This window comes from Lysinibacillus sp. NPDC056220 (genome assembly GCF_049315265.1).
Lineage (GTDB): Bacteria > Bacillota > Bacilli > Bacillales_A > Planococcaceae > Lysinibacillus > Lysinibacillus pinottii.
The window spans coordinates 1-57,671 of the sequence record NZ_JBMOXD010000004.1; the positions used below are offsets into that span (position 1 = coordinate 1).

General features: G+C 36.9%; 56 protein-coding genes and 8 tRNA genes (1 of these 64 running past the window's edge). 13 read left to right on the plus strand and 51 right to left on the minus strand.

Features of this window, described 5'->3' with window-relative positions; translation table 11 throughout:
- Positions 1–160: 160 nt before the first annotated feature.
- The 20 genes from ACOZBY_RS14645 to acpS all read right to left on the minus strand — a co-directional run bounded on the left by ACOZBY_RS14645 (position 161) and on the right by acpS (position 11,036).
- Positions 161–234 (minus strand) — tRNA-Gly (locus ACOZBY_RS14645).
- A 16-nt stretch (positions 235–250) separates the two neighbouring features.
- Positions 251–327: transfer RNA gene (locus tag ACOZBY_RS14650), tRNA-Arg, on the minus strand.
- Positions 328–357: 30 nt separating this feature from the next.
- Positions 358–443, minus strand: a tRNA-Leu gene (locus ACOZBY_RS14655).
- Between the two features lie 66 nt (positions 444–509).
- Positions 510–582 (minus strand) — tRNA-Lys (locus tag ACOZBY_RS14660).
- 15 nt (positions 583–597) lie between these two features.
- Positions 598–672 (minus strand) — tRNA-Gln (locus tag ACOZBY_RS14665).
- A 5-nt stretch (positions 673–677) separates the two neighbouring features.
- Positions 678–753 (minus strand) — tRNA-Asp (locus ACOZBY_RS14670).
- Between the two features lie 28 nt (positions 754–781).
- Positions 782–853, minus strand: a tRNA-Glu gene (locus ACOZBY_RS14675).
- Position 854: 1 nt separating this feature from the next.
- Positions 855–931 (minus strand) — tRNA-Asn (locus tag ACOZBY_RS14680).
- Positions 932–1,022: 91 nt separating this feature from the next.
- Positions 1,023–1,481: a SprT family protein gene (locus ACOZBY_RS14685; protein WP_012295780.1), complete on the minus strand. Its 459-nt coding sequence runs from the start codon at positions 1,479–1,481 to the stop codon at positions 1,023–1,025.
- Positions 1,482–1,548: 67 nt separating this feature from the next.
- Positions 1,549–3,720 (minus strand): Tex family protein, encoded by a 2,172-nt coding sequence (locus ACOZBY_RS14690; protein WP_012295781.1) that lies wholly within the window; start codon positions 3,718–3,720, stop codon positions 1,549–1,551.
- Positions 3,721–3,863: 143 nt separating this feature from the next.
- Positions 3,864–4,649: an RNA polymerase sigma factor SigB gene (sigB, locus tag ACOZBY_RS14695; protein ID WP_012295782.1), complete on the minus strand. Its 786-nt coding sequence runs from the start codon at positions 4,647–4,649 to the stop codon at positions 3,864–3,866.
- Positions 4,627–5,097 (minus strand): anti-sigma B factor RsbW, encoded by a 471-nt coding sequence (gene rsbW, locus ACOZBY_RS14700; protein ID WP_008177047.1) that lies wholly within the window; start codon positions 5,095–5,097, stop codon positions 4,627–4,629. Before rsbW ends, sigB begins: the two co-directional genes overlap by 23 nt.
- The gene (locus tag ACOZBY_RS14705) at positions 5,097–5,429 is read right to left on the minus strand and encodes an STAS domain-containing protein (protein WP_031416479.1); all 333 of its coding nucleotides are present in this window, start codon (positions 5,427–5,429) and stop codon (positions 5,097–5,099) included. Before ACOZBY_RS14705 ends, rsbW begins: the two co-directional genes overlap by 1 nt.
- 63 nt (positions 5,430–5,492) lie before the next feature.
- On the minus strand, positions 5,493–6,497 hold the full coding sequence (locus ACOZBY_RS14710; protein ID WP_422762522.1) for a PP2C family protein-serine/threonine phosphatase: 1,005 nt from the start codon (positions 6,495–6,497) through the stop codon (positions 5,493–5,495).
- 12 nt (positions 6,498–6,509) lie between these two features.
- Entirely contained in the window at positions 6,510–6,911 is a 402-nt protein-coding gene (locus ACOZBY_RS14715; RefSeq protein WP_012295785.1) for an anti-sigma regulatory factor, read from the minus strand.
- Positions 6,912–7,267: 356 nt separating this feature from the next.
- A complete protein-coding gene (locus ACOZBY_RS14720; protein WP_008177055.1) occupies positions 7,268–7,618 on the minus strand; it encodes a type II toxin-antitoxin system PemK/MazF family toxin in 351 nt (116 codons plus the stop codon).
- A gap of 4 nt (positions 7,619–7,622) precedes the next feature.
- On the minus strand, positions 7,623–7,886 hold the full coding sequence (locus ACOZBY_RS14725) for a hypothetical protein (RefSeq protein ID WP_036162355.1): 264 nt from the start codon (positions 7,884–7,886) through the stop codon (positions 7,623–7,625).
- 295 nt (positions 7,887–8,181) lie between these two features.
- Entirely contained in the window at positions 8,182–9,303 is a 1,122-nt protein-coding gene (alr, locus tag ACOZBY_RS14730) for an alanine racemase (RefSeq protein ID WP_422762523.1), read from the minus strand.
- Between the two features lie 195 nt (positions 9,304–9,498).
- Positions 9,499–10,557 carry a LolA family protein gene (locus ACOZBY_RS14735; protein WP_422762524.1) on the minus strand — a complete coding sequence of 353 codons (1,059 nt, stop codon included), beginning with the start codon at positions 10,555–10,557 and terminating at the stop codon, positions 9,499–9,501.
- 125 nt (positions 10,558–10,682) lie between these two features.
- The gene (acpS, locus tag ACOZBY_RS14740; protein ID WP_031416484.1) at positions 10,683–11,036 is read right to left on the minus strand and encodes a holo-ACP synthase; all 354 of its coding nucleotides are present in this window, start codon (positions 11,034–11,036) and stop codon (positions 10,683–10,685) included.
- Positions 11,037–11,100: 64 nt separating this feature from the next.
- On the opposite strand from acpS, the gene ACOZBY_RS14745 reads away from it, so the two are divergent.
- Positions 11,101–11,724 (plus strand): rhomboid family intramembrane serine protease, encoded by a 624-nt coding sequence (locus tag ACOZBY_RS14745; RefSeq protein WP_031416485.1) that lies wholly within the window; start codon positions 11,101–11,103, stop codon positions 11,722–11,724.
- 71 nt (positions 11,725–11,795) lie between these two features.
- On the opposite strand, the gene ACOZBY_RS14750 is transcribed toward ACOZBY_RS14745, so the two are convergent.
- From ACOZBY_RS14750 to ACOZBY_RS14785, 8 genes are all read right to left on the minus strand, one after another.
- Entirely contained in the window at positions 11,796–12,371 is a 576-nt protein-coding gene (locus tag ACOZBY_RS14750) for a GNAT family N-acetyltransferase (RefSeq protein ID WP_036164786.1), read from the minus strand.
- Positions 12,372–12,478: 107 nt separating this feature from the next.
- Positions 12,479–13,951: a PH domain-containing protein gene (locus tag ACOZBY_RS14755; RefSeq protein WP_422762549.1), complete on the minus strand. Its 1,473-nt coding sequence runs from the start codon at positions 13,949–13,951 to the stop codon at positions 12,479–12,481.
- Positions 13,944–14,423, minus strand: coding sequence for a PH domain-containing protein (locus ACOZBY_RS14760; RefSeq protein ID WP_031416488.1), 480 nt, complete (start codon positions 14,421–14,423; stop codon positions 13,944–13,946). Before ACOZBY_RS14760 ends, ACOZBY_RS14755 begins: the two co-directional genes overlap by 8 nt.
- Positions 14,424–14,547: 124 nt before the next feature.
- On the minus strand, positions 14,548–16,074 hold the full coding sequence (locus ACOZBY_RS14765) for a DEAD/DEAH box helicase (RefSeq protein WP_012295794.1): 1,527 nt from the start codon (positions 16,072–16,074) through the stop codon (positions 14,548–14,550).
- Between the two features lie 352 nt (positions 16,075–16,426).
- Positions 16,427–17,119 carry an alpha/beta hydrolase gene (locus tag ACOZBY_RS14770; RefSeq protein ID WP_031416489.1) on the minus strand — a complete coding sequence of 231 codons (693 nt, stop codon included), beginning with the start codon at positions 17,117–17,119 and terminating at the stop codon, positions 16,427–16,429.
- A gap of 75 nt (positions 17,120–17,194) precedes the next feature.
- A complete protein-coding gene (locus ACOZBY_RS14775) occupies positions 17,195–18,562 on the minus strand; it encodes a UDP-N-acetylmuramoyl-tripeptide--D-alanyl-D-alanine ligase (RefSeq protein WP_036164789.1) in 1,368 nt (455 codons plus the stop codon).
- Positions 18,563–18,573: 11 nt separating this feature from the next.
- Positions 18,574–19,653 (minus strand): D-alanine--D-alanine ligase, encoded by a 1,080-nt coding sequence (locus ACOZBY_RS14780; protein ID WP_031416492.1) that lies wholly within the window; start codon positions 19,651–19,653, stop codon positions 18,574–18,576.
- Positions 19,654–19,767: 114 nt separating this feature from the next.
- Positions 19,768–20,520 carry a hypothetical protein gene (locus ACOZBY_RS14785; RefSeq protein ID WP_031416493.1) on the minus strand — a complete coding sequence of 251 codons (753 nt, stop codon included), beginning with the start codon at positions 20,518–20,520 and terminating at the stop codon, positions 19,768–19,770.
- A gap of 340 nt (positions 20,521–20,860) precedes the next feature.
- Between ACOZBY_RS14785 and ACOZBY_RS14790 the strand changes: the two genes are divergently transcribed.
- Positions 20,861–22,048, plus strand: a complete 1,188-nt coding sequence (locus tag ACOZBY_RS14790) for an FtsW/RodA/SpoVE family cell cycle protein (RefSeq protein WP_031416494.1) — start codon at positions 20,861–20,863, stop codon at positions 22,046–22,048.
- A gap of 57 nt (positions 22,049–22,105) precedes the next feature.
- On the opposite strand, the gene ACOZBY_RS14795 is transcribed toward ACOZBY_RS14790, so the two are convergent.
- A complete protein-coding gene (locus tag ACOZBY_RS14795; protein WP_164908744.1) occupies positions 22,106–22,243 on the minus strand; it encodes an Lmo0850 family protein in 138 nt (45 codons plus the stop codon).
- A gap of 334 nt (positions 22,244–22,577) precedes the next feature.
- Between ACOZBY_RS14795 and ACOZBY_RS14800 the strand changes: the two genes are divergently transcribed.
- Together ACOZBY_RS14800 and cls are read left to right on the plus strand one after the other, a co-directional pair.
- Positions 22,578–23,738, plus strand: coding sequence for an MFS transporter (locus tag ACOZBY_RS14800; RefSeq protein ID WP_031416495.1), 1,161 nt, complete (start codon positions 22,578–22,580; stop codon positions 23,736–23,738).
- Positions 23,739–23,905: 167 nt separating this feature from the next.
- Positions 23,906–25,363: a cardiolipin synthase gene (cls, locus tag ACOZBY_RS14805; RefSeq protein ID WP_031416497.1), complete on the plus strand. Its 1,458-nt coding sequence runs from the start codon at positions 23,906–23,908 to the stop codon at positions 25,361–25,363.
- A 51-nt stretch (positions 25,364–25,414) separates the two neighbouring features.
- Here the strand turns inward: cls and ACOZBY_RS14810 are convergent, their stop codons facing one another.
- The 4 genes from ACOZBY_RS14810 to ACOZBY_RS14825 form a co-directional block, all read right to left on the minus strand.
- Positions 25,415–26,197, minus strand: a complete 783-nt coding sequence (locus ACOZBY_RS14810; protein WP_099805351.1) for a M15 family metallopeptidase — start codon at positions 26,195–26,197, stop codon at positions 25,415–25,417.
- 150 nt (positions 26,198–26,347) lie between these two features.
- Complete coding sequence (locus ACOZBY_RS14815; protein WP_012295803.1) at positions 26,348–26,599, minus strand: hypothetical protein; 252 nt, start codon at positions 26,597–26,599, stop codon at positions 26,348–26,350.
- 51 nt (positions 26,600–26,650) lie between these two features.
- The gene (yidC, locus tag ACOZBY_RS14820) at positions 26,651–27,409 is read right to left on the minus strand and encodes a membrane protein insertase YidC (RefSeq protein ID WP_012295804.1); all 759 of its coding nucleotides are present in this window, start codon (positions 27,407–27,409) and stop codon (positions 26,651–26,653) included.
- 168 nt (positions 27,410–27,577) lie between these two features.
- Positions 27,578–28,372 carry a helix-turn-helix transcriptional regulator gene (locus ACOZBY_RS14825; RefSeq protein ID WP_031416499.1) on the minus strand — a complete coding sequence of 265 codons (795 nt, stop codon included), beginning with the start codon at positions 28,370–28,372 and terminating at the stop codon, positions 27,578–27,580.
- A 505-nt stretch (positions 28,373–28,877) separates the two neighbouring features.
- Between ACOZBY_RS14825 and ACOZBY_RS14830 the strand changes: the two genes are divergently transcribed.
- The 3 genes from ACOZBY_RS14830 (at position 28,878) to ACOZBY_RS14840 (ending at position 32,662) form a co-directional block, all read left to right on the plus strand.
- Positions 28,878–29,528 carry a LytTR family DNA-binding domain-containing protein gene (locus ACOZBY_RS14830; protein ID WP_008177095.1) on the plus strand — a complete coding sequence of 217 codons (651 nt, stop codon included), beginning with the start codon at positions 28,878–28,880 and terminating at the stop codon, positions 29,526–29,528.
- A gap of 349 nt (positions 29,529–29,877) precedes the next feature.
- The gene (locus tag ACOZBY_RS14835; protein ID WP_031416501.1) at positions 29,878–31,398 is read left to right on the plus strand and encodes a succinate CoA transferase; all 1,521 of its coding nucleotides are present in this window, start codon (positions 29,878–29,880) and stop codon (positions 31,396–31,398) included.
- A 121-nt stretch (positions 31,399–31,519) separates the two neighbouring features.
- On the plus strand, positions 31,520–32,662 hold the full coding sequence (locus tag ACOZBY_RS14840) for an MFS transporter (protein ID WP_031416502.1): 1,143 nt from the start codon (positions 31,520–31,522) through the stop codon (positions 32,660–32,662).
- 17 nt (positions 32,663–32,679) lie between these two features.
- On the opposite strand, the gene ACOZBY_RS14845 is transcribed toward ACOZBY_RS14840, so the two are convergent.
- The 12 genes from ACOZBY_RS14845 to ACOZBY_RS14900 form a co-directional block, all read right to left on the minus strand.
- Positions 32,680–32,988, minus strand: coding sequence for a hypothetical protein (locus ACOZBY_RS14845; protein WP_008177106.1), 309 nt, complete (start codon positions 32,986–32,988; stop codon positions 32,680–32,682).
- A 440-nt stretch (positions 32,989–33,428) separates the two neighbouring features.
- Positions 33,429–33,710 (minus strand): GNAT family N-acetyltransferase, encoded by a 282-nt coding sequence (locus ACOZBY_RS14850; protein ID WP_012295809.1) that lies wholly within the window; start codon positions 33,708–33,710, stop codon positions 33,429–33,431.
- A 132-nt stretch (positions 33,711–33,842) separates the two neighbouring features.
- Entirely contained in the window at positions 33,843–34,757 is a 915-nt protein-coding gene (locus ACOZBY_RS14855) for a DUF1002 domain-containing protein (protein WP_012295810.1), read from the minus strand.
- A gap of 137 nt (positions 34,758–34,894) precedes the next feature.
- Complete coding sequence (locus tag ACOZBY_RS14860; RefSeq protein ID WP_012295811.1) at positions 34,895–35,752, minus strand: CvfB family protein; 858 nt, start codon at positions 35,750–35,752, stop codon at positions 34,895–34,897.
- Between the two features lie 29 nt (positions 35,753–35,781).
- Positions 35,782–36,201, minus strand: a complete 420-nt coding sequence (gene mntR / locus ACOZBY_RS14865) for a transcriptional regulator MntR (RefSeq protein ID WP_008177112.1) — start codon at positions 36,199–36,201, stop codon at positions 35,782–35,784.
- A 122-nt stretch (positions 36,202–36,323) separates the two neighbouring features.
- Positions 36,324–36,626 (minus strand): late competence development ComFB family protein, encoded by a 303-nt coding sequence (locus ACOZBY_RS14870; RefSeq protein ID WP_031416504.1) that lies wholly within the window; start codon positions 36,624–36,626, stop codon positions 36,324–36,326.
- Positions 36,627–36,790: 164 nt separating this feature from the next.
- The gene (locus tag ACOZBY_RS14875; protein ID WP_416277840.1) at positions 36,791–38,914 is read right to left on the minus strand and encodes a heavy metal translocating P-type ATPase; all 2,124 of its coding nucleotides are present in this window, start codon (positions 38,912–38,914) and stop codon (positions 36,791–36,793) included.
- Complete coding sequence (locus ACOZBY_RS14880) at positions 38,895–39,266, minus strand: ArsR/SmtB family transcription factor (RefSeq protein WP_008177117.1); 372 nt, start codon at positions 39,264–39,266, stop codon at positions 38,895–38,897. Before ACOZBY_RS14880 ends, ACOZBY_RS14875 begins: the two co-directional genes overlap by 20 nt.
- Before the next feature lie 144 nt (positions 39,267–39,410).
- A complete protein-coding gene (locus ACOZBY_RS14885) occupies positions 39,411–41,780 on the minus strand; it encodes a penicillin acylase family protein (RefSeq protein ID WP_012295814.1) in 2,370 nt (789 codons plus the stop codon).
- Positions 41,781–42,095: 315 nt separating this feature from the next.
- On the minus strand, positions 42,096–42,851 hold the full coding sequence (locus ACOZBY_RS14890) for an exodeoxyribonuclease III (RefSeq protein ID WP_012295815.1): 756 nt from the start codon (positions 42,849–42,851) through the stop codon (positions 42,096–42,098).
- Between the two features lie 53 nt (positions 42,852–42,904).
- Positions 42,905–43,819, minus strand: coding sequence for a UDP-N-acetylmuramate dehydrogenase (murB, locus tag ACOZBY_RS14895; protein ID WP_012295816.1), 915 nt, complete (start codon positions 43,817–43,819; stop codon positions 42,905–42,907).
- A gap of 208 nt (positions 43,820–44,027) precedes the next feature.
- The gene (locus ACOZBY_RS14900; protein WP_012295817.1) at positions 44,028–44,333 is read right to left on the minus strand and encodes a winged helix-turn-helix transcriptional regulator; all 306 of its coding nucleotides are present in this window, start codon (positions 44,331–44,333) and stop codon (positions 44,028–44,030) included.
- A 357-nt stretch (positions 44,334–44,690) separates the two neighbouring features.
- Between ACOZBY_RS14900 and ACOZBY_RS14905 the strand changes: the two genes are divergently transcribed.
- Together ACOZBY_RS14905 and ACOZBY_RS14910 are read left to right on the plus strand one after the other, a co-directional pair.
- Positions 44,691–45,218, plus strand: a complete 528-nt coding sequence (locus ACOZBY_RS14905; protein WP_031416508.1) for a YceI family protein — start codon at positions 44,691–44,693, stop codon at positions 45,216–45,218.
- A 35-nt stretch (positions 45,219–45,253) separates the two neighbouring features.
- Complete coding sequence (locus ACOZBY_RS14910) at positions 45,254–45,625, plus strand: DUF2500 domain-containing protein (RefSeq protein ID WP_099805352.1); 372 nt, start codon at positions 45,254–45,256, stop codon at positions 45,623–45,625.
- Positions 45,626–45,646: 21 nt separating this feature from the next.
- On the opposite strand, the gene ACOZBY_RS14915 is transcribed toward ACOZBY_RS14910, so the two are convergent.
- The 3 genes from ACOZBY_RS14915 to ACOZBY_RS14925 all read right to left on the minus strand — a co-directional run bounded on the left by ACOZBY_RS14915 (position 45,647) and on the right by ACOZBY_RS14925 (position 49,840).
- Positions 45,647–48,007 carry a bifunctional 2',3'-cyclic-nucleotide 2'-phosphodiesterase/3'-nucleotidase gene (locus tag ACOZBY_RS14915; protein ID WP_036217631.1) on the minus strand — a complete coding sequence of 787 codons (2,361 nt, stop codon included), beginning with the start codon at positions 48,005–48,007 and terminating at the stop codon, positions 45,647–45,649.
- Between the two features lie 304 nt (positions 48,008–48,311).
- Complete coding sequence (locus ACOZBY_RS14920) at positions 48,312–48,938, minus strand: FMN-dependent NADH-azoreductase (protein ID WP_036217634.1); 627 nt, start codon at positions 48,936–48,938, stop codon at positions 48,312–48,314.
- Between the two features lie 194 nt (positions 48,939–49,132).
- A complete protein-coding gene (locus tag ACOZBY_RS14925) occupies positions 49,133–49,840 on the minus strand; it encodes a DsbA family oxidoreductase (RefSeq protein ID WP_031416513.1) in 708 nt (235 codons plus the stop codon).
- 125 nt (positions 49,841–49,965) lie between these two features.
- On the opposite strand from ACOZBY_RS14925, the gene ACOZBY_RS14930 reads away from it, so the two are divergent.
- Positions 49,966–51,345, plus strand: coding sequence for an FAD-dependent oxidoreductase (locus ACOZBY_RS14930; protein ID WP_099805353.1), 1,380 nt, complete (start codon positions 49,966–49,968; stop codon positions 51,343–51,345).
- 35 nt (positions 51,346–51,380) lie between these two features.
- Here the strand turns inward: ACOZBY_RS14930 and ACOZBY_RS14935 are convergent, their stop codons facing one another.
- Positions 51,381–52,307 (minus strand): manganese-dependent inorganic pyrophosphatase, encoded by a 927-nt coding sequence (locus tag ACOZBY_RS14935; RefSeq protein WP_036164801.1) that lies wholly within the window; start codon positions 52,305–52,307, stop codon positions 51,381–51,383.
- A 395-nt stretch (positions 52,308–52,702) separates the two neighbouring features.
- On the opposite strand from ACOZBY_RS14935, the gene ACOZBY_RS14940 reads away from it, so the two are divergent.
- Positions 52,703–53,506 carry a GNAT family N-acetyltransferase gene (locus ACOZBY_RS14940; protein ID WP_031416517.1) on the plus strand — a complete coding sequence of 268 codons (804 nt, stop codon included), beginning with the start codon at positions 52,703–52,705 and terminating at the stop codon, positions 53,504–53,506.
- A gap of 103 nt (positions 53,507–53,609) precedes the next feature.
- Here the strand turns inward: ACOZBY_RS14940 and ACOZBY_RS14945 are convergent, their stop codons facing one another.
- Together ACOZBY_RS14945 and ACOZBY_RS14950 are read right to left on the minus strand one after the other, a co-directional pair.
- On the minus strand, positions 53,610–54,476 hold the full coding sequence (locus tag ACOZBY_RS14945) for a MurR/RpiR family transcriptional regulator (protein ID WP_031416518.1): 867 nt from the start codon (positions 54,474–54,476) through the stop codon (positions 53,610–53,612).
- Between the two features lie 317 nt (positions 54,477–54,793).
- Entirely contained in the window at positions 54,794–56,023 is a 1,230-nt protein-coding gene (locus ACOZBY_RS14950; RefSeq protein ID WP_031416519.1) for an MFS transporter, read from the minus strand.
- A 204-nt stretch (positions 56,024–56,227) separates the two neighbouring features.
- Here ACOZBY_RS14950 and thrC point away from each other — a divergent pair, with 204 nt between their 5' ends.
- Together thrC and thrB are read left to right on the plus strand one after the other, a co-directional pair.
- Positions 56,228–57,280, plus strand: a complete 1,053-nt coding sequence (gene thrC / locus ACOZBY_RS14955; RefSeq protein ID WP_031416520.1) for a threonine synthase — start codon at positions 56,228–56,230, stop codon at positions 57,278–57,280.
- Positions 57,277–57,671, plus strand: partial view of a homoserine kinase gene (thrB, locus tag ACOZBY_RS14960; protein WP_031416522.1) — the start only. It continues 520 nt past the right edge of the window; only the first 395 of its 915 coding nucleotides appear in the window; its start codon is at positions 57,277–57,279; the stop codon falls past the right edge of the window. The genes thrC and thrB overlap by 4 nt, the downstream gene beginning before the upstream one ends.

Sequence of the window (57,671 nt, forward strand, 5' to 3'; positions counted from 1 at the left end):
TTTTGATGTCCAAAATTTTGTTTCGTTCACTAGCTAGGCTAGCTACTTAAAACTTTATTGATTACGTTTTGCTTGTTCAGTTTTCAAGGTTCATAGCATTGTCAAATCAGACAACTATTTAATCTTATCAAACAACCAAGAGGTTGTCAATGCTTTTTTTTGGAGCGGGTGATGAGAATCGAACTCACGACATCAGCTTGGAAGGCTGAGGTTTTACCATTAAACTACACCCGCATTATTTAATAAAATATGGCGCGCCCGGCAGGAGTCGAACCCACAACCTTCTGATCCGTAGTCAGACGCTCTATCCAATTGAGCTACGGGCGCATATAAATTAATTGATTTTGTAAGTGACTTTGGTGCGGCCGAGAGGACTTGAACCTCCACGGGGTTGCCCCCACTAGGCCCTCAACCTAGCGCGTCTGCCGTTCCGCCACGACCGCATTCAATTAGTAACTTTCTCATTGTACTATATAATAATAGAAAGTCAACCTTTTTCTTATAAAAGATGAGCCATGAAGGACTCGAACCTTCGACCCTCTGATTAAAAGTCAGATGCTCTACCAACTGAGCTAATGGCTCAAATTAAGAAATGAATGGCTGGGGTACTAGGATTCGAACCTAGGCATGACGGAATCAAAATCCGTTGCCTTACCGCTTGGCTATACCCCAATAAGTGGCGGTCCCGACCGGGATCGAACCGGCGATCTCCTGCGTGACAGGCAGGCATGTTAACCGCTACACCACGGGACCAATATTATTGTAAAGTAAATGATGAAAATGACCCCTACGGGATTCGAACCCGTGTTACCGCCGTGAAAGGGCGGTGTCTTAACCACTTGACCAAGGGGCCATGGCTCCGAAGGCAGGACTCGAACCTGCGACAACCTGATTAACAGTCAGGTGCTACTACCAACTGAGCTACTTCGGAATAATAAGTGTTATATTGTCGTCGTTATCTTGTCGACTTTTACTATTATAGGGATAACTAAACAATACGTCAATCTTTTTTTTATTTTTTTTTACTTTAATAATTCAAGCTTGCCCAAACACTTGCTACAACAATACTTTTCAACATTCATTTTAATTTTCCTTATATATAATTGCTGGCAATTAACACAGGTATATGTGTAGCGTCGTTGCTTTTTAATTGATGGTTTAGAAGTATGTAACGCTGAACAAAAACGAGGTGCCTTTACTTTCTTTAATAGTTCTCTGAATTCTTTATCTCGATGCTGATATCCTTTACCTTCGATATGCAAGTGGTAATGACATAGTTCATGAAGTACAATGCCCTGGATTTCTTTAATACCATATAACTCAAAGGCTTTAGGATTGATTTCAATATTGTGTGATTGTAAAAGATATCGACCGCCTGTTGAACGTAATCTTCCATTAAAGTAAGCCTGGTGTATAAATGGCTTTTGAAAACTTTCCAAAGAAATTCGACATACAAGCTGTTGTAGTTCCTCATTGTCCAACTTGATCACCTCCAACAACAAGAATACCACACTGTGTAGTATGCACAGCGTGGTAAAAATTTATTACTCAATCTATTAATTGATTTTTAGGAGGGAGCATTGTTAAAGAAATTCGCCCTTTACTAACATCAATCTGTTCTACCCAAACGGTTACAATATCTCCTAACGCTACAACTTCTAATGGATGTTTAATGCGTTTATTTTGAAGTTTAGATATGTGTACAAGTCCATCTTGCTTCACACCAATATCAACAAAAGCTCCAAAGTCTACTACATTCCGCACAGTCCCCTGTAGCTCCATACCAACCTTTAAATCTTCCATTTTCAATACATCTGTTTTCAGCAATGGCTGCGGGAACGCGTCACGTGGATCACGGCTTGGCTTCATTAAAGTATCTACTATATCTTGAATTGTTACAACACCAATCTCTAGTACTTCACTTAATTGATGAATATCCAAAGCAGCAATTGCTTCTTCCGCTTTTTTCGTTCCAAGTTCTTTTTTATCGATTTTGGCCTCTGATAAAATCTGTTCTGCAAGATGATAGCTTTCAGGGTGGATGCCAGTAGCGTCAAATGGATTTTTCGCCTCGGAGATACGTAAGAAACCAATGGCTTGTTCATAGGTTTTAGCACCTAATCTTGGAATTTTTTTTAATTGCACGCGGGTAGTGAATTGACCATTTTCTTCTCGAACCTTCACAATATTCTCTGCAACAGTTTTTGATAATCCAGAAACGTATTGCAAAAGTGATGAAGAGGCCGTGTTTACATCAACTCCCACTTGGTTAACAGCTGTTTCTACTATAAATGTTAGTGATTCATTTAATTTCTTTTGAGAAACATCATGCTGATACTGACCCACTCCAACTGCTTTTGGTTCAATCTTTACTAGCTCTGATAAAGGGTCTTGTAAACGTCGGGCAATAGACACGGCACTTCGTTGCTCAACCTGTAAATCAGGGAATTCCGCCCGAGCAATATCCGATGCTGAGTACACAGATGCTCCCGCTTCATTCACAATAACGTAGGCTACTTCAGTAGTTAGCTCGTTTAATACATCAACAATAAATTGTTCTGTTTCACGGGAAGCTGTTCCATTACCAATAGCAATTATACTTATTGGATATTTTGCTAAAATTGCTTTTACAACAGCTTTCGATTTTGCCACATCTGGTTTAGGGGGATGTGGATAGATAGCGGTAACCTCTAGCATTTTCCCGGTTTCGTCGACAACAGCTAATTTACAACCTGTACGATAGGCTGGGTCGACGCCCAAGACATATTTGCCTTTCATAGGCGGCTGTAATAATAGATTCCGTAAGTTTGCTGAGAAAATATGAATCGCCTGTGTTTCTGCTTTTTCAGTAAGCTCATTACGTATTTCTCTTTCTATAGAAGGTTGAATCAAACGCTTGTATGAATCTTCGATAGCCAGCTTCACTTCAGCAATAGCTGGGGATGAACCCGTTGCTGGTATCCATTCCTTCCACATAATCATCAATACTCGATCCACTGGAACATGAATCGAAACTTTTAACACATCCTCTTTTTCTCCACGATTTATTGCTAAAATACGATGCGGAACAATTCGATTAACAGGCTCCTCATATTCGTAGTACATTTCAAATACATTTTTCTCGTCTATTTCTGTATTTTTCACACTTGTTACAAGTACGCCATCTTTCAAAGAATACGTACGAATTTTCTCTCGAATAGCAGCATCATCAGCAAAGCGTTCTGCCAAAATATCTCTCGCCCCTGCAAGCGCGTCTTCAGCATTGGCTACTTGATCATGATCGACAAATTTAATGGCTAGTTGCTCTAACGTATCGTGACTAAAAGCTAATAAAAGATCGGCCAGTGGTTCTAATCCCTTTTCTTTTGCAATGGTTGCCTTCGTACGTCGCTTTTGCTTGTACGGTCTATATAAATCCTCTACACGTTGTAGAACTGTTGCTGAAAGAATAGATTTTTCTAATTCTGGCGTAAGCTTTTCTTGCTCTTGGATTAATCGGATAACCTCTTCTTTCCGTTGTTCGAGCTGCTGTATGTAGTGATAACGATCCTCTACAGCTTTAATTTGCACCTCATCAAGAGAGCCCGTTACTTCTTTTCGATAACGCGCAATAAACGGAACTGTATTTCCCTCTTCTAATAATTTAATAACAGCATCAACTTGCCCTGGTTTAACCGCTACATCTTTTGCAATGAGCTGTAACATTTGCTTTTGTTCCACATCATCACTACCTTTTTCTTTTCATTTTACCATTACACATTACTAAAAATGCAAAAAAATAGTCTACCCAAACGAAAAGGAGTAGACTATTTTGAAACATTTATAAGGTGTTTAGTATGATTCACAGCACACCCATTGATGGATTAGAGCGATACACCGCCACTTGCTAGAATAGCCTCTTGTAATTTCTTGATTGCTTTTCTTTGTATTCTAGAAACATGCATTTGAGAAATTCCTAATTGTTCTCCAGCTTCTTTTTGACTTAATTGCTCTAAATATGTAAGCTGAATGATTTGTTTTTCTCTTTCATTCAAAACAACCATTGCCTCGGAAACAATCATTCGTTTATCAGTCATTTCATAACCATCGTCTTCCCTACCCAAAATATCGAAAAGTGTAACTGTACTACCATCTGAGTCTGACTCTATTGAATGATCCATAGAAAGAGCTTGATAGCTACGACTCATTTCCATAGCCTCTAATACTTCTTCCTCCGCTACCTCTAAACGCTCGGCAATTTCTTGAATGGACGGAGAACGCTGCAATTCAATAGTCAGCGCCTCCACTGTTGTTTTGATTCTCGGCCCTATCTCTTTTATGCGTCTAGGCACATGAACATCCCATGTTTTATCACGTAAAAAGCGCTTGATTTCCCCAACAATTGTTGGGACAGCAAATGCCTCAAAACTCCGGCCAACATTTGGATCAAAACGTCTGATTGCACCTAATAAACCCAGCATCCCTACTTGAACAATATCATCATAATAAGATTTACCATTCGAATATTTACGTGCTATTGACTCAACTAGATATCGATAATGAATCACTAAATTCGTTTGCGCTTCATCATCCTCCGTTGATTGGTACAATTCAATCCACTTTAATACATCTTCCTTGGATGAAGATTTATGTAGTGATTCTTTCGACATTTTTTTCCACCTGCTCCCTAGTGACATACTTTGTCATAAAGACAGTTACGCCACCATCGTTATTGATCATCACCTCATCCATCAAAGTTTCCATTAAATAAAGTCCTAACCCACCTTCTCTTAGCCCAGCAATATTTTCCTCAGGATGGTACGGTCCAATCTTAGTCTTAATTTCCTCGAAATTAAAACTATTGCCGTAGTCAGCAATCATCAATTCCATTTTATTGTCGTATAACGCACATCCGATGACGATTTCACCTTCTTCATCTTCTTTATAAGCGTGATGGACGACATTAGTGACAGCCTCACTTGCAGCAATTTTTAAGTCTTCGATATCATCATAATTAAAGCCAATCCTGCTTGCTAAGCCCGAGACAGTTAACCGAATAACACTGACAAATTGCGGTTTAGCAGGAACTCTAATTTCAATATAGTCAAATTCCTTCATTATCTTAATTCCACCTTTTTATCAGTTTCGATATCCATCAAATCACTTAGTCCTGTAATTTCAAACAATCTTTGTAATCTAGTTGATAAACCAACGAGCTTCACTTTGCCATTTTCACGTAATGTTCTTTTGTAAAAGGCAACAAAAATCCCGAGTCCTGTACTATCCATGTAATTTACCTTGGATAAATCAAGTTCAATTTCCATTCCTTCTGTAATCTTCACAGCTTCCAATTCTTCACGTAATCCAGATGCCGTAAACGTATCAATTTCACCTTCAACAAAGCCAAATAATTTATGATCAATTTCTTTAAAATGTATTGTCACGTCCATATAGCACACCTCCACCATATTTGTTAGACTATTTTCTGTTCCCTGTTTCATTAAAACGTAAACCTATTTTTTAATTTTTTTTAAAATAACTACAGTAAAATCATCACTCAGTTTAAAATTCTGTACTTTCTCTATCTCTCTATATAGAAGCAGACATAATTGTTGAGCTGATAAATACTTATTTTCTTTTATGAGTGTAGCAATAATATCTCTTGAATTTAAGTCATCCTGCCCTCTAAATTCTGTTACGCCATCGGTCATCATGATGATTAAATCCTCTTCCTCTAAGACAATTTCATGAAATGTATATTTCGTTTCTGACAACACACCTAGTAATAAGCCTTTAGCTTCTAATGGAACAAATTCATCTTGCTTAGCCCTATAATGTAAAGCCGGTTCGTGTCCTGCAGAAGCATAGGAAAATATGTTTTGGCGAATATCTAAGCAGCCATAGAACATAGAAACAAACATACTATCATCAACACCTTTTTCTATTACCCTATTAATGACTTCTAAAACATATGAAGGATCTTTATAGGCATAACCCAATGTCTCAAGTCCATATTTCACCATAGACATACATAAAGCGGCAGGTACTCCCTTGCCTACAACATCAGTTACTGCCATACTTAAATATTCTTCTCCATCATGAAAAAAATGAACATAATCACCATTCATTTTACGAATAGGAACAGAAATCATTCCTATATCAATACTTTGTAGCTCGGGCACATCTGATTTTAATAGGGTCTTTTGAATGTTAGTCGCAATCCTCATTTCCAATTCATATTCGGCCTGTTTTTGAAGTAAGCTTTGATGCTCTCGATGTGCCATACCATAGTGCACCATAACTTCAATAAGAAAATCATATGCTGGCTGAGATTCATCATTTCGATTAGGAAATAATGCTTCCACAGCATTTTTATGAATACTAACAACATCCTCAGGGGCTATGCTTTTTTGAATTAATTGACGTGTGAAATTTTGAGCAATATATAAATTATTTTCTGTTTGATTCATCATATAATCTGACAATATATTTTTATACTGAGCTTCTAATTGTTTCAATTTCTTCACGTCCTAACGCAGCCATTTTTCGGTTCTTATTGTTGTACCCTCTCCCATGACAGATTGGATGTGTAAGCTATCCATCAATCTCTTAACGCCTGGAAGGCCAGCACCGAGCCCCCCCGAAGTAGAATAACCATCTTCTGTTACTTTACGGATATCCTTAATTCCAGGTCCTTGATCAGTTGCAACAATTACTATTTTCTTTTCAGTTTCTGTCTCAATTCTTTCAATTTCAATTATACCTATTCTGGCATATAAATAGATATTCCTTGCCAATTCACTAATAGCTGTGGTTATACGAGCTTGATCAACAGTGCCAAATCCAAGTGCCTTTGCCTCATTACGCCCCAGTTGTCTTGCTGCAATAATATCCCACTCTGTAATAATTTCAACCGAAGACTTACTTGTCACTGCTGTCCCTCCATTTCCTTACGGAGTAATACCCTTATACTTTTATTCGACATATTACACACAAACTATATCGAATTTATAAATGGAATATTCTATGTATATTTTCATATACCTTTAAGAATTTTTTCAATAATCTATTTTTATTAAAAATCTTGTGTATATCTTAATTCTTTTTCTACCATTTATCAAATACGTCCTAGCATACTGACGGTGAGATTTTTTGCCCACATCAAACATTTCAACCCTCTTCCTACGTTCTAATGAAATAGGTGTTTCAAAATCTGAGGAATAAATAAATAAATAAAAAAAGCATCGAGATATCACTTATCCCAATGCTTTCTATACACATATGTATATCAAAATTTAACTAGACCTAAACTGATCATCAACGCACCATCAACTTTTTCCATTACTGCATGATCAAGTTGTGTAATACGATCTGTCAATCTTGACTTATCAATTGTCCGCACTTGTTCTAGCAAAATAACCGAATCACGTTCAAAACCATACTTTTCAGCATTGATTTCAACGTGTGTCGGTAACTTTGCCTTTTGAATCTGTGCAGTGATAGCCGCGATGATGACAGTCGGACTAAATCGATTGCCAATATCATTTTGAATAATCAGAACCGGCCTAGTACCCCCTTGTTCAGAGCCTACTACCGGTGATAAATCTGCAAAAAAAACGTCACCACGTTTTACATTCAAAGTGTCATCCCCCGCTTACGAGACGCTCCACCATATGTTGTGCTTCATATTCTGCATGCAAGCATTCACTCGCGATCATTAAATTAATATGAGACATTTCAACATATCCTTTAATCATAGCTTCCCGTATTTGATTTGGTTGCTCCTGCATTAAATTTTTGCGCGCTAAAGAACGCACAAAAGATTCACCTTCAATTACTTCCTTTGTTTGTAGAAATAATCTGTCTTGAACAGCAATTGTAGCTTCTCTTAACTTTTTATCGTACACAGCAAGCACCTCCAACGGAACCATACACTTTTCATTACTTCCCATTCTATCATTGAAAGATATTGTTGAAAAGACATGAAATGACAAAATATCTGACAATTTGAAGTACAAATTGTAAAAATATGTTGGCTGTCGAAGGTATATGACGAATAATTATTATTGCAACTTATTACCAGTTATGATCCATCTATCTAACATTTGGAAAAGAAATAAAATCTCCAGTGCTCATTAATTAACCAAATTCTTCATACTGGCAAAAATTGAAAGCTATAATATATTGGCATAAGTGTGTTCATTAAAAGTATATTCTAGGAACTCTTGCTGTGATAATGCATGGTATTTCATAGTTAATGGTTTCAAGCTTAGTTGCCCATTCATCGATCGAAATCCTGTTCTGTCCTTGTTGGCCAATAAGTGTTACCTTCTCACCTATAGCATATGCTTTTGGAAGGGCAACCATACATTGGTCCATACAAATTCGTCCAACAATCGGCATTCTCTGTCCATCAATTAAAACTTCTTGTCCTCCTAACTTACGGATAACACCGTCTGCATAGCCTATTGGAATAGTTCCAATCCACATATTTGATGGCGCAACATACGTTGCACCATAGCCTACAGATTCACTTTTTTTTATTTCCTTTACATGAACAAGTTCACTTTCAAGTGAAAATGCAGGTTGTAAGGCAAAGGGTAGTATACTTTCTACATAGGAGGAAGGTGATAAACCATACATTGAAATCCCGTATCTAACAGCATCGTACTGCAAGTTAGAATCCTTAACTAATGAAGCTGCTGTATTAGATGCATGCACAAGTAGTGGCTTTTTCGGCATCACCGCTAAACAACTTTCAAAAAATTGTACTTGTTCATCAAAATAAGTTGTATCTTTCTCATCCGCTGTTGCAAAATGCGTAAATATTCCATTCAGCTCTACATTATCCATAGACTCAATTGTTTGATACAATGCTAACAAATCCTGCTCAGAGCGAATGCCAATTCTACCCATACCACTATCTACTTTTATATGTAGTTGCAAAGGTTCCGCTTCCTTTGCTAATAGTGGTGCTGCTTGCTGTACCCACTCACTTGCATACACAGTAAGCATAATACGCTGTTGAGCTGCGATAGGAGCAAAGGAAACTGGAGATGCACCTAATATTAGTATGTCTGGTTCTTCAAAATGTGCTCGAATATGTAATGCTTCATCAGGCGTGGCCACTGCAAGTATTGTGGCACCAGCCTCAAGAGCTGCCTGTGCTACGGCTACATCTCCATGACCATATGCATTCGCCTTTACTACTGCAATTATTTGAACATTAGGTCGTATAAATTTTTTTAAGTTTTTAATGTTTTGTTGGATTGCTTGTAAATCAATCATTGCTTTCGTTGGTCGAAAATATTGCTGTGTCTTCATAAGAATACCCTCTTTATTTTTTATTAAAACATTATGTATTACATACATATTTTTTATATAGCTTGTACAATTTTACGTTTATTAGTCGTGAGACTTTTACTTTAAAGGCAATCACTTAACATTTTCTAAACCACAAACTTTTATATTGTCAATAAGCTACAGCTTTCTTCAACTAGAAAGCTGTAGCTAGTAAAGTTACTTCATACTACTTATCGTCATGGATGTAGCAACTTCAATCATTTCTTCACGCGTTAATTTACTGGACGCTACAAAGAATTCAACACCATCTTTTTCCCAACTAATTGAAGTATCTGTGATCGCACCTATTGTAAAACCTAAATCAACTGGATCACCTGGTGAAGATACTGGTAGCATAGAGTTTTCCTTTGTCACTGGCTGCTGCATAACTGTAAAGGCTTTTTCACCCTCAAATGTTAAGATAACGCGTTCCATCCCACTTTCTTGAACCACTTTTTCATTCGCCAATTGGGCCCAATTCAATACTGGGTAGCTAGTTTGGAACTCTTGGTACTCTACATCTGCACCAACTGCTTCTTTGTCTTCTTTGTCTTCTTTACCATCTTTTTCAGCTGGTGTAGCTTGTTCACCTTTCGTGTTATCTTTATCTGTAAATTGCTCAACTGCATACTCTTTGGCAGCATGTTGCACACCTAATTTGATTTTCTTAAATGTAATTAGAATTTGTTCTTCTTTCACATCATTCATAATAACAACAGAAGTTGGTAATAATGTTTTCTTATCTACTGTAATGACCTGATGAGGCATACTATTTTTATAGCTATTTCTAGTAGCCGCTTCAAATATATATGCTTTTTCTTCCTCTTTCATGACAAGATTTTTATCTTCTGCTAAATCTTCTGCTAGAGCTCCTATCAGATAAGCTTGACTATTTTTCTTAGGCCAATCACTTTGGAATTTATACATTTTGTTTAATGTTGGTGTCACAACAAATACGCCATCCGCATTACGCACAATCATTTGAGAAACATCTTTTCCACTTTCCATGACTTCTACTCGATAGAAATCAGGTTTAGTATGCCAAACTGTTACATTATAATTTCTAGGCTCACCACCAGATTTAATCTCCATCGTAGCATTTAATTCATAGCCATTTGTCTCTCCCCATTTACCATTCACTTTCTTCAACACTTTTTCCTGTGAGGCTGTACCACATGCCGACAGAAGTAATATTGTACAAAATAAGACGAGCCATTTAACTATTCGGTTGCCCACTCTTTCACCCTTTCTTCTTTCAAATCCACTACGACAATATATGAACCATATTTGTCAGTTATGTCATTTGTAGAAAAGGCAATATATTTAAATTTACTGACCAACCTTTTTAGACAACTTCATCCCTATTCTAATAAGATTACTTGAGCAGCTGCATATTGCTTGGAATGCGTAATACTAACAAAACCATGGGCAAGCTCTTCCTTAAAATATAAAACAGGATTTCCAGCCTCTCCGCGTAATATTTCCATATCATGTAGTTTACATTGTTCCCCTATCCCAGTACCCATCGCTTTCGAAAACGCTTCTTTGGCAGCAAATCGCCCTGCTAAAAATTCTACTTTACGAGTTTCTGAGTAACTATCAAATAAAATTTTTTCCCTTGTTGTTAAAATGCGGTCTTTAAATTTATCTGTACGCTTCATCGCTTTTTCAATACGGTCTATTTCTACAATATCAAGACCAATTCCCTTAATCATGTGACCTTCTCCTTTACCTATTTCCAACAAGGCATGTATAATAATTGTAAATTGAGGTGGAGCCATGTTTAGTAGAACAGAAAATTTTAAGCAATATACAAAGTATTACCCTGTTGTGTCAACGTTAATAGCAATCAATTTAATTCTTTATGTATTGTCTCTTTTACCCGGTGTAGGAACTCTTTTGTGGAATTACGGAATTCAAGCGAATTTCCTGATTCAAAAAGGTGAGTGGTGGCGTGTATTCTCTGCTATGTTTTTACATGCAGGATTTATGCATATGTTTTTTAATATGTTTTCCTTATATCTCTTTGGACCAGAGCTTGAAAAAATTGCAGGTAAAGCCCGTTTTATTACAATTTATTTAGTATCGGGTATAGTAGGCAACATGGCAACCTACATATTCTACGATAGTAGCTATGCGAGTCTTGGTGCAAGTGGGGCTATTTTTGGAATTTTTGGTGCTTTTGGAGCATTAGTGTATTATACTCGTAAAACAATGCCAATGCTTCGTAAGCTTATTTTACCAATCATCATCATCAGTGTCATTATGACTTTTCTTCAACCGAATGTAAACGTTTTTGCACATTTAGGTGGGCTAGTCACTGGATTTATTCTAGGGCTTATCTATTTGCACCCAAAAAGAATTTTAAGCTGGCGCAAACAAAAAATGGCTGGTAGATCATAATGAAAAGAGGAGCAGCACCATGAACGATCATTAGATTCCATGGTACTGCTCCTTTTGATATGAATCCCCTTTTATAGGACAACCGTAGCTTCATTGGTCATCTTAATTTTCTTCCATTCAGCTGCCGTTAAACCATAAACGACTTGGTCTACATGATGATCATACAGCCACTCCGCATCCCTCAATCGACCTTCTTCATGAAAACCCAACACTTTTGGAATCGTACGGCTACGAATGTTCCCAACCGCTACCCTTACTTCAATACGATGTAGCCTCAAATAATGAAAGGCATAGTCAATGAATGCTTTCATTGAATTTGTTACGAGCCCTTTGCCAACAAACTCATTCCCTAACCAATAACCAATGCTTGTCCATTTATGCTGCCAATTGATCTGATGATAACCAATGACACCCGCCAGCTGTCCATTATAATAAATTCCAGCCTGTATACCATTGTTATCAGCATATTGTCGCATAGCCTTTTTTACAAACACCTCTGTATCTTTAATTGTTTGAACACCATCTACAAAAGGTAACCATTCGCGTAATGTATCTCTTGAACGATCAGTCAATGCAAATAAATCATGAACATCACTTAAATCCAATAATTTCAAATAAGCGTCTTCATTCAAATCATATTTAAACATAGTCCCCACCCCTTTTGTTCTATTTATTTTATTATAAACACTATTTCCAAATATTTGTATGTAAAAAAGCTAATCCTTTATAAAATTTAAAAGGATTAGCTTTCCATTTAATGTTCATACCACGATAATATCGTTTCAGCATCTTGTTGTTCCAGGCTTGAAACACTGCCAGTTGTACCTGATGCTCCCGACATGACTGTCGCTTTTATAGACATAACATTTTTTCTCTTTTGAAAATACGATTGTGTACTCCCCATAGATTGTATACGTTTTTTCTCCACTATCAATGTTATTCGACTGAATACTCTATATTGTAAAGCCAGCTGCTTTCCATCGATTTGATAGCCTGCCGTTTTATGCTGCCAAATCCCGAGTACTATCGTTAATGGAATCAGTAACAATGACAATAGACCATACGGATAGAAGAAATAACTACAAGCTCCAATAATAGGGACAAGCCAAATAAAATCTATGCGATAAAAGAAAGGTCTTGCCTTTTTAGGTGATCGAATGAAGGAAGGATTCCAATTCATATCTGGGAAAAGATCCTCTAATGTCTGCATACAATCATGTTTCTTAATGAGTGGGAACAAGGTAATTTTTTTATCCTTCCCTTCTTCACCGTTCCCCCCCGCACTCTCAACAACAACCGTTGCAAAGCCTGTTAATTGGCGTAATGGATTCTCAACAATACGAATAGCTTGAATACGATTTAAAGGCAAAGTTATACGCTTTTTCTCTAAAAGTCCTTTAGTAATAATCAGCTTATCTTCTTCGATACGGACTGTATAGTCAAAGTAATTAATCAGGGTAATGAGGACAGAAACAACCCAGGCAACTATTAAAATTAACATAATCGATATCGCTACTAAAAAGGCCCCGACTTTGACAAAATCAGCCAACTCATGGAAAACAGTTTCATAAGGAATAATATCTGAAAACTGCGAGGCGATAGCAGCAAGACCAGATAACACAACACCAATCCCACCAGAGGTTGTGGCCAACACTAGTAAGTCTCGCATGGACATATGGTAAATAGCTGGCGTAGAAATTGAATGATCTACGACCTCCGTCTGTTCTTCATGTTGTTGATTTACTATGTCATTTTTGGCACGACGCATTTCTAATTCAATAACATCTGCTGCTTCTTTACGAATTGCGGTAAGCTCTACTTCAGGCTTGCCACCTTTACTACCCGCTGTTTCAACTTGAACTTTGACCAACCCAAAAATGCGGTGGAAAATCCCTTCATTGTAGTTCAAACTTTGAATACGTTCAAAGGGAATATAACGCTTCTTTTTAACAAACAATCCATATTTGATGCGGAGTTCTCCATCCTCAAACCAATAAACAAATGTCCGCCATTTTATAATGCCTCCAATCAATGCAAGGAGTGCGGCTACACCCCAAACACCGAAGAGTAAAATGGTATCAAAAAAATGATCACTACGGAAATTTAGCGAGAAATTAAAACCGTTAGTTATGATAATGATTGCAATAGGTAAAATCATACTTTTTAATGCTTTGACGCTCGTAATTACTGCTGATATAGGGTGTAAACGATTAATCTCCTTAGACATCATCTTCCGCCACCCTTGCTAATTCAGAGATACGAGCACGAAGTGAATCTGCTTCGTCCATGATAAGTGCAGGAATTGTATGTACGGTTGCTGCCGTTGATATTGAAATGTTACCTAAATCATATTTCTTTAAAATCGGTCCCTGTGTCGTATCAACATGTTGGACGCGAACCATTGGTATGAGTGTACGTTTTACTACAAATAAGCCATGTTGAACTTCAATTTCATGTTCCCTCACCTCATATCTCCAACGTTCCCATCTAATTTTAGGAAAAATAAAAATTGACAGTATGGCACTTAATATTACAATTGCCCCAGCTATGTAGTAAATAAACGTCGGCCATTCAAAATAATAAGTACCATAGCCCACGATCCCTGCTGCTATTAATAGCACCACTGTTTGTATGACCCCATATAAACGCCATACAGTTAACCCTTTACGGGAAATTTGATGCACTGGTTGAGCTCTCATTGTCGTTCCTCCTCTTTTTCTATATTAGGTTATACGGAATAAATAACTGTTTTGTTTCAACTATATACGAAAAAAAACCTTACAGCCAGTATGACTGCAAGGTTTAAATATCCACTTACGAGAATTAATCTTCGTGGCGTCGAGGAGAACGAGAACGACCTTGTCCACCTTCACGACGGCCTCCTTCACGGCGACCACCTTCACGACGGCTACTGCTACTACTATTACGGCGATCTCCACCACGTGAGTCACGACGTCCTCCGTAGTTACGATTACCACCGCGACCACGATCTCCACCGCCGCGATTACTGCTAGAGCGTTCACGACGCATTGGTAATGGACGTTCTTCTGAAATTGTTACCGGTGTATCATCTGGCTCTTTTGTTAATGAGCGAAGAGCAGCTGCTACAACATCAATTGCATCATGATTTTCAAGTATTTCTGACGCAAGTGTACGGTAATCACCTAAGTTGTTATTAGCAATAAGACCCTCAAGAGTATCTAGAGCTAATCGTTGTTGACCTACTAATGCTTCATCTGATGTTGGCGGACGAAGTGGAGTCATACGTTTCTTCGTAGTTTCTTCTACGATACGTAAGTAACCCATTTCACGTGGCGTTACAAACGTAACAGCAAGACCTGACTTACCTGCACGACCAGTACGACCAATACGGTGAACATAAGATTCAGGGTCTTGTGGAATATCGAAGTTGTATACGTGTGTGACACCAGAAATATCAAGACCACGTGCCGCTACATCCGTTGCAACAAGGATATCAATTTTATTTTCTTTAAATTGACGCAATACAGAAATTCGCTTAGCTTGGCTTAAATCACCATGAATCCCTTCAGCAAGGTAGCCACGAATTGATAAAGCTTGTGCTAGCTCATCTACACGACGTTTTGTACGACCAAAGATAATAGCAAGTTCTGGTTGGTGAACATTTAATAAACGAGATAAAACATCGAATTTTTCACGTTCAGCCGATTTAACGAAATATTGATCAATATTATCAACAGTTAATTCTTTTGCTTTAATTTTTACGATTTCTGGATCACGCATAAATGTTTCAGCAATTTTACGGATTGCTGGCGGCATTGTTGCTGAGAACAGTAATGTTTGACGCTCAGAAGGAACGTTTTCTAGGATGGCATTAATATCATCGATAAAGCCCATATTTAACATTTCATCAGCTTCATCCAGTACTAATGTTTGCACATCTTCTAATTTTAACGTACGACGATTAATATGGTCAATAATACGTCCTGGCGTACCAACAATGATTTGAGGTCTATTTTTCAGTGCACGGATTTGACGGCCAATTTCTTGCCCACCGTAAACTGATAATAATTTCACACGTTTATCATAGCCAATCTTGTAAAGCTCTTCAGATACTTGAATAGCTAGTTCACGAGTTGGAGCAATAACCAATGCTTGGATATTAGGGTTTTTTGGGTCAATTTTTTCAATTAGTGGAATCCCGAAAGCGGCAGTTTTACCAGTACCCGTTTGCGCTTGACCTAATACATCGCGGCCTTCAATTGCAAAACGAATAGTACCTTCTTGGATTGGTGTTGCTTCTTCAAATCCCATACGCTTTACAGAGCGTAATGTAGATTCGCTAATATTTAATTCTGAAAAATTTGTCAAACTTCTCAATCTCCTTTTTTTCCTTTTAAGTTGACAAATGGTTACATTTTCAGATGAAGTTGTCGGCAAATTCGAGCCTGTGTAGTGGAACGTTTCCGTTACTTAAAAATTCTCTCTACATGATTGTTCATATAGAGCTCTCTTATATGAAAAGGAAAGCCCGGTCTTTACCGAGCGGTTCGATTCTGTCGTAATTATTCACTTTAGAATAAAACCGTTGTGTTCAAAAAAAAGTACTCTTCAACCAAATATGAAGAGTCTTCGCACAAAATGTATCCATTGCTTACACTAGTCTAACATGGCTTTAATACGTATGCAACGATAACGCATGAGTCGTAATAATCTGACTACTTCATGTGCCTTTTAAAAATAGCAAAACCCGTGGAAACCATTCTGAGCAATCTTCCTCAAGACATATATGATGCCTTCCATTATCAGAAAAATACAAAATTTTATGATTAGAAGCTAATTCATCATAAAGAAATTGCGCTGTGTTAAATGGTACAATTCCATCCTGTTTCCCTTGCACAATAAACACTGGAATTTGGATATGCTGATAATACGGTTCCACTATTTTAACCAATTTCATAAATTCAATTGTTGAAGCTAATGGGACATTGTTAAACTTATGCCGATAACGTAAGAACAGCTCATTATTCGTTAAATTATGATGATAAGCATCTGTAGCAAGCAGTTTGAAATCCTTTACCAGTTGCTTAGGGCTGACATATTTTGCAGCAGCACTTAATAATACTAGCTTTTTTACCTTATAACGTTTTGCTAAGTATAAAGCTATGATGCCCCCCATTGAAAATCCTACAACGATGATCTCTTCTACCTTTTTAGCTAATGACCGTATGGCTAGCTCTGCATCCATTAACCAGTGCTTTGCCGTAAATCCATCCATGTGCAAAGCTTCACCATGCCCCGATAATGTTGGTTCTACTATGAGCCAATCTGTATGTGTCCGTAAGTATGTTGTAAACGGCTCTATCTCATAGGGACCACCTGAAAACCCATGTATGCATAGTACACCTATTGACAAATCCTCACCTCGTTTAACAAAAACCTCTTTCACGAATGAATCGGTGAGCATTTTATCCCACCGATTCAATAAAAACTATGACGTAAAAGCTTGTAAAATTTTCTCTAATTTCATACCACGAGAACCCTTTAGTAAAACGATAGATGACTCATTAGCAAGTTCTAATTTTTCAATAATAGCTGTGTAATCATCTTCGGTATATAACAATCGATCTGCTTCAAAGTCCTCTTTTAATACTTCATAAAGATGAGTCATTCGAGCTCCAAATAGACAAACGTAATCGATTTCTTGCTCATTTATATACTCCGCTAGCCCTTCATGGAAACGCTGTTCATCTGGCCCAAGTTCTAACATATCCCCTAATACAAGCCATTTCTCAGGTCGAATTGTTGATGTAGCGATAAATTGAATTGCTGCTTTTACAGAGGTTGGGGCAGCATTATAAGCATCGTTAATAAATAACGCACCATTTGTTCCTTGGACTTGTTGCATCCTCATATCTGTTAATACGACATGCTCTAAGGATGTACGAATTTGCTCATTATTTAAACCTAGTTGGTTAGAAATTAACATCGCTATCAAAGTATTTTTTACTTGATGCTTTCCAAGTACAGAAATAAAGAAATCACCCTCTATCATTCCGTGGGTAGTAAAGCTACTACCATTAGCATTAGCATGAATATGATCCGCATATAAAAGGTTATCTGGCTCTAGTCCAAACGCTACTGCATTTAAATGCTGTTCTTTAGCCACTAACTCCTGTAGCAATGGTTCATCTCCATCATAGAATAATAGACCCTCTGGCTGCATTCCTTGAATAATCTCAAACTTTGCCTGTGCGATACCCGCGCGGGAGCCTAAGTCCTGCATATGCGCCTCACCAATATTTGTAATAACCGTCATATGCGGCTGAGCAAGCTTCGTTAAAAATTCAATTTCGCCAAATCCACTCATTCCCATTTCAAGGACTGCTACCTCTGTATCTTCATCAAGCTGTAAAATGGTAATCGGTAAACCTAGTTGATTATTAAAATTACCAATGGTCTTTTGAACTTTAAAAAATGGTGCGAGCGTACCCGCTAAAATATCTTTTGTTGATGTTTTACCGTTAGAGCCAGTAATACCAATAAATTTAGCTTTATGTTCAAGTCGATAAGCTCGTGCCATTTCCTGCAAGGCTATCTCTGGGTCATCCACAAACAATAAAGGTATACCGTCTGGCGGATTAGGTTCATCTTTTTGCCAAAGTGAAGCACCCGCACCTTTTTCAAATGCCTGAGTCACGTACCGGTGTCCATTCGTATGCTCACCACGAAATGGTACAAATAAATCTCCCTGTTGAATTGTTCTTGTATCAATGGAAATTCCTGATACAACAGTATCATCGTAAGCCGACATATCCTCATTTAACCATGCAGCTAATTGTTTTAATGTTTTTTTCACAATAATCCCACTCAGTCTTTTTTATAGTGAAGCTGTTGTTTTTCTTCAAAACGTTCAATGGCTAATGTAATCAAACGATTAATCAGCTCTGGGTAGCTTACATTTGTATGTTGCCAAAGTAATGGATACATACTTACTGGCGTGAAACCAGGCAATGTATTTACTTCATTAATGTAAACGCTATTATCAGCTGTTACAAAGAAGTCGGCACGAACTAAACCGCTACCATCAATCGCCTTAAAAGCCCGTTTTGCCAGTTCTTTTAAGCTCGATTCAGTTTCCTCTGGTAACTCAGCTGGAATAATAAGTGCTGTGGAGCCATCCTTGTACTTAGAATCATAATCATAAAATTCTGTAACCGGTTTAATTTCACCTGGTACCGAAACTTCCGGATAATCATTTCCTAATACGGCAAGTTCTATTTCACGAGCGATGATACCTTGCTCGACCACAATTTTACGATCGTATTGTAAGGCAACCTCAATTGCTTTTATTAATTCATCACGGTTTGTTGCTCTGCTAATCCCAACACTTGACCCTAAATTTGCAGGTTTCACAAACATTGGCCAAGTCAATCTTTTTTCACAGCGTTCAATGATAGTCTGTTGTTCATTCTTCCACTCACTGCGAATAAAGTACGTATAGGGCACTTGTGGTAAACCAGCAATCTCGAATAATTGCTTCATAACTACTTTATCCATTCCAGCAGAAGATGCTAAAACCCCATTTCCTACATAGGGTAGGTTTAGAACTTCTAATAAACCTTGCACAGTTCCATCCTCACCATTTGTTCCATGTAGTAATGGGAAAACAACATCGAACTGCACTGCATTGCCATGTTCATCGATTAAAAAATCAGTAATATTATTTTCTAAAATTGTAGTATTATCACCGAATTGTAGTTCTTCGATAGTACTGACAGGCTTTTCTAAACGATTTCCGCGTCGCCATTCTCCTTCAGATGTTATGAAAATCGGATATACTTCATACTCCTCGAAATTCAAAGCACCAGTGACTGCACGAGCTGTTGATAATGACACCTCATGCTCAGCTGACTTTCCGCCGTATAATAAACCGATTCTTTTTTTCATTTTTGTGCCCTCCACATACTTCTTGAGTACTATTAGTTTATCACGAAACGTCTTGACAAATGACATAAAAATCCCACCGTAATGTTCGACGGTGAGATTTGAGTGTATATTTCGTTAAATAATATAAATCAATTCATCGTGCTCTGTTTTCAAAATGGTATTTAAATCGTCCCAAACTTCATCAGGAAAAGAATATTCTGACAGGTTGCGAACTTCTATCCCATATGCAACCTTTGGTTTTTCAATACGGTACAACGATAATAATGCACCGTCTTTAGCAAATGATCGATAAGAACGCAAGAAATCAGGTGAAATAGTAGGGATACTCGATTTTACTTTTCGACGCCAAAATCCAGAGCTACGTTCCTTTTCTCGAATTAAACTATTAAAAACATTTGCTACCAATAAATCCGAATCACTTAAATGTCGGAAGTAAATTTTTGTCATTTTTTCTAAATCTGAAGAGTAATAGACGAATCTATTTTGCAATTTGTTAAAAAATGCAGATGTAATCGGTTCTTTTTTATGACTTATGTAAAGCAATTCCCCTTGTTCCATTGGTGTTAGATGGTCTAGCCTCTTCTCATCCATAAAATCGATCCAACATAATTCCTTGGACTCAGCCGATTTCTTTACAAAATGGGGTACCTCTTCATCCAATACATATTCAAATTGCGTATGCATATTAAAAGAACCATCTTCATAGGAATGTTTTAATAAAAGTAAGTGATGCAGTGGTTCAAGCGCAGCCGCAAATTGCGAGAATTTCAACCCGCTAAAAATGACAAATTTATCAACGTCATTCATATGAACATAAATATGATACATAAAATCATCAGCTGACTTTAATTTTTTAGCCACAACCATCACCCCATTCTTCACTACATTATAAGACTAAACTCGGTTTTTTTGAAACATTTTATGTTAATTGTCGTCACAACTATATACGCAGGCATAAAAGTGTTTTTTGCGTTATAATAGGAATGTTAAACATGCATTTGCATACAGGTTTTCGATTACTCAATGAGTTAAAATATTTGCTTAAAAGTTCCATTGACAACGTTCGAAGCAAATTGCAAGCTTAATCAGTAGACGTTAGTTTTTCTGATTTTGAATTTGTTCTATTCTTTCAACATTATAAACGAAAATGGAAGAAACGCATTATATTTACTCATATTGAGATACTATTTTAATTTAGGTGGATTTTATGGAAAATAAACGAAATTTCGCAAATCGTTTTGACTGGACCCTTGCTTTTATTCTTTTCACGTTTCTAGTCATTAGTTTGTTAGCTATTGCATCTGCCCAAACATCCGGTCAATATGGCATTAACTACGTTCCAAAACAAATGCAATGGTATGTAATTGGTGCAGTAATTATTGGTATAGTGATGTTTTTTGAGCCAGATCAATATAAAAAAATGTCATGGTATATGTATGGAGCAGGGATTGCCTTATTGGTACTGCTTATTTTTATGCCTGAAGGAGAAGGTCAAATTGGCGCACCGGTTAATGGTGCAAAAAGCTGGTACCATACACCGCTTGGAAATATTCAACCTTCTGAGTTTATGAAAACATTTTACATCTTAGCATTGGCACGATTAATTAGTAAGCACCACGAAGTCTATTCACTAAAATCATTAAAAACAGATTTCTTATTATTAGGAAAAATTGCTTTAACCCTTTTCGTGCCATTAGCTATTATTATGAAACAACCAGACCTTGGATCGGCACTTGTATTCTTCGCCATTACCGCTGCCCTTATTATTGTAGCAGGTATTTCATGGAAAATAATATTACCTACATTTTTAGGTGGCGTTGTAGCAGGTGGTTCATTACTATGGATGGCTCTCTATATGCAAGATTTCTTAGAGAAAACATTCGGTTTTAAAACGTATCAGTTTGCTCGAATATATTCTTGGTTAGATCCCTACTCCTATTCTTCCAGTGATGGATACCATTTAATCACATCACTCAACGCTATTGGATCAGGTGAAATTTTCGGTAAGGGCTTTCGAAATCGAGAAGTTTATGTTGCAGAGAACCATACCGATTTCATTTTCACTGTAATCGGTGAGGAATGGGGCTTTATTGGGGCAAGTATTGTTATTTGCATTTTCTTCCTGCTAATTTATCATTTAACAAAAACTACTCTCTTATTGAAAGATCCATTCTCAACATATGTTTGTGCTGGTATTATTGCTATGATTACATTCCATGTGTTCGAGAATATAGGAATGACGATTCAACTATTACCGATTACGGGTATTCCACTTCCATTCATAAGCTATGGTGGTAGTTCATTAATGGGGAATGCTTTAGCTATTGGACTAGTCTTTAGTATGAGGTTCCACTATCGGACGTACATGTTTACTACACATGATGAAGATGATTAAAAATAGAAAAAGGGAAGCCTCTATTACGGAGACTTCCCTTTTTCTATTTTAAACGAGTTAAGCTTGAACTTGCGGTGTCTGCGTTGGTGGTGTTAGCACTTTTAAAAGTTCTAGTCGAGACTTTGTTACAGTGGCTGTTACACCCAACTTAGATAAATTCGAAACAATCTTTTTCAAATCTACTTCTTTCCTCATACATTCCACCTCAATCTTTCCTCGATTTTATATAACGTTTAATTGCCAAAAAAGTTTCATTTTTCTATGAGTATGATGTCTGACAAGTTTATCATACCATTTAACTTTACTTTAAAATTTTTCTTTTTTGTGACAGTGTAATTTTTTATACCCTGCCCTATGCACCACCAAACATTTATAAACTAACCTAAACCCTCTTATTTTATTCATTTACTTTTTTTCTCAACAACAGAAATGTCGTCTATCCATGTTTCTCCTTCCGTTTTCTTGTAATAGCAAGAACAACGGGGTTAGAATATACATATTGAAATATTGTATGAAAGCAGGGAACTTTATGAAAAAGGCAATTTTATTATTAATGTCTGTTCAATTCCTCGTTTACCTAGGTTTTGGCATTATTATTCCTGTCTTACCAGAGGTTATTGTGCAGCAAAATTGGGATAATCTCCACGTCGGTGGCTTACTGACCGTCTATTCGTTAGCTAGCTTTTTCACTGCACCCCTTTGGGGCATGTTATCAGATAAGGTAGGACGTAAACAGCTAATCTTAACGGGACTAATTGGTTTTAGCCTAAGCTTTGTTATTTTTTCATTATTTATTGATAACTTAGCTATTTTATATGTTTCCCGTATCGTAGGAGGATTATTTTCAGGAGCATTATATACGGCTGTAACAGGATTTATTGCAGATATGTCTAGCGAGGAGACACGTAATAAATATATGGGCTTTATGGGTATGTCCATCGGTCTAGGTTTTATTTTTGGTCCAGCAATTGGCGGAATGTTAGGGCATATTAGCTTGCAATTACCGTTTATCGCATCAGCTATATTAATTGGACTATTATTTATTTATGCAAGTTTCGTCTTAAAAGAACCTGAAAAACGAAAAGATTCAAATAAACGTGCTATTGTGCCAAAAGGCGCTGGGAAAATGCTTCAATATCGTGTGCGTTACTTATTTATGTTTTCATTTTTAGTAACTTTTATGTTGGCCGGTGTAGAAGCAACATTCCAATTGTTCCAAATCGAAAAAATTCAAATTACACCATTACAAATTGGTTATTTATTTATGTTTAGTGGCTTTGTTGATGCCGCGATACAGGGTGGTGTCGTTCGCCGTATCAAAAATGGCAGTGAGACAACTTGGTTAATCGGTGCACAAATTGTAACAGCCGTGGGGATGCTTTTATTCACATTAACCGCTAACTTATTTATCGCAGGGCTAGCACTATGTGTCTTTACAGCAGGAAATGCACTTGCTAGAACATGTGTTGTGTCACTGTCCTCTAAAGAATCTGGCGGGCAATATGGAACAGCTGCTGGACTGTCATATTCCATGGATAATCTAGGGCGCATACTTGGCCCGCTATTTTTTACCTGGTTATTTACAATGCATGCAAGTCTCGGTTACTATACATCAGCAGTAATCGCCATTCTTTCTATTAGCTTAATTTTCATCTTTAAAGCCTCTAAAAAATCATTGCGTTTTGATTAACATTCATAAATGGTTCGAGAGAATTATTAACAAGCAATTCGGATTATCTCTAAAAAGTCATAGAGATAATCCTTTTCTATGCTAACTAGCTACTTAAAATCTTCTTTCCTCATTTGAAGTAGGCTATACTAAGTATGTTATTATCAATAGTAAAGGCAGGTGTAGGAATGAGCATTTTTACAGATATAGAATATTTAGTTCCTTTAACTTTATTTTTTAATATTTTATTAGCCATGACTATCATTTTTTTAGAACGTAAAGATGCTACATCTACATGGGCATGGATTCTCGTGCTATTTTTCATACCATTAGTTGGATTTATTTTGTATCTATTACTTGGAAGACAGTTACGAAAAAAACATTTATTCCGTTGGGAAGGGCGTAAAGATATCGGTATTGATACGCTCATCAGTTATCAAATGAATGCCATTCGTGATGAAACATTTGAGTTTCGCATTTCAAATGCCGAAAATTATCAAGAGATGATTTACATGCACCTTAGAACAAACAATGCCGTTTTAACCCAGGACAACCATCTAGATATTTTTGATGATGGGGCCAATAAATTTGAACAGCTCCTTAAAGATATTGAAGCAGCTAAGGACCATATCCATATTCAATACTATATCTTCCGCCTTGATGATTTAGGAACACGAATCGTTCATGCGCTAATTAAAAAGGCGCAGCAAGGTGTCAAGGTACGCCTCCTCTATGATGAGATGGGCTCACGTAATGTGAAGAAGCGTCATTTTAAAGAATTGCTTAATGCCGGAGGCGAGGTAGAAGTGTTCTTTCCTTCCATCTTCCCACTCCTTAATCCCCGTTTAAATTTTAGAAATCACCGGAAAATTGTTGTCATTGATGGCCGCATTGGCTATATCGGAGGTTTTAATGTTGGGGATGAATATTTAGGCTTACAAAAAAAGTTTGGGTATTGGAGAGATACACACTTACGCATTGAAGGTAGTGCTGTACATCCACTCCAAACACGCTTTTTATTAGATTGGAATCAAGCAAGCTCCCAGCAAAAAATGGGTTACTCAGATCGCTACTTCCCTGCTATCCCCAAAAAAGGTGATGTTGGTTTACAAATTGTATCAAGCGGACCAGACTCAGATTGGGAGCAAATTAAGATTGGTTACTTAAAGTTGATCAACATGGCCCAAAAGTATATCTATATTCAAACGCCTTATTTTATTCCGGATGTAAGCTTTTTAGATGCCATAAAAATTGCAACATTGTCAGGTATCGATGTGCGAATTATGATCCCTAACAAGCCAGATCACATGTTTGTTTATTGGGCTACATATTCCTATGTTGGGCAATTACTTCGAGCAGGAGCAAAAGTGTATATCTATGAAAAGGGCTTTATTCATGCCAAAGCCATTATTATCGATGATGAAGCTTCCTCTGTTGGTACAGCTAATATCGATGTACGAAGCTTTAGCTTAAATTTCGAGGTCAATGCCTTTATTTATGATGCCAATATTTCACATCAGCTGGCGGAGCTGTTTGAAAAGGATATTTTTGATTGTACAGAATTGACGTGGGAGATGTACCAAAACCGTTCATCATTAATCAAATTTAAAGAATCAATATCTCGTTTATTAACCCCTATCCTATAAACTAAAAAAGGAAGAGAGCTTGTTCGCGCAGAACCGCCTCTCTTCCTTTTTTTATTTCACACCTAAATATTCTTCTAGTGTAATGCTTTGCGTAGCAATTTCTTGAGCTATATCCTTACCAACATAACGATAATGCCAAGACTCATACATATAGCCGGTAATTTCCTCTTTGTTTTGAGGGAATCGCAGTATAAACCCATACTCTTGAGCGTGCGCAAATAGCCACTGCCCAGCTGGTGTTTCACCAAATTCCTCTGTCAGCCATACATCTTCTTTTCCACGCTCTCCTATATCAAACGCTAAGCCTGTTTGATGCTCAGAATAGCCTGGACGAGCACTGTATCGATCTGCAGCTGCTTGTCCATCACGATTAACATAGTTGTTATACAGTGTTGTTTGATATTCGAAAGAACGATAACCGCTAAAAGCAACTAAATCAAACCCTTGTTGCTTGGCAGCCTCTAGCATTTGATTTAGTGCTTGTCTTGCTTCTGGATTTTCCTCAGGTGCAAAGGTAGATGGAAGCGGATAAATTTTATTTGCTAGCAGAATGCCTTTTATATAAGTTGGTTCGGTAGGTAAAGTTTGATTAGGTAGATAGCCATTTTCGTCTGGTTGCTGCTCTGGCTTTTCAGGTTTTTCCGGTGTAATGTCTGTCTTCTCTGTTTTAGAAGAATCTTGCTCTGTTGATTTGTTTGTTTCAGTAGATTTTGGTTGCTCATCAGATGCATTATTTACTTGATTATTTTTATAGTTGTAAACTACAAAAATAGATACGATTAACGCCACAGAAATCAAAGCACCCATGATGAGCAAAAGACGATTGTTTTTCACTATTTATGCCCCTTTTAAAAATAGCACATACGAAAAGAGTAAGTCCTCCCTCTGTAAATACTTATCTTATTTTATTACTTGATTGATATAATCTCATTTTAGCACTGTTCACATTTTCAGGTGTGAAATTCTTTTGATATTTTGTCAATATTAGTCTGTAAGAATAATGATGAATACGATGATTGAAGCTACCGCAAAAAAGATCGCCATATATTTCATCCATTTTGCTTCTTTTCCATAACCTTGTTCTTCAAAACTTTTTGCTCTAAAGCCATTGGACAAGGCAAACATAATCGTCATTGCAAGTACAGCGAAATTAAATTTCCCTATAATAATAAATACAAGTGCCGCAATACTAAATATAGCGACTAAAATTGATGATAGCCATTTTCTGTTCATCATGTTGTCCCCCTAAAAAAATCGAGGCAACAAAGGCGCCTCGACATGAATGAATTATTTTGCTTTTTCTGGATGTTGCGAATAATATTTACGGCCAATATATGTTTGAAGAATTAACAACGCACCACTGACTGACCAATATAAAGGTAATGCTGCCATTGATGACATTGAAATAAAGACAATCATAATTGGTGAAATATAAATAAACATTTTCATTTGGGCTTTTTGCTGCTCAGGTACAGTCCATAATGATACTCGTGCCTGAACGAGATATACAACACCCGCTACAATCGTCATGACGATATCAGGTGACCCTAAGCTAAACCATAAAAATTCATGTGACTTCACATCTGTTGAATATAAAATCGAGAAATAAAGACCCATAATAATTGGCATTTGGATTAACATTGGTAAGCATCCCATATTTAATGGATTAATGCCATGCTTTTGATAGAGAGCCATCATTTCTTGTTGATATTGCGTTTGCTCTTCTTTTGTCTTAGCTTCTTTCATTTTTTTCTGAACTGCTTCCATCTCAGGCTTAAACGCATCCATTTTTGTTTTCATCAATTGTTGTTGACGATAATTTTTCAACATAATCGGCATTAAGACTAAACGGATGAGTACGGTAATCGCAATGATTGCTAAACCATAACTACCTGCAAAGATATCGTTCCCGAAAAATTCCAGTAAAAATTCCATAGGTTTTACAAAAATACTATAGAAAATACCTTCTTTGTTTTGCACTGCTTGACAGCCACTAAGAACAAAAACAGCTAGCCCAAGCATTGAAAATAGTTTCAAATTTTTCATTTTTCCACCTACTATAATTTATCAACTACTGTGAAGTATACCTTATAGGGTCTGTCTTTATCAAATAGCAAGTGCTACTATTTATGTTTGTTATTTTCATAAAAAAAAGGTGCGAGCTTTAGCAATATGACTAAACATCTCCGCACCTCTTATTTTTTTATTCAAAAGCTATGCATTTTGTAATTCTGTCTCAGCCATTTCAAATCGATAAAATTCATGATGAAGTTCATCTCTAAAATGCTTTGGCGTAACACCCGTATATTTTTTGAAGATTCGTGTAAAATAACTTTGGTTACAGAAATGGAATTGATCAGATATAGATGTAATACTTTTGTTTGTATGTCGTAAATAATATTGTGACTCTTCTACACGTCGAACATTTAAGTATTCAACTAGTGTAATACCTACATGTTCTCTAAAAATACGCGATAAATGACTAGTACTTATATGGAAGTTGTTAGCTATACTTTCCACGGTTAAATCATTCTCCAATTCATCATTTATAAACATGATCACCTTGTTGACAGTTTGATGTCGGAAAGTCGGTTGTTTGCGATCTGCAATAAAATAAACAAAGAAATCAATTAAATCATCGGCAAATTGCAAAAATTCTGCGTCTTTCATTTGGTTTTCAATCATGTCATTACAAGCAATATTGAAAGCAAATGCCTTTTTCGAAGGTACTTGATTGTCTAGCAATTTTCGAGCAACAATCGAAGACAAAACAGAAAAATAACCTCGAACAATTTTAATGACCTGTTTACCAAAACGGATTGAAAGAATATCAATTAACTCATGTAAAGATTTCTTCGCTTTGGCGGATTCTAAATGGTAAATTTCAAAAATTAATTTCGACTCAATATTAAAAAATTCTTCGACGCCGATATATTGATTTATATTATCGATTTCTTGGAAGTATCTTTTGGAAATCGTTTCTGACATAGAATGTTGATGTAGTTGCATAATCTTCCCCATCTTTCCTCAGAGTGCACGAACTGCATTACAATATTTGACATCAATCCCAATTGAATAAAAATAAGAAAATAGTATTTATTAATTTATCTTAAGAACTGAGTCCTATTTCACATTTTTTCAAAAAAACAACCTTATAAATAACCTAACTTAAACACCAGAACACAAGAAAATAGACTATACAGTGAATTTTACCATATTCTGCGATTTCCTTTCAACCACATTTTAATTGCTACTCTAGTTCTAATTTATCACATAGACATAGTAGAAACCTTGTAAACTTAATCCTAACAATTAAATTTTACCATATACCTATCAAAATAAATTAGTCATTATATAAATTTATTTACAAATTATACAAGACAAATTACACCATTATAATGAGTCAATCGACATTTTTCTATTTTATTCCTAAATCTTCTCTATATAATTTATACGATTATGTAGTAAAATAGATGATAATACTATTTTTAAAAGTTTAGACGAGGTGTTTAAAGTGGAACCAAAACAAATAGAAGAAATTATGGAGATCATTAAGGAATTCTTCCCAGAGAATACTTCCATTGCTATCTCTGATACCAATGAGTATTTGTATTACCAGCCAAGTAAAAAAGTTGATTTAAAGATTAAACCAGGCGATCCTATTAAAGAAGGTTCAGCGGCTCACAAAGCCCTAAGCTATGGTCAAAAAATTAGCTCTTACATCGAACCTGATGTTTTCGGTGTAGCCTATTACGGTATGAGTATTCCTTTAATGGAGGAAGGCGAAACTAAAGGAGCTATTACTGCTATCTTCCCGCAAAAACCATCAGCATTCTTAACAAACTACATTACAATTAAAATCGATGACTGCTGGTACCCAATTAAGCACGATCAAGTAATTTATTTAGAAACACAGCTCCGTAAAACATTTGTTAAAACAATGTCTCGTGAAGGTTATCACCGTTTAAACCTAAGTGATCTAGAGCTATTTTTAGCACCTGATTCATTTATTCGTTGTCACCGCTCTTACATCGTTAACATTGACTACATCGATGAAATTCAACCAGATTCTCACTCAACGTTTTTATTAATTATGAAAGATGGTACTCGTATCCCTGTTAGCCAACGCTATGCAAGCTACTTCCGTCGTTCTTTAGGTTTCTAATTATAAGTACAGCGAGCAATGTATGTGGATTGTTCGCTGTATTTTTTGATGCCTATGAAACCTCCTTTTGTCCCCTATTAACAATTTTCGCATAGTTTTAATGTGTAAATCACCTATATTTATACAGCTCTACAATAAAACGTTTTCTCTGTCGAAAAATCATCTTAATGCTCGATTTTCCTTTTTTTACTCAATTTAATGCTATTCATAAAGTAATTGTGACAATTTGGTGATAGTATTATTCAAATGGTTGGAGTCATACTACAACTGAATAAACAGAAAATTCTCAAATGTTTTTTCTAGTTTTGTAATCGGTTTCCATCAAAATTATTTAGGGGAGGATTTTTTTATGGATGCAAATGTTCAAAAACGCCTAGGTTTAAAAGAACTTGAGAGTAAAATTGTCACTGCTGAAGAAGCAGCAGCACTTATTTCTAACGGTGATGTAGTTGGGATGAGTGGTTTTACTCGTGCTGGGGACGCAAAAGTTGTGCCAATGGCTTTAGTTGAGCGAGCTAAAAATGAAGAATTCAAAATTGATGTATATACAGGTGCATCATTAGGACCAGAAGTGGATAAGTACTTAGCAGAAGCTGGTGCCATTCGTAAACGTGGACCATTCCAAGGAGACGCTGGTATCCGTAATTTAATTAACTCTGGGGATGTTTTATATGTAGATGCTCACCTTTCTCATAATGCTGAGCTAGTGCGCCAAGGAATTATCGGACCAATCAAGTATTTAATTCTTGAAGCGGTTGCTATTACTGAAGATGGATTAATTATTCCAACAAACTCTGTAGGTAACTCACCTATCTTTGCAGAATATGCAGAAAATATTATTATCGAGTTAAACATTTCACACCCAGAAGCCTTAATCGGCATCCATGATATTTATGTACCTGGTGAACAAGGTAAGCGTGAAGCTATTCCAATGACAGACGCTATGCAACGCATTGGTGATATCGGTATTAAAGTGGATCCAGCTAAAATTAAAGCAATTGTTATTTCTGAAGAGCCAGATGCTCCTTCATTAATCGTACCTCCAGATGAAGAAACACAAACTATGGCAAACATTTTATTAGACTTCTTCAGCGATGAAATTAAAGCAGGTCGTTTAACAAAACAATTAATGCCATTACAATCTGGTGTTGGTTCTGTTGCAAACGCTGTACTTGATGGCTTTGCAGATTCAGAATTTGAAGATTTAATCGTGGCATCAGAAGTACTTCAAGATGCAGTATTTAACTTAATCGATGCAGGTAAAGTTAAATTTGCCGCTGCCACTTCAATTACACTGACTGAAGAATTACAGCAAAAAGTATATGGCAATTTAGAAAAATATGCTGATAAAATTTGCTTACGTCCACAAGAAATTTCTAACCACCCTGAGCTTATCCGTCGTTTGGGTCTAATCTCAATCAACACAGCTCTTGAGTTAGATATCTATGGTAACGTAAACTCAACGCATGTCTCTGGTACTCGTATGATGAACGGTATCGGTGGTTCAGGAGACTTCGCTCGTAACGCACGCCTTGGTATTTTTGTTACAAAATCATACGCAAAAGGTGGAGCAATTTCTTCTATCGTACCAATGGTATCTCACGTTGACCATACTGAGCATGATGTAGATGTTATCGTAACAGAACAAGGTATCGCTGACTTACGTGGTCTTGCACCAAAAGAACGTGTACCTTTAATTATTGAAAACTGTGCACACCCAGATTATAAAGAGCAATTATGGGATTACTACAACCGTGCTGTCGAAGCAACTGGTAGCCATCAAACACCTCACCTTTTAGAGGAAGCACTTTCTTGGCATGTAAACCTTGCTAAAAACAAAACAATGAAAAAAGAAGTTTCAAAAGCTTAATCTTCAATTTTCAGGACGCCTACTAAGTGAAAACTTATTGGGCGTTCTTTTTTATTGGAAATGTTATAATAGGAATATATGCAACTAACTTACTAATTTGTTCTAATTCATGGGAGGAGCTATGAAAAAATTTATTTATGTCATTATTTTCTTTTCTTTTTTCGACCTATTTACCCAGCTACCTGTTATGAGTACATATGCAGAGTCTTTAGGAGCATCAGCATTCCTTACAGGCCTTGCAGTAGGTATGTATTCGTTATCCAATACATTTGGTAATATCATTTCAGGCTTTTTAACGGATCGCAAAGGACCTTTTATCATACTCATTGTTGGTCTCTTAACAACAGGTTTATCGTTAACACTCTATAACTTAATAGAGGAGCCTATTGCGCTTTTAGGAGTCCGATTTATTCATGGACTTGTTGCAGGCTTCATTGTACCTGCCGCCTTTACCTTTCTAGCAAACGCTACCGAACACGAAAAAAGAGGTAAGGGCAGTGCTATATCTGGCGCATTTGTTGGTATTGCTGCCATTATTGGCCCTGCTTTTAGTGGCATTCTAGCAAGCCGAACAAGTGTCCCATTCGTTTTTAACATCACTGCAAGCTTTATGCTTATATTAGGGATCCTTTCTTTCTTTTTACTAAGAGCAAATCAAGTAAAAAAAGAGAAATCGGCACCAAGTACATATATTCCGATAAGTGTATTCTTTAATAATCCAGGAACATTAAAGGCATTTTCAGGAGCCTTCTTCTTAATGTTTTCACAAGGTGTAATCGCCTATCTTCTACCGCTCAAAGTCCAATCTTTAGGCTTTGACTCCCGTTTAAGTGGCACATTGATGAGCACATTTGGTATTATCGCTGTACTCGTTTTTCTATTACCAACTAATCGTATTTTTGATAAAGTAAATCCCCTAAAAACATTGTCACTTGGTATTGGATTAATGGGATTAAGCCAATTATTAATTAGCCAAGCGGATTCTAGCTCTTTACTTTACTTAGCAATGGCATGTTATGGAGTAGGGTTTGGATTCCTTTTCCCTTCCATAAATTCACTCTTAATAGATTCCACAACCGCTGAAATACGAGGAAAAGCATATGGTTATTTCTATGCATTTTTCTCTCTTGGTGTAGTAATAGGGTCTTCCTTGTTAGGATGGCTATCACTTGGAGTGATTAGCGGCTTTATCTTTACGGGAATTATATTATTAATATTTGCAATAGCAATCCTACTCCCACACAAAAGACCTTCTCATACATAGATGAGAAGGTTTTTTGGTTATTTTTCCTTGTCTTGAATTTCCTCATTATAGAAGTGGACACCAGTATGTCCTCCACCTTCAGCTACCATCTCATTTGAGGCAATCTTCGTTGGAGAAGTACCAGCCTCTGTTGCCACCTCTGTTGATACGCGTTCTGCAATATTGTCATGCATATCCGGCCCTGTTGTCAGATAAGATTCTAATCTTGATTTCATATTATTAAACATCGATAGTGCTTTATCACGGTTCTCTTTTTTACTTAAATAAGATGCTGCTAATCCCGCTAATCCTGCAATGACAACACCTGTTCCTTTTCGTTTAGCCATATTTATTACCTCCTAAAAATATAGAAACTAGCTCTGTACTATAGTTTTTCCCTATTCTTAGAAGAATAAACATTTATTTTTTTATCTCTATCTGCATATATATAAAAATAAAAAGTATACTTGCTTAATATCCGCCGTACTTATCATTCTTCTATTAAAATTCAGCATAATTTTCGACATTTATCATAATTATATAATTATTTATGATTACAAAAAGCAAGTAATGGGAATTAATGAATTAATACTTAAAATAGGAGCGTGATTATAATGAAGGAATTCGATTTAGCGTACGATTGGGTAGACATGGCTTCATTAGTAGGTGGGGCAGGCCTTTTAACCATACTAATTTATGGTGTCATTCTTTTGTAAGGAGCTGCTTAAATGATTTACTTTAGTAATTAAAAGGCAATCCGCTTACCTATAAGCAGATTGCCTTTATTTTATCGTTTTACATCATTATATGCATCTGATTTGGCAAAGGCAGCTACTACATAGGAACAAACAGCTTCCATCTTGTAGTCGTGTTGACGTGCATATTGGGCTGCCTGATCAAGCAATTGTTTGGCCACCCCTTGACCGCGGAGCTTATCTGATACATATGTGTGATCCATTACCATTACTTGCCCATTTTGCTGCCAAGTAATTTCGGCAAGCCTTTCCCCTGCTTGCTCATTCAAAAATGCAAATTTATTTCCTGCTAATTGCTGTAATTGGAATTCCATTTCTCACCACTCCTTTTATTCATAGTACCATAGCTTTTTGTATTTTCACAAAGCTTGCGACTCTTCTAAATAAAAAGAATCTGTCTACTCATTCTAGTAAATGAGTATGACGGATTCTTTTATTTTTCATTGTTAGTTAAACCAAGAAGATATAGTATCTTTTAGATTAGCAAAGAAGGTTTTCACACTTTCCCAGAATCCTTTATCCTCCATGAGAGAGCCAAACTTCTCCTGAATCGTATTACTAATATCGTTTAACTGTTCAGACCATTTACTAAAATCAATATCCAGTTTACTGATTTTATCCATCAAATCTACGAGCAATTGACGATCCTTTTCACTTAAATTAATTTCCAGCTTGTTTAATTGCTCTTGAACGATCTTTTCAACGTCTTCACGTGTAGCTGGCTTTGTTTCAGCAATTTGCTTTTTAATTTCGGTTAGTAATTCAGCAACCTTTGCATCATCCACACCTGCAGATTCAGCAATAGATGTTGCAACTGATAACTCTTCATTTGCTACATCTGTTCGTTCAATATCAAGCGTTTCACCTGTAGTGACCTCGTAGGCCTTGTAAATACCTACTAACGCTGAATGCCCTGTTACCGCCTTAGGTGCAGCCACCTGTACTGTGGCATCTTCAATCCCCGCCGTTAACATGGCATTCGCGTACATTTCAGATGTCACCTGTGTAATATTTGTGGGTGTGACAATTTCTATTACTAGACCGTCCCCTGCATCTCTACGCGTAATTTTAGCAGAAGAATACATGCGGGAACTTGAATTACTATCTTTAATGTATTTAACTAAATCCTGACCTGATACCGTTATTTCTTCGATTTCAGGCTCTTCACTTACTTTTAATGATTTCTTTACTGATTCTTTTTCAGCTTCAGATAAATTTGCCCCATATACAACGATTGGTACGCCTAACTTTTCATCAATTGCTTTCGGAGGCGTATTATCAGCTGCAAACCCTGTTGCTGGTGCCATCACACCGAATACTAACATAGTAGCTGTTAGAATTTTAATCCAAGCTTTTTTCAAATCGTGTGACCCCTTTCGATAAAACCTCATAATTAGCCCGTATAATGTATACCACTATACAGTTATTAGTACGTAAAAAAGAAGAGAAGGTTTCAAGGATGTCTCTTATCGCTTGTCTTTGGTTTATCAATCGTCCACTAGGCTTCTTCCGTCCAGCCGTCCTGTTGCTTCACTTTACCAGCTTTCATCAATGTTCCTAATGCACGTTTAAAGGCACCCTTACTCATATGAAACATTTCTTGAATTTCTTCAGGAGAGGACTTATCACCAAATGGCATTTTGCCCCCAACATCCTGTAGATAGCTCAAAATTTGCTGTGCATCATCGGAAAGACGCTCATGTTTTCGTGGCAAAAGAGAACCGTTCATGGAGCCATCTTCTTTTACATCAATAATTCGAACTACTACATCTTGTCCCAAGCGTGGCTCCGCACTGCGCTCTGATTCATGTACAAAAATACGATATGGATGTTCTACACCTAGTAAAAACGAGCCAACTGGTAACAAACGATATGGACGTGCCTGAATGTTTTTATTATGCAAATCTTCAAATGCACCTTCATATAGCTCAGAAATCTTCTCTTCCGTTGCTAATCGCCCAAATAAATCACCGTTCCGGTCTGTTCGTAGTGTCATAAATAAATGATCACCTGGAACCGGCCACACCTCTTTTAATGGTGGTAAATCCTCTGCTTTTACTAATACTTCACGGGAGGAACCAATATCTACATAAGCCCCTTCACGTTCTACTACTTTTAGCACTCTTGCCCAACCATATTCTCCTTGTGTAAAAGCTGGAATAGCTGTTGTAGCGGCTAGGTCTCCTCGTCGATCTACAAATAAAAATACTTCAAGGCGATCACCTACTGTTAGCGGCTCTGTTACCTCTGAAGCATTTAAAGGTAGTTCTTCAACTCCATTTGTTAAAATCCATTTGGATGTTTGTTGCTCTAATACCGTTAATGTAACGACTTCACCTGATTTTAATGCGTCCATATTGTCTCCCTTTCCCTCACACCATCTTTTTATAGATTGTGCTGTGTCTTTGATGCCTCTAATTTTTTCACGATGTCTGGATTCTCTTCCATTACTTGCACAAGATCTGCTATACGATCGATTGAATTCCAACTTAAATGATGCTCTATTCCTTCAACATCATTATATATACGCTCTTCATCCACACCAATCATTCGTAAGAACTGCTCGAGCAATTCATGACGCTGCACAAGACGCTTACCAAGCTTTTCACCTTTCGGCGTCAATGTCAGTCCACGGTATTTTTCATAAACTAAATAACCATCTTTATCTAATTTTTGAACCATTTTTGTAACAGAAGAAGGAAGAACAGATAATGCTTCAGCAATGTCAGACACTCGCGCATATCCTTTGTTAGCGATTAGTAAATAAATTTGTTCGATATGGTCCTCCATACTAGGTGTTGGCATATCTTTTTCCCTCTCTTTCCTTTTCTTACTCTCTAGTTTACTACAAGCTTGGCTTAAAAGTTAACTGAAAATACATATGCCAGAAAATCACTACCTGTACAACTTAAAAAGAGCCTCTTCATTTAAGAAGTAGGCTCCACTTTGTGTCGAGGATACTTATTTACCACATGTAACGCGTGAATAATCTCTTTGTTAATGCGCTCAATACTTTCAGGAGTATTCATTTCCTTAAATGCCTCGTCTCTAGCTTCCATTGATGTAACATACTTACTCGGCAATGCATTTAGTGTAAGTGCCACCGTGTCGAGTTCACAGGTTTCGCATTTACAAAATGTTTGATATTCCGGTCCTCGTAGTAAAAAGCTTACTAAACCACGCACAATCTCTTCTGTAACATTTACTAAAATAGGATCTGACTTATTCAAACTTTCGCCTCATTTATATTGAATGCTTACATTACTCCTGAAACTATAATAGCCTTTAAAAAGTTCTTTTTCAAGAATCACTAGTAGCATCTATTCGCACAAAATTAGTAGTGTCAAAGTAAGATTAATCTCCTACTTTTTCCTGTTAAATCACATCTTACCTACTACTTTTTTGCTTTTATTAGTCTTAATGAATTAAAAACAACTAATAAGGTTGCGCCCATATCTGCAAAAATTGCAATCCATAACGTTAGCCATCCGGGGATAACTAGCAGCAACGCAATTAATTTTAAGGCTAGGGCAAAAATAATATTTTCTTTGATAATACGTAGTGTTTTTCTGCTTAAGCCAATGGTGTATGGGAGCTTTGTTAAATCGTCACCCATTAAGGCAATATCCGCTGTCTCGAGAGCTGCATCTGTACCTGCTCCCCCCATTGCAATTCCTACATTTGCAGTTGCCAATGCTGGCGCATCATTTACACCATCTCCAACCATTGCTACGGCTCCAAACTGTGCACGTAAATCTTTAATCGCCATTAATTTTTCCTCTGGTAATAAACCAGCACGCACATCTGTTACCTGTAATGATGTAGCAATAGCTTGGGCAGTAGGCTCTGCATCACCTGTTAGCATCACCATATGCTTAACTTTTAGGGCTTTTAATTTTAGCAATACATCCTTACTTTCATGACGTAATTGATCAGCAATCCCAATTAATCCAATGAGTTGGCTTTTCGAAACCGCTGCTACTACTGTCTTACCCTGTTCCTGCAGTTTTTTAACCTGATTTTCTATATTTTTATCGATAGAACCTAGTGTCGAAGCCCATTTCATGCTGCCTACATAAATAATCTGCTGATCAACCGTTGCAAAGGCTCCTTTGCCTGTGACTGATTGGAAATCAGTAGGCACTAGCTCAGATAAATTCTTATCATGTAATCTATTTAATATGGCTTTTGCCAAAGGGTGTTGAGATTGTTTTTCTACTGCAGCTACAAGCTGTAGTACATAGTCCTCTGACCAACCTTCCATTGTCACTATATCTGTGACTGCTGGCTGTCCTTCGGTTAATGTACCTGTTTTATCAAAGGCTACCGCTTCAATATGTCCTAATTGTTCTAAATGAATACCGCCCTTAATAAGGACACCCTGTCTTGCTGCGTTGCCAATCGCAGTGACAATAGCCACAGGTGTAGAAACAACGAGTGCACAAGGACATCCTACTACTAACACCGCTAAACCTTGGTAAATCCAGTGCTGCCAATCACCCATAAATAAAGGTGGAATGATAGCTACTAAAAAAGCAATAATTATAATAGCTGGTGTATAATACTTGGCAAATCGATCAACAAATTGCTGAGAAGGGGCTTTCTCTGCCTGTGCCTCTTCTACAAGATGAATAATCTTAGCAATTGTTGTGTCTTCTACTCGCTTTGTCACACGAACCTCAAGCGCGCCCTCTTCATTTAATGTACCTGCGAATACTTCATCATTCACTGTTTTATTCACCGGAATAGACTCACCTGTTATAGCTGCTTGATTCACTGCAGATAACCCGCTAATGACAATACCATCCATGGCAATCTTTTGCCCAGGCTTTACAATTAAAATATCTCCTATCTCAATGTCTTCCGTCCGCAGTTCAAGCTCATGAAAATGTTCACCATGTGCTCTTTTGATGATAGCTGTTGGTGGAGCGATATCCATCAACCCTCGTATAGATTGTCTTGCCTTATCCATGGAATAGGCTTCAAGTGCTTCACTTACAGCAAATAGAAAGACTACAACTGCCGCCTCTTCCCACTCCCCAATAATAGCAGCGCCAATAATAGCGATAGTCATAAGGGTCTTCATATCAAATTCAAAGCGAGCTAAATTACGGAAGCCCGTTTTAAAAATACCCATTCCCCCTACAAGAATCGCTATGATGAACATGGCTATCGGGATTGGGTTGGTCTCTCCCTGCATAGAAACAAATAAATATCCTAGTATGACAAAGAACAAAGATACCCCTGCCAAAATATTTTCTTTCTTACGGTAAAAAGGTATAGATTTTTCAACTGCTCTCACTGCTGATTGGGACACCTTGATCCCATCAAAAGCACCTGCTTCTTCAATTTGGTTCACACTAATGTTGCCGACTACTGTTATTTTAGAAGCACCGAAATTGACTTGTGCATCCTCCACTTCTGGTATGGCCTTTACATTTTTCTCAAACTTCGCAGCACAGCTGGCACAGGAAAGATTTTGCAATCTGTATTCTTGTTTAGTTGGCGTCGCTACCATTCGCAATCCCCTCTTTCGCATGTTCATAGGCAATTGTTACAATTTGAAATACATGCTCATCCGCTAAAGAGTAATACATTTGCTTCCCTTTGCGGTGTGACTTTGCTAAATTATTATCTTTTAAATAACGTAAATGATGTGATGCTGTTGCGACTGACGAGCCAATAATCGATGCTACATCACAAACACATAATTCATCCTCCACCGTTAAAGCAAAGGCAATTTTAAGTCTTGTTTCATCAGATAATGCTTTTAGAAACTTTGCTACCCCTGATAAATCAGGCATTTGTTGTTGTACCTTGGTGACAGCTTCTTCATGTACTTGAGTCACCTCACAAATTTCTTTCGGCATAGTCTTTCACCTCATTCAAATATTCGTTTGATTGTATTCAATGTAACATATTATTCCATCTTATTCAAATGAATGTTTGAATGTTGTGATTTATATCCTAGTAAAAAAAATTAACGTACTTTATAAGTACGCTAATCTTTTTTGTTACTGCGCTTTTAAATTTAATGTTTTACCTTTAATATCTTCCTGTTTTACAAAAGTTTGATGATAATCACCATTTGCCCAATCAATTACTTGGTCTTGGTACCAATCCGACTTTATATGACCACTTTGACCAGGTCCAACAATATGATAGGCTGAGCCTAAATCACCCACATCCACAACAAAACGCCAAGAAGCACCATGATCCACATTACCAGAAAGATCATTATCTGCAGCCTGTACCGTCACCTTGGAGCCACCAATTGGCACCTTTTTAGCATTAAAATAGGCAGCTAAAATTGGCGAAGCACCTCCTAAAGTATGATTAAAAGTGAGCTGGTGAAAATCGCCCCATGTCCACTTAGAAACATTTTTACCAAATTGATCTTCTAATTGTGTAATAGTAAGCTCAAGTGCCTTGTAAACGGTTGCATCAACCCCACCTTGCTCCTCTATCCAAATACTCTTACCACCTGCATAGGCCGTCCGTAAAAGCTGATCTGTAATATTAAATTTCCCATGCATGATGTTGTACATATCTACAGGCATTTGATCTTTAAACAATACTTCCTGTAATTTGGTCATCAGTGTATGGAATACGAGTGGTGCTCCTGATTCCTTAGCATCAACCATATCCCAATCCTCTAGCATAGCGATAACCTCTGCGTACTTACCATCCTGATCTTGCGCTTTTATCGATGTTAATAAACTAGGAAGGAATTCCCTTGCATAGAGATTATGTTGATCCATTTGCAAGTTCATCATATCCTCAACCGTTATCGAATCATTCGCCTCAAGTACTTCTTTAATCCGTTCAAAACGGTAAGGCTGAGCCCAGAAATCTGTAATGTGATAAGGATATTCCTCTCCTACCACTTGATTATTAGCGGTCGCAATAAAGCCTTCCTTTGGATTCACTACTGTTGGCAGCTCATCCCATGGAATAAAACCCTCCCAACCATAGTCACTAGAATCACCTGGAACTGGCAATTGACCATCGCCTATCTTACGAATAGGGATTTGACCATTTGCTTTATAAGCAATTGTGCCATCCTTCGAGGCAAAAACGAAGTTCTGCGCAGGGGCCTTAAAGTCTTCTAAAGCTTTTTCAAAGTCATCCCAGGATTTCGCTTTATTAAAACCAATTACTGCACGTAATTCTGCAGTCGGCTGAAGTGCTGTCCACTGCATTGAAAATTGTGCAGTTGGCTTGGTATCTTTGAATGCCAGATCCGTCATAATTGGACCATGGCGTGTCACAACCACTTCAAAGTCTACAGTTTCTCCTTCCTTCACTTTAATAGATTCATCACGTATCTCGGCCTGCTCCCACTTCCCATCGTAGCGGAATTGTGTGGAATTATTAGGATTTGGTATTTCAATATATAAATCCTGCACATCTGGGCCAACATTTGTTACACCCCATGCTATATCATCGTTATGACCTAAAATAATACCTGGAATTCCTGCAAAAATGACACCACTAACATTTTGTTGCGGGGACTGCAGATGCATCTGATACCAAATAGATGGAGTACTTAAACCTAGGTGAGGGTCATCCGCCAAAATAGGTGTGCCAGATTTAGTTTTCTCTCCAGAAACAACCCAGTTATTACTGCCATTAAATTCATTAGGCAATAGATTTGGATTAAATTGCCCTACTACCGCAACAGGATTTTGAATATTTGCCTCAATAATAGATGAGGCATTCTCAGGATATTTAATAAATAATTCTTTCGCCTTATCTTCATCAAAATTTTGTAAAGCCCAGTGTCGGAAGGCAAGTGTATTCCAATTCCCCCCCAGATCATAAGCCATATACTTCCCAATCGTTAAAGAATCCACGACGGACCATTCCTCTGGCTCGTAGCCCAATAAAGAAAATTCATAGCTTAAAGTTTTATTTTCCTTAGCCTGTTCAATAAATGCATTTACCCCTTCTGCATACCACTTTAATACTTGCTTGCTTTCCTCATCATAAGCCGCGAGTGATTTCTCAGCGGCATTGCGTAAGCTAAAAGTACGAAAATGTTTGTCCGTATTTATCGTCGCTTCTCCAATAATCTCTGATAATCGGCCACTCGCCTGTCTTCTTGCTAAATCCATTTGAAACAATCGATCTTGTGCTTGAACATAACCTTGCGCGCGATACAAATCAGCATCTGTCTTTGCAAAAATATGAGGAATCCCTTTGTCATCCCTTGTAACCTTCACATCCTGATCTAAAATATTGACTGCTAACTCACCATCAATTATCGGCTTAGATTTATTCATAAACCATGTAAATCCGATAAAAGCTACGATTGCTAAAGTCGCTACGATTCCTGCAATGACGATGAGCCACTTTCTCCATTTGAACTTTCTCTTTTCCACCTTATTACCCCCTCTGTGCACTATATTCCTTACTACCTCTCAAAATCCTTAAAATAATGTCCAAAAGATTATAGCAGGTGGATATTTGTTTTTCATGTAAGTAATTCACTCTATAAATACAATTTTCTGTCAACACCCACTATTAGACTAGTATAAACAATTGGATATACCTAGGCTACAGAGCATTGTTAAAAAACATATCTATCTGTATATTAGCTTCCTTTCATTAGTCTCTTTTTTTGAATGAACTACTATAATTCTATTATTCTTACAAAGAAAAACCGTATTTCCATATAGAAAATACGATTTTAAATGCTAGACATGTAGTTGTAATTCAATGGGACAATGATCGCTGCCCATGATGTGCGGGTGAATAGTTGCTTGGTTTATTTGGTTTTTTAATTGCTCCGAAACAATAAAGTAGTCGATGCGCCAACCGATATTTCGTTCACGTACTTTATTCATATAGGACCACCATGTAAAATGGTCAGTTTCATTTGGATGCTTGTATCTGAAAGAATCTACAAAACCGCTTGCTAAAAGCTCCGAAAATTTTGCACGCTCCTCATATGTAAATCCTGAATTACCTATATTCGATTTAGCATTTTTCAAATCTATTTCAGTGTGTGCAACATTTAGGTCTCCGCAATAGACAACTGGCTTCTTGCTATTCAGGTCTTGTAAATAGCTCGCTAAATGCTCTTCCCAAGTTAGGCGAAGTGGTAATCTCGCTAAATCACGCTGTGCATTGGGTGTATAAACATTTACTAAATAAAAATCTTCATATTCTAAAGTAATAATCCTACCCTCATCCTGAGAATCTTCATCTCCAACTCCATACTTAACGGACAACGGTGTATGCTTTGTAAATATAGCCGTACCAGAGTAGCCTTTCTTTTGAGCATAGTTCCAATATTGCTCATATCCATCTAGCGCAAGCTCCACTTGTCCAGCCTGACATTTAGTTTCTTGGATACAAAAAAAATCTGCCTCTATTTGATGAAAGAAATCTAGAAAGCCTTTCCCCAGACAAGCCCTAATCCCATTGACATTCCATGAAATAAATTTCATCTTATCCTCACTCCTTAAAAAAACGCCCTTCGACTCAAGCGAAGAGCGTTCCATTATAGATCATCACCAACAATTTTAACTTCTGTTTCTAATTCGACACCAAATTTTTCCTTCACAATACGCTGTACCATTTGAATAGTTGCTATATAATCAGAAGCAGTAGCATTGCCTTTATTGACAATAAAACCTGCATGCTTTGTAGAGACTTCTGCACCGCCTACCCCTTTGCCTTGTAAGCCACTATCTTGAATAAGCTTACCTGCAAAATGACCTGGTGGACGTTTAAAAACACTTCCAGCAGATGGATATTCTAATGGTTGCTTTGATTCTCGCTGAAATGTTAAGTCGGCAATCTTCGCATCAATTTCATCTTGTTTGCCAGTAGCTAATTGGAACTCTGAGGATAACACATAATAGCCTTTCTTCGCAATAATGCTTTTACGATAGCCAAGTTCAAGCTCTTCCTTTGACAAGGTTAAAACTTCTCCCTCTTTTGTTAACACCTTAGATGAAACAATAATATCTTTAATCTCACCGCCATAAGCTCCTGCGTTCATAGCCATTGCACCGCCTATTGATCCAGGGATACCGCAGGCAAATTCAAAGCCTGTTAAGGTTGCTTTTGCGGATAGTTTTGACACATCTTTAATCAGCGCACCACTTTGGGCATAAACATGTTCACCATTAATCCGAATTTCATCTAAATTTGAAAATGTAACAACGATTCCTCTATGACCACCATCACGAACAACCATATTAGATCCGTTACCTAACATTAATAAAGGAATATTATTTATATATGCATAGCGAATTACAAATGCTGCTTCTTCTTCTGTATCAGGAAGAACAAAAACATCTGCTTTGCCACCTAATTTTGTCATTGTATATTGTTGTAAAGATTCATCTAACTTAATATTGGCAGGACTAATGCTCTTCGCTAAATCCTTTGCCCATTGTTGTTTTGTCATGAGAGCTAATTCCTTTCTAACGTCCTTCTTACTCTACACCAGTATGGATTTAGAACCCCAATTTGACAAGTAAAATGAAGGGTATTTTTATCTCACATAAAAAGACAGGTAGGTCTTGTGCAGAGATGATGAATATTATAAAGAAAATTGACAGTCATTCCAAGTGTCGTTTTTGGCACAATATTACCTAAAGGACAAAGGACTTATTTTAGAGCCAGCTACTTGCCCATGTTTCAATATTGCGGATAGCCCCTTCTAATGCTTGCCCTTTATCTGTTAATGAATATTCAACTCGTACTGGAACCTCAGAATACACTTTACGTTCAACAAGCCCTTCTTTTTCCAGTTCCTTTAAGCGTTCTGATAATAAACGCCCACTAACAGGTAATGCTGACTCTATTTCATTAAAACGCTGTGATCCATCTAATAATTGATATAATATTAAACCCGTCCATCGTTTTCCAATTAAATCCATTGCTTTAGCTAAACGAGGACATAAAGTTGTCTCATTCATATTTCTTCACCTCTATGTACCTATTGTAACGATTATTAAAGGAAATGTAAATTTAGAGTAACTTATTTACATAACATAATTTATACACTTTTATATACTTAATTACAAAAAGTAACTTTTGAATTTTCGTCTTTTCATAATCACGGCGGAACTTACCATCGTTAAAACATCTGTCCTCCTAATCATAAAATGCCATAGATATCAGTAATGTGACTAACTATTTATTTACGTATTGTAAATGTTCACAGTTTACACTTTTATAGAAGGTTATCCTTTCCTATTTATGAAAAATACATTGAATATGGTATTTGTTTACTTTATTATTCGTTGTAGAATGCTGTTTTAGGGGGTTTTTATATGAAAAAATACACTATTGATGTCAGTCATTCCACACTTAGCTTTTCTGTACGACATATGATGATATCTAAAATTCACGGTACATTCGAATCGTACAACGCTGAAATTGCTGCAGTCAATATTGAGAAAATGCAGGATGCAAGTATTTCTATTACCATTGCAGTGGCTAGTGTCTCCACAAAAAATCATGACCGTGATATACACCTTGTGTCTCCAGACTTTTTTGATGCAGACGTTTATCCAAAAATAGTCTTTACCTCTACATATATTGATAAACAAAATGATAATAATTTTTTGATACATGGGGATTTAACGATTAAAAATATAACAAGGCCTATCGTATTTACAACAGTATATACAGGAAACGGTGTTAATCCTTGGGCACAAGAAGTATATGGCTTTCAGGCAAAGGCACAAATTGATCGCCGTGATTTTAATTTAGTCTATAATACGATTTTAGAAACAGGCGGCGTATTAATCAGTGATGAGATTGACATAGTGGTAGATGTCGAGTTAAGCCCCCTTTAGTTATAGATTTACCTTAAGGAAAGAGGGAACTATAAATGCTATGGTTTCATAACGGGATTACATTTGAATCGAGCTTTATTACAATCGTCTTTTTTATCGTTTTTGGTAGCATCGCTTTCAGCCTTATTAAAGCTACTGTCACCTGGTCTACCAATAATCAATCACAAACCTTTACTAGACCCGTTAAGGTTGTGACAAAACGTACGAATATTCGGGGAGGTTCCAATCATTCTGCGGCATATACTTCTTATTTCATCACGTTTGAAGAACGAAATGGGGAGCGTCAGGAATTAAAAGTGAATGGTCGCGATTTTGGACAGCTAGTTGAGGGTGACACTGGCCTTTTAACATATCAGGGCACTCGCTTTCATACATTTGAAAGACAAAAAAGGGAGAGTAGCGATTAAATCGCACTCTCTCTTTTTGTTTTATTTAATTAAATATTTAGCAAATCCTGCCTCTGTATCCTCTAAATATTCAATGCCACTATTTGCTGAGATAAATTTTTGTGCATCTTTTGCAGATAGATAAACAACTTTTGTCTTAGCTGGGAATGGTACAAATGACCAGTTATTATCCGCAGCAGGGTTAATTGTTTTATTTGCCATAATATAATCAACTACAGCTTGACGATTTTCATAAGCATAGTTTGTTATATTGGAGCCGTCCGTATTTTTAAATGTCGCTCCATACGAACCACCAACACGGTAATTATTTGTAATGATAATAAATTCTTGATTTAAATCAATTGGTTTACCATTATACTGTACATTTTTAATACGGTTTGCCTTTTCATCAACAAGATTACCACGACGGTCATATTTAGATGGAGATGTTACATCAATTTGATAGGTTAAGCCATCTAACACATCAAAATTATAAGAGCGTGCTTCTGGATCAATGATATTTTGCTCTTCTGACTTATTCGGATCAATTGTTGCAAAAATACCTGCAGCCATCTCTAACCACTCTACTGCTTGTGCACCTGTCACTTTAATGGTTGCTACAGTATTATCGTAATGATAAATATCCGCCATATTTTTAATGGCAAGTGGACCAACTGGAATGTTTGTATAATCTAATGGATTATTTCGTGAACCCGCTTTAAAAGGAGCCCCAGCAGAAAGAAGCGGCGTTTTCTCATCCTTCGTTCCCTTTAATTCTTGTTCAATAAACCATTTTTGTGCTTGTGTTACGATTTGAATAGAAGAATCATCTTGCACCATTGAGAAATAACTATGGATTGGCGCAGTTGTTTCACCAACAGGCTGACGAATATATGTTAAAGTGCCTTCATGTGCTTGTTTCACAGCCTTTAACACCGTAGTGGAAGGTTGTAAACCTTCTTGCTTGATTGATTGTAATGACCCACTACCATCAACTACAACCCACTCTGATCCTTGTTGTTCAATTTTTAGGTCAATGACACCAAGATGGCTACCATAGCTACCTGCCATAACAGTTGGAACACCATGAATAGTTCCCTTCTCTTGATCTACATCTTTCAAATCTTTGTAGTCACCTGGGAATGTTAAGTGAGAGTGCCCTGTAATCAAAGCATCAATTCCATCAATTCCAGCTAGTTGATAACCAACATTTTCAGCGCCTTTTACATAAGTATCCTCACCAATACCTGAATGGGAAAGAACAACTATTACGTCTGCTCCAGCCTTCTGCATTTCAGGTACTACTTCTTTTACGGCTTCAACAGGCTCTTGCATGTTAACTTTACCAGCTAAATGAATGGCATCCCATTCAACAATTTTCGTTGGTACAATTCCAGTCACACCAACTTTCAGTGTATGTTTCTTACCTGCATTGTCCACTACTTCTTTATCAAGAATGACATAAGGTGTAAACATACGCTTTTTTGTTTTGGCATCGTAAGTATTAGCATTTACGACTGGATATTTTGCATCATTTAATACTTCATCTAAGAAGTCTAGACCATAGTTGAATTCATGGTTCCCTAAAGTTCCGCCATCGTATTTTAAAGCGTTAAGCGCTGCAATAGCTGGGTGTACTTCCCCTGGCTTTAATACACTTTCTAACGCTTTATAAGAGCCAAGTGGCGTACCTTGAATTAAATCCCCATTATCGAATAATAGTGTGTTAGGATTTTTCGCACGAGCTTGTTCAATTAATGTAGCTGTATTAGCTAAACCTACCTCAGATGACGGAGCATCTAAATAGTAATTATAATTAGCTAAATTTGTATGAATATCTGTAGTTCCTAAAATTTGAAGATCTACTGAGACTCCATGAGATGGTGCCTTGTATTCTGCTACAAAGCGCTCCACAATACTTCCCATTTGCTCATGCGTTACATAGTCACGAGGACGAATCGTATTATCCTCGAACGCTTGAAGGATATTTGCTGCAACAGCATTAGCTAAATCTTGTTTATAAGCTTCAGCAATTTGATCAGCATCCTTAAATTGATCTAAGACCGCAAGGGAAGCATCTTCACTAACAAGTCCACGAGCAGATATAACAAATGCTTGTTGACGTGTTAATTTATCGTTTGGACCAAATGTAGTTGCCGTTTTTCCTTTTATAAGTTTTAACTGTACAGCTTTTTCTACATATGGCGCTAAATCCTTAGAGACATCAGTAAAAGTAAGGGAAGAACCATCACCTATCTCGACATCTAAGCTTTCTACTAATTCTTTTACATAATCAGCGCGTGTAACTTCATTGGAAGCAGCATTAGCAGTCCATCCAAATGGTATCAACGCGAATAAAACTAGTAGCATGGCTAAGAATTTAGTTATTAATTTCTTGTTCATACAACAACCTCCTTATTCATCTAGTATTTTCCTACAAATACTATTATATTAAACTAACTGTATTTTTTACTGAATAATTAGTCCTAATTATATGTATTTTTAAAAGAATGGATTATTACTTTCCTATAAAATCGCATTTTTCTATCATTTTTATTTTCGCACATCCAATAGAATGTTAGGAAATGTAAATTCCGAATATATAGTTAATACCAATATATCCGACCTCAGTGCCACACCATACCTCTGTTCACAAAATAAAAAAAGACCTCTCAAATTTGAAAGGTCTTTTATTAAAAAATATTTTTTATGCGTTTACCGCTTGAAGTGATTGAGCTACTTTTTTCACTTCTTCTAGGCCATTTGCAATAATTTCTTGTGCTTTATCAGGTGATGCATTGTGACCTTCAATAATTACTTCTTCGATAATTTCCATACCAAATACACCGCCTGCTACATTTTTAATGTAGTTTACGGACATTTCCATAGGCTGTGCTTCTGGTAGTGAGTAGTAGCCACCACGAGCATTTAAGATAATCGCTTTTTTATCAGTCATTAGGCTAACCATTTGGCCATCTTCACCGTATTTGAATGTGAAACCTGCTTGGTATACATAGTCAATAAATGTTTGTAAAGGTGCTGGAATAGTTAAATTCCAAAGTGGGAACGCAAATACGACTAAATCAGCTGCTGTTAATGCATCCATCGCTTTTTGTTTAGCAGCTAAAAGACGTGATTCGATGTCTGTTAACTCTCCACCATTTTGTACTTTACCAAACGCATTGAAAAGATCTTGCCCAAAGTATGGCATATCTTCTGCAAATACGTCAAAAGTTGTAACGTTTACACCTTGTACGTTTTCCATAAATGTATCGTACATTTTTGTTGAAATACCGTCTGGACGGTTGTTTGCTTTTACTACTAAAACGTTCATTATATAAAATCTCCCTTAAATCACATAGTCTATTATCTCGAATTCAAGATATATACTTATCTTAAAAAAATTCTTTTAAAAAGTCAACGATACTTTCCTCAGACTTTTGACTGAAATATTAGATAAGATTTTTCACTAAAAGAATAAGAGAGGCTTGATATGTCAAGCCCCTCAGTCATAATAGTATTTTAGCGCTATAATTTACAGTTATCATCTGTACAAACACCAGCGTTACCTGTACCAGCCATTTTCAGACCAGGTTGTAAGCCCTCTTCCTCAGCCACTTTACGTAATGTATCTTCGAATACTTCTTGTGGCTGTGCTCCAGAAATACCATATTTGCGGTTTAAGACAAAGAATGGAACCCCACGAACTCCAAGCTGCAACCCTTCTTGAATATCCGCTTCTACCTCATTTTTAAATTCATCCACAGCAAGAATTTTAGCCACTTGCTCGCGTTGTAACCCTACTTGTTCTGCTATATCTAATAATACTTCCTCTTGTCCAATACGTTTTCCTTCAATAAAATGACTATGCAATAGTGCTTCCACTAATGCCGTAACATCTCCCTGCTGCTCTGCCCATTTAACAAGTCGATGTGCCTTTAACGTATTCTCCTCCATTAGATTGCTAAAATCATAGTTTAATCCTACTTCTTTCGCACGCGCAGTAACGCCCAATGTCATTTCTTTGGCCTTTTCTAAAGACATGCCATATTTTTTTGCTAATGATTCATACACCGTAATATTCGAATCTACTGGGGTATTTGGATCAAGTTGATAACTTTTATAAACCAGCTCCACTTGCCCACCAAGGCCAGTATCTTCAATAGCTTGCTCTAATTGTTTTTTACCAATATAACAAAACGGACATACATAGTCAGACCAAATTTCAATTTTCATTACTTACACTCTCCTTTTGCTACATTGTAGCGATAGACTAAATAACAAGGCAATTTTTATGCTTCATTGCATAAATTCACCAGTACATCTACATACTGAACATAAAAACATTGTGAGGTTTATCTATGACTCAATCTCTTTGGCTCGCTACGTCCGAATCTGTCTCACTATCTTCACTTACTTCATCGACAACTTGTGATGTATGTATAGTCGGAGGAGGCTTAACCGGTCTTTATACAGCCTATGTCTTGGCAAAAGCAGGTGTTGATGTCCTTTTACTTGAGGCGAACACCCATTTTGGTCATGGTACCACGGGCCACTCCACAGGTAAATTAACTGCCCAGCATAATATCGTTTATGCAAACCTTTTAGAAAAACTATCTGTTGATGAAGCACAGCTTTACTACCAACTCAATCAACAAGCCATTGAAAAGGTAACACAATTACTTCCAAAAGGCAGTGTTAAGCAAGTAGATTCACTATTGTATGCTCAAACAAAGGATGGGTATGCGCAATTATTAAAAGAATGGAATGCTTATAAAGTTTTAAATATCCAATCAAAAATCACCACAGAAACGGAGCTTCCCTTCCCCATTAAAAAGGCCTTATGCATGTCCCAGCAAGCTCAAATAAACCCTGTAGAGGTAAGTAATTTTCTTGCCAAAGAAGCACAGGCGATGGGGGCAAAGCTTTATACAAATACACGGGTTCAACAATTAAACATAGCTCAAAATAACTTACATACCGAAAAGAACATGTCGGTTCAATATAAGAAGCTTATTTTGTGCTCACATTATCCCATTGAGGCTTTTAAGGGACTAAAGCTGTTCAAACTATCAAATAGTCGTTCTTATATGGTGGCTAGTAAAATTTCTGAAACTATGCAGGGTCAATATTTATCCGTTGATTTCCCATCCCGTTCCATTCGCACAGCTACAATTAAGAACGAGCATTTTTTAGTACTTGGTGGAGCGAATCATATCGCTGGGGAAACAGTCAATACAGAACCCTACTATGATGCCATTTCAAATGAAATGAAAGAACATTTTGAGCAAGAGCCCATTTATCGATGGTCAGCTCAGGATATCGAGACTCCTGACATCGTTCCTTATGTAGGAAGAATTACAAACTCATTGCCGAACGTATTCATTGCTACTGGCTATAGAAAGTGGGGCATTTCTAATTCCTTTGTTGCTGGTGACATTTTATCCAGCCTAATCACTGGATCGAGAAGTGAAGATGGTGCCATTGCACTCTATTCACCCTCACGTACAAAATTCGGTGCACAATTTATGCAAATGCTTAAAGTTGGCGGCTTTGTCGCAAAAGAGTTTATTACTGGGTATATGAGACATGCCAGTGCCCCAACATGCACGCACTTAGGCTGTAAGACGAAATGGAATGAGGCTGATGAAACTTGGGATTGTCCTTGCCATGGCTCCCGCTTCAACGCTCAAGGAGAAGTACTAGAAGGACCTGCCGTACAACCTTTGAAACTAGATTAAAAAAGAGGCTGTCCTCATAGACAGCCTCTTTTAAATTATTTTAGAGCTTCTGTTAATACTGGCACAATTTGTTTTTTACGAGAAACAACACCTGGTAACACAACACGGTTGTTGATAAGCTCAGCACTGAATCCTTTTGCTGCAGCTTGTGCTACTTGTCCAATTGCTACAGCTGTAGAATCGTTGTTTAAAATATCTGTCACAACGAAGAAGAATAAATCTAAACCATTTTCAGCAACATTTTTATTTAATAAAATCTCTAATTCCTCTTGACGATTAAGTACATCATTAATATCTACAGCATTAACCTGTGCAACAACAGATTTGTACTCACCAAATTGGAATTCCTTAGCATCTAATGATAATAAATCCTCTAAAGATTTATCAGATAGGTCTGCACCTGCTTTTAGCATAGCTAAACCATATTCTGCAACGTCCACATTAGCAATTTTAGCTAGCTCTTCGCCCGCTTTTACATCTTGCTCTGTGCAAGTCGGTGATTTGAATAATAATGTATCTGAAACAATTGCAGATAACATTAAACCAGCAATGTTCGCAGGTATGTCTAAACCGTTTTCGTTAAAAATTTTCTTAAGAATAGTAGCCGTACAGCCTACTGGTTCTGCACGATAATATAGTGGATCAGCTGTTTGGAAGTTGGCGATGCGGTGGTGATCAATTACCTCTGCAATTTGCACTTCCTCAATACCGTCAGCCGATTGTTGGAATTCATTGTGGTCTACTAGAATAACTTTGTCCGCTTCATCAACAACAGAAGAGATTAAACGTGGCGCTTCAAAGCCAAATTTATCTAAAGCAAATTGAGTTTCATTATTAACATCTCCTAGACGTACTGCCTCTGCTTCTTCTCCAATTTGTTGTTTTAAATAAGCATATACGATTGCAGATGTGATCGTGTCTGTATCTGGGTTTTTATGTCCAAAAACTAATACTTTACTCATTGAATTTATTCCTCCTAAAATGACCTTACATTTATCTTTTATTTTATCATATCTTATGGACTAACAAATGATAAATTGAAACATTAAGTAAACTAAGCTCTTTCATTTAATATACAATAATAATTTTCCACTACCAATAACCAACTTTACAAATATGAATTAAGTATATAAGACCTTCAAGCTGTCATATACATATATTTTGTACACCTACCCTCTTCATTTCTATTTTCTTTTTTTACCATCCTTTTTTTAACATTCTATAGTAAAAGTGCATCTTTTTCTAATATTATTTATTTTATATAGATATTTAGTCGTATTTTCATATTTATGTAAGCATAATTTTATGCTATTATCAGATAGTCTATATTTTTGGATTTTAGGAAATGGGGATTACAATGACAAAGAAGATGGAAAAAAAGTACATTCCTTTAGCTAATTATTTTGAAGTAGCTTTACAACAAGAAATCACTTTATCCTTTAGTGAATTAGAAAACATTATGGGACAAGCCTTACCGAATGCCGCCTACTTAAATAAGAGCTGGTGGAAAAAAACAAAGCCCCCTCTATCGCACTATTTGTCATGGACAAATGCAGGTTATCATGTCATTGATATTAGACTAGGTACTAGTGTAACTTTCTCATGCACGCAAACAAAGACAACTGAAAACAATCTTTCAAAAAGGGAAGAGGACCCTTCTGCATACATAATTCGAGGGATTGAAGCATCTGATGCTAGATCATTTATTCTTTTACAGGAGGAAATTTTTCAACAAACCGACTTCATGTACAATGTTCAAAATGAATTAGATCTAACTGTCCAACAACTTCGTAAAAATTTAACCTATTGGAAGCAGCTTAAAAATCGTACTATATTACTTTGCGTATTAAATGGTATTTTTGCAGGCTATGCAGTTATACATGGGTATAAACAAACGAAAGCTAGACATGTTGCCTCTGTTCGCTTAGCTGTGAAGGAAGAGTACCAACAAAAAGGCATCGGCTCCGCCCTAATGAAGGCTGTGGAAGGTTGGTCAAAACAACGTGACATATCTCGTTTAGAATTATCAGTCATGGAACATAACAATGTTGCTTTACATCTCTTTACAAAATTAGGATTTAAACAAGAGGGCATTCGACAAAATGCTATTAAATTAAATGATACTTACATTAACGAGTACAACTTGAGTAAAATTTTATAATTCACTTTACCTAGATGTCTAAAGCGTATTTGGACATCTTTTTATATATGTTCCCTATAAAAAAACGCATAGAAAAGTAAAATAATACTTTTCTATGCAAACATTAAAATACCTTTTTCTCTCTAGCAGCATTCAGGAATAATATATTACTATCTACTTGCTCATTGGATTTTTGATATTTTTCATACTGCCCCTTGTCTTGGTTAATCATTTCCTCTAATAAAGCGTGTAAGAAAGAAAACAAAACGGGCACTATATCTAACGAGGAATGCTTGTTGGTTCCAAGTGCAAACAAAATATTAGCATATTCACGAACCGGTGAAAATGCAGTTCCGGTAATCGCAATAATTTTTACTTTCTTCATCTTTGCAATTTCAACAATCGTTTGAATATCCTTTAACTGTTGATCAAACGATAAAACTATTAATGTTGTACGCTCTCCCATGTTATTAATTTGATTCATAATTTCATCCGAATCTATTCGAAGCTGCTTAATATTAGAACGTAGTGTTTTTAATGTGTTGGATAACCAATTTGCTATAGATACAGCCTCACGAGTCCCTAGAATGTAGATATTTTCTGCTTCATGCATCCATTTTGAACTTGTTTGAATTTGCTGATCATTAATTAATTGAATTGTTTCCTGAATGTTTCGGCTATCCCGCTGCATTACCTTCCCAAAGCTAGAATTAACTAGCTTATTACCCGTATAGGTAGATTGTAGATTTGTTCCTACATCTTGGGACATAATATAGCCTCTTATTTCTTCTTGCAGCTCCACATATCCCGATAAATCCATGGCATAGCAAAAGCGAATAACCGTTGATTCACTTACATTAGCCAGTCTGCCTACTTCTGCTGCTCCATTAGCAATCACTGTATTGGGATTATCCATTACAAATTGTGCTACTTTACGCTGCCCCTTTGAGAGTCTTACAAACCTTTTCTTTATATCCTCACGAATGCTCATTCCTAACAACCTTTCTTTCAATGACCTTATCACGAATGGGAGATTGTTTCCTACTTACTCAAAATTCGATTAAAAATACAGTATCACGATTGCAATTTGAATACAATGACTTTTCTGAAAAATCTTCAGCGCATTAACCTGCTAATATGTCGATTTTTTATACTTTTTTCCTTTTCAATGATGACTTCTCATTTTATCAAAATTATTAATTGCTTTGAATAAAAATTAATAATTCCTAATTATTATGTATTACACTAGCGAATAAAGACAAAAATGTCCTGGATCGATTACTCTTATCCAGGACATTATTTTATTTATTATTCTAATTCTAGCTGCTTGGTTTCCTTCCCAAGAAATATGACGCCCACAACACCTATAATTATTGCTCCACAGAAAATGGCAAAAATGAAGCCTATATCATAGCCAGCTGTTAATAAAGAACCTACTAGTAAGGGCCCAAAAATCCCACCAATTCGCCCTGCAGCAGCTGCCATTCCTGCACCAGTACCACGAATAATAGAAGGGTATTGCTCAGGTGTATAAGCATATAACGCCCCCCATGCACCTAAGTTAAAGAAAGATAAAAACATGCCAGATAATACTAGTACGACAAGTGTATCAGCATTCCCAAAAATGAAAGCACTCACTGCTGTACCAATTAGATAGGAAACAAGCACAAATTTCCGCCCAAATTTTTCAATAAACCATGCGGCAGTAAAATAACCAGGTAATTGAGCTAATGTCATAATGAGAACGTACTTAAAACTTGTAATCATATCAAAGCCCTTACCAACCATGACACTTGGAAGCCATAGGAACATACCGTAATACGAAAATACAACTGTAAACCACAGCACCCAAAGCATCAATGTGGAACGTGCATATTTTTTTGACCAAACTTCTTTTATATTTTGAAGGATACTACGCGCTTTGGCCTCTTTTTTCACCATAAACTGCGGTGAATCTGGGAGATGCCATCGAAGATAAATAGCATAAAATGCAGGGAGTGCTGTTAAGACTAACGCTACTCGCCATCCCCACGTTGGAATAACAAAATAGGATATTAATGCGGCAATTAGCCATCCCGCTGCCCAAAAGCTTTCCAATAAAACAACTACGCGCCCTCTTTCTTTTGCTGCCACACTTTCAGACACTAATGTGGATGCAACAGGTAATTCTCCGCCCAGGCCCATTCCTACTAAAAATCGTAGCATTAAAAATGCTGTTAATGTAGTCGTAAAAGCAGACAAACCGCTCGCAATGGAAAATAGGACAAGTGTCCACATAAAAATTTGCTTTCGCCCTACCTTGTCGGCAAAAACACCAAATACAAGGGCTCCTACAGCCATTCCAATTGAATTAATACTACCAATCCAACCAGATTGACTTGGTGTCAGTCCCCAATCTGCTGCCAATGCTGCAATGACAAACGATAATATCCCAACATCCATTGCATCAAAAAGCCACCCAATACCCGCAATACCCAACAGTCTATTTCTAGAAATTGTTTGCTTCGATTTATTTGTTCCTACAGTATTTGTCGTCATTTCAACCACCTGTCTTTACACTTGACTTTACATTACAAGATTACTATACAGTTGTTTCAAGAAAGTGACAAGCAAAATTCAAATTACCGAATTGTTTCGACAATTTATGAAATGCTATTGAAATAATAGTGTGATTTGCGTTAAAATGTCTTTTATACAAAAACAACTGTTCTTTCTATGAGAACAAAAGGAGATCATATCTTTATGTGGAAAGGCCTTATTGAAGAATATAAACAATTTTTACCTGTAACAGAAAATACACCTGCATTAACTTTAAACGAAGGCAATACGCCTCTTATACATTTAGTGAATTTATCCAAGAAATTAGGCATTGAGCTTTACGGTAAAATTGAGGGTGCAAACCCAACCGGCTCTTTTAAAGACCGTGGTATGGTATTTGCAGTGGCCAAAGCTATTGAAGATGGTAGTAAATGTGTTATTTGTGCCTCAACAGGAAATACATCTGCTGCTGCAGCTGCTTATGCTACAAGAGCTGGTATTCAATCCATCGTTGTAATTCCTAAAGGAAAAGTTGCCCTTGGTAAGCTTGCACAAGCAACTATGTATGGTGCAAAAATCATTGAGATTGACGGTAACTTTGATGATGCTTTAAGTATTGTTCGCCAAGTAAGTGAAACAACTCCTGTCGCTCTTGTCAACTCCGTCAATCCATACCGCATTGAAGGTCAAAAAACTGCATCATTTGAGATTGTAGATGCCTTAGGCTCAGCTCCTGATTATCTATGCATCCCAGTTGGAAATGCAGGGAATATTACTGCTTACTGGAAGGGCTTTAAAGAATATCATGCTGCTAAAGATTCTGGTCTACCCAAGATGTATGGCTTTGAAGCTGAAGGTGCAGCAGCAATCGTCAAAGGAGAGCCTATTGCCAATCCAGAGACAGTTGCCACTGCTATTCGAATTGGTAATCCAGCTAGCTGGAAATTGGCAGAAGCAGCTCGAGATGAATCTGGAGGTATAATTGACTCCGTAACGGATCAAGAAATTATTGCAGCTTATAAGTTAATCGCAAATACAGAAGGTATTTTCGTTGAACCAGGGTCTGCTGCATCATTAGCAGGTGTTATTAAATCGGTGGAAAGCGGAAAAATTCCAATGGGTTCAAAAGTAGTGACAATCTTCACAGGTAATGGACTAAAAGATCCTGATACAGCCATGGATGTATCCACAGTAGAAGTAGTATCCCTTAAAAATGATGAAAATGAAATTCGAGAATATATCGAGGGAATACTATGAATAAAACGTGGCAAATCTCAGTTCCAGGAAGCACAGCCAATCTAGGGCCTGGCTTTGATTCCATAGGACTCGGCTTGTCTCTATACTTACAATTAACAGTTACTTTACAGGATACATGGGCTATCATCCATCTTGATGATAACGGTCCTAAAGAGTTTGAGCTTGAAGAACATTTACTATACGTCATTGCAAAAAAAGTTGCTGAGCAATATGGGCAACAATTACCTGCATGTCGTGTGGAAATGGCTAGTGAGCTACCATTAGCACGTGGGCTTGGAAGCAGTGCGGCTGTGATAGTTGCAGGTATTGAACTAGCCAATCAAGTATGTGGGCTTGGCTTATCGGTACAAGATAAACTCAACTTATCATCTCAAATTGAAGGACACCCAGA

What these genes read in the sequence shown, in the direction of transcription:
- sigB (WP_012295782.1), bottom strand. Translation starts at nt 4,649, where the DNA reads ATGTCGAAAGAATCACTACATAAATCTTCATCCAAGGAAGATGTATTA.
- rsbW (WP_008177047.1), bottom strand. Translation starts at nt 5,097, where the DNA reads ATGAAGGAATTTGACTATATTGAAATTAGAGTTCCTGCTAAACCGCAA.
- ACOZBY_RS14705 (WP_031416479.1), bottom strand. Translation starts at nt 5,429, where the DNA reads ATGGACGTGACAATACATTTTAAAGAAATTGATCATAAATTATTTGGC.
- alr (WP_422762523.1), bottom strand. Translation starts at nt 9,303, where the DNA reads ATGAAGACACAGCAATATTTTCGACCAACGAAAGCAATGATTGATTTA.
- acpS (WP_031416484.1), bottom strand. Translation starts at nt 11,036, where the DNA reads ATGATTAAGGGAATTGGTCTTGATATTGTAGAAATAGACCGTATTGAA.
- ACOZBY_RS14745 (WP_031416485.1), top strand. Translation starts at nt 11,101, where the DNA reads ATGTTTAGTAGAACAGAAAATTTTAAGCAATATACAAAGTATTACCCT.
- ACOZBY_RS14750 (WP_036164786.1), bottom strand. Translation starts at nt 12,371, where the DNA reads ATGTTTAAATATGATTTGAATGAAGACGCTTATTTGAAATTATTGGAT.
- ACOZBY_RS14755 (WP_422762549.1), bottom strand. Translation starts at nt 13,951, where the DNA reads ATGTCTAAGGAGATTAATCGTTTACACCCTATATCAGCAGTAATTACG.
- ACOZBY_RS14760 (WP_031416488.1), bottom strand. Translation starts at nt 14,423, where the DNA reads ATGAGAGCTCAACCAGTGCATCAAATTTCCCGTAAAGGGTTAACTGTA.
- ACOZBY_RS14780 (WP_031416492.1), bottom strand. Translation starts at nt 19,653, where the DNA reads ATGAAAAAAAGAATCGGTTTATTATACGGCGGAAAGTCAGCTGAGCAT.
- ACOZBY_RS14785 (WP_031416493.1), bottom strand. Translation starts at nt 20,520, where the DNA reads ATGGTTGTGGCTAAAAAATTAAAGTCAGCTGATGATTTTATGTATCAT.
- ACOZBY_RS14790 (WP_031416494.1), top strand. Translation starts at nt 20,861, where the DNA reads ATGGAAAATAAACGAAATTTCGCAAATCGTTTTGACTGGACCCTTGCT.
- ACOZBY_RS14795 (WP_164908744.1), bottom strand. Translation starts at nt 22,243, where the DNA reads ATGAGGAAAGAAGTAGATTTGAAAAAGATTGTTTCGAATTTATCTAAG.
- ACOZBY_RS14800 (WP_031416495.1), top strand. Translation starts at nt 22,578, where the DNA reads ATGAAAAAGGCAATTTTATTATTAATGTCTGTTCAATTCCTCGTTTAC.
- cls (WP_031416497.1), top strand. Translation starts at nt 23,906, where the DNA reads ATGAGCATTTTTACAGATATAGAATATTTAGTTCCTTTAACTTTATTT.
- ACOZBY_RS14815 (WP_012295803.1), bottom strand. Translation starts at nt 26,599, where the DNA reads ATGATGAACAGAAAATGGCTATCATCAATTTTAGTCGCTATATTTAGT.
- yidC (WP_012295804.1), bottom strand. Translation starts at nt 27,409, where the DNA reads ATGAAAAATTTGAAACTATTTTCAATGCTTGGGCTAGCTGTTTTTGTT.
- ACOZBY_RS14825 (WP_031416499.1), bottom strand. Translation starts at nt 28,372, where the DNA reads ATGCAACTACATCAACATTCTATGTCAGAAACGATTTCCAAAAGATAC.
- ACOZBY_RS14835 (WP_031416501.1), top strand. Translation starts at nt 29,878, where the DNA reads ATGGATGCAAATGTTCAAAAACGCCTAGGTTTAAAAGAACTTGAGAGT.
- ACOZBY_RS14840 (WP_031416502.1), top strand. Translation starts at nt 31,520, where the DNA reads ATGAAAAAATTTATTTATGTCATTATTTTCTTTTCTTTTTTCGACCTA.
- ACOZBY_RS14845 (WP_008177106.1), bottom strand. Translation starts at nt 32,988, where the DNA reads ATGGCTAAACGAAAAGGAACAGGTGTTGTCATTGCAGGATTAGCGGGA.
- ACOZBY_RS14850 (WP_012295809.1), bottom strand. Translation starts at nt 33,710, where the DNA reads ATGGAATTCCAATTACAGCAATTAGCAGGAAATAAATTTGCATTTTTG.
- ACOZBY_RS14860 (WP_012295811.1), bottom strand. Translation starts at nt 35,752, where the DNA reads ATGGACGCATTAAAATCAGGTGAAGTCGTTACATTAACGGTATTAGAG.
- mntR (WP_008177112.1), bottom strand. Translation starts at nt 36,201, where the DNA reads ATGCCAACACCTAGTATGGAGGACCATATCGAACAAATTTATTTACTA.
- ACOZBY_RS14875 (WP_416277840.1), bottom strand. Translation starts at nt 38,914, where the DNA reads ATGGTAGCGACGCCAACTAAACAAGAATACAGATTGCAAAATCTTTCC.
- ACOZBY_RS14880 (WP_008177117.1), bottom strand. Translation starts at nt 39,266, where the DNA reads ATGCCGAAAGAAATTTGTGAGGTGACTCAAGTACATGAAGAAGCTGTC.
- ACOZBY_RS14890 (WP_012295815.1), bottom strand. Translation starts at nt 42,851, where the DNA reads ATGAAATTTATTTCATGGAATGTCAATGGGATTAGGGCTTGTCTGGGG.
- murB (WP_012295816.1), bottom strand. Translation starts at nt 43,819, where the DNA reads ATGACAAAACAACAATGGGCAAAGGATTTAGCGAAGAGCATTAGTCCT.
- ACOZBY_RS14900 (WP_012295817.1), bottom strand. Translation starts at nt 44,333, where the DNA reads ATGAATGAGACAACTTTATGTCCTCGTTTAGCTAAAGCAATGGATTTA.
- ACOZBY_RS14905 (WP_031416508.1), top strand. Translation starts at nt 44,691, where the DNA reads ATGAAAAAATACACTATTGATGTCAGTCATTCCACACTTAGCTTTTCT.
- ACOZBY_RS14910 (WP_099805352.1), top strand. Translation starts at nt 45,254, where the DNA reads ATGCTATGGTTTCATAACGGGATTACATTTGAATCGAGCTTTATTACA.
- ACOZBY_RS14915 (WP_036217631.1), bottom strand. Translation starts at nt 48,007, where the DNA reads ATGAACAAGAAATTAATAACTAAATTCTTAGCCATGCTACTAGTTTTA.
- ACOZBY_RS14920 (WP_036217634.1), bottom strand. Translation starts at nt 48,938, where the DNA reads ATGAACGTTTTAGTAGTAAAAGCAAACAACCGTCCAGACGGTATTTCA.
- ACOZBY_RS14925 (WP_031416513.1), bottom strand. Translation starts at nt 49,840, where the DNA reads ATGAAAATTGAAATTTGGTCTGACTATGTATGTCCGTTTTGTTATATT.
- ACOZBY_RS14930 (WP_099805353.1), top strand. Translation starts at nt 49,966, where the DNA reads ATGACTCAATCTCTTTGGCTCGCTACGTCCGAATCTGTCTCACTATCT.
- ACOZBY_RS14935 (WP_036164801.1), bottom strand. Translation starts at nt 52,307, where the DNA reads ATGAGTAAAGTATTAGTTTTTGGACATAAAAACCCAGATACAGACACG.
- ACOZBY_RS14940 (WP_031416517.1), top strand. Translation starts at nt 52,703, where the DNA reads ATGACAAAGAAGATGGAAAAAAAGTACATTCCTTTAGCTAATTATTTT.
- ACOZBY_RS14945 (WP_031416518.1), bottom strand. Translation starts at nt 54,476, where the DNA reads ATGAGCATTCGTGAGGATATAAAGAAAAGGTTTGTAAGACTCTCAAAG.
- ACOZBY_RS14950 (WP_031416519.1), bottom strand. Translation starts at nt 56,023, where the DNA reads ATGACGACAAATACTGTAGGAACAAATAAATCGAAGCAAACAATTTCT.
- thrC (WP_031416520.1), top strand. Translation starts at nt 56,228, where the DNA reads ATGTGGAAAGGCCTTATTGAAGAATATAAACAATTTTTACCTGTAACA.